The organism is Chryseobacterium sp. SG20098 (assembly GCF_031844745.1).
GTDB classification, from domain to species: Bacteria; Bacteroidota; Bacteroidia; order Flavobacteriales; family Weeksellaceae; genus Chryseobacterium; species Chryseobacterium cucumeris.
Genome location: NZ_CP134622.1, coordinates 4822744 through 4880414, shown reverse-complemented (window position 1 = coordinate 4880414; position 57671 = coordinate 4822744). Strand labels below are relative to the sequence as shown.

The 57671-nt window shown below is 36.5% G+C and carries 53 protein-coding genes and 1 riboswitch (2 of these 54 only partly in view); of the genes, 32 read left to right on the top strand and 21 right to left on the bottom strand.

The window, feature by feature from the left end:
* The 3 genes from RHP76_RS22340 to RHP76_RS22330 form a co-directional block, all read left to right on the top strand.
* Positions 1 to 2193, top strand: the 3' portion of a protein-coding gene (locus tag RHP76_RS22340; protein WP_311229104.1) for a hypothetical protein. Its footprint begins 135 nt before the window's first position; the window shows 2193 of its 2328 coding nt (coding positions 136-2328); its start codon lies off the left edge, out of view; it ends in the stop codon at positions 2191 to 2193.
* Between the two features lie 75 nt (positions 2194 to 2268).
* Complete coding sequence (locus tag RHP76_RS22335; RefSeq protein ID WP_227943993.1) at positions 2269 to 2505, top strand: hypothetical protein; 237 nt, start codon at positions 2269 to 2271, stop codon at positions 2503 to 2505.
* 8 nt (positions 2506 to 2513) lie between these two features.
* Positions 2514 to 3983, top strand: a complete 1470-nt coding sequence (locus RHP76_RS22330) for a M20/M25/M40 family metallo-hydrolase (protein WP_311229103.1) — start codon at positions 2514 to 2516, stop codon at positions 3981 to 3983.
* A gap of 600 nt (positions 3984 to 4583) precedes the next feature.
* Here the strand turns inward: RHP76_RS22330 and ilvA are convergent.
* The 7 genes from ilvA to folP all read right to left on the bottom strand — a co-directional run bounded on the left by ilvA (position 4584) and on the right by folP (position 12947).
* Positions 4584 to 5846: a threonine ammonia-lyase gene (ilvA, locus tag RHP76_RS22325; RefSeq protein WP_062671245.1), complete on the bottom strand. Its 1263-nt coding sequence runs from the start codon at positions 5844 to 5846 to the stop codon at positions 4584 to 4586.
* Positions 5847 to 5857: 11 nt separating this feature from the next.
* A complete protein-coding gene (gene ilvC, locus RHP76_RS22320; RefSeq protein ID WP_311229102.1) occupies positions 5858 to 6904 on the bottom strand; it encodes a ketol-acid reductoisomerase in 1047 nt (348 codons plus the stop codon).
* 48 nt (positions 6905 to 6952) lie between these two features.
* A complete protein-coding gene (locus tag RHP76_RS22315) occupies positions 6953 to 7234 on the bottom strand; it encodes an ACT domain-containing protein (protein WP_062671248.1) in 282 nt (93 codons plus the stop codon).
* 11 nt (positions 7235 to 7245) lie between these two features.
* The gene (gene ilvB, locus RHP76_RS22310; protein ID WP_062671250.1) at positions 7246 to 8970 is read right to left on the bottom strand and encodes a biosynthetic-type acetolactate synthase large subunit; all 1725 of its coding nucleotides are present in this window, start codon (positions 8968 to 8970) and stop codon (positions 7246 to 7248) included.
* Between the two features lie 6 nt (positions 8971 to 8976).
* Entirely contained in the window at positions 8977 to 10659 is a 1683-nt protein-coding gene (gene ilvD, locus RHP76_RS22305) for a dihydroxy-acid dehydratase (RefSeq protein ID WP_280212778.1), read from the bottom strand.
* Between the two features lie 179 nt (positions 10660 to 10838).
* Positions 10839 to 11711 (bottom strand): branched-chain-amino-acid transaminase, encoded by an 873-nt coding sequence (ilvE, locus tag RHP76_RS22300; RefSeq protein WP_311229101.1) that lies wholly within the window; start codon positions 11709 to 11711, stop codon positions 10839 to 10841.
* 369 nt (positions 11712 to 12080) lie between these two features.
* The gene (folP, locus tag RHP76_RS22295) at positions 12081 to 12947 is read right to left on the bottom strand and encodes a dihydropteroate synthase (protein WP_409193511.1); all 867 of its coding nucleotides are present in this window, start codon (positions 12945 to 12947) and stop codon (positions 12081 to 12083) included.
* Positions 12948 to 13252: 305 nt separating this feature from the next.
* Between folP and RHP76_RS22290 the strand changes: the two genes are divergently transcribed.
* The 5 genes from RHP76_RS22290 (at position 13253) to tpiA (ending at position 18344) form a co-directional block, all read left to right on the top strand.
* Positions 13253 to 13819 carry a DUF1599 domain-containing protein gene (locus RHP76_RS22290; RefSeq protein WP_123278094.1) on the top strand — a complete coding sequence of 189 codons (567 nt, stop codon included), beginning with the start codon at positions 13253 to 13255 and terminating at the stop codon, positions 13817 to 13819.
* A gap of 1 nt (position 13820) precedes the next feature.
* Positions 13821 to 14930 carry a BT_3928 family protein gene (locus RHP76_RS22285; protein WP_216445077.1) on the top strand — a complete coding sequence of 370 codons (1110 nt, stop codon included), beginning with the start codon at positions 13821 to 13823 and terminating at the stop codon, positions 14928 to 14930.
* Between the two features lie 98 nt (positions 14931 to 15028).
* The gene (locus RHP76_RS22280; protein WP_034692300.1) at positions 15029 to 15376 is read left to right on the top strand and encodes a tellurite resistance TerB family protein; all 348 of its coding nucleotides are present in this window, start codon (positions 15029 to 15031) and stop codon (positions 15374 to 15376) included.
* Between the two features lie 30 nt (positions 15377 to 15406).
* On the top strand, positions 15407 to 17533 hold the full coding sequence (locus RHP76_RS22275; RefSeq protein WP_277694347.1) for a S9 family peptidase: 2127 nt from the start codon (positions 15407 to 15409) through the stop codon (positions 17531 to 17533).
* Positions 17534 to 17585: 52 nt separating this feature from the next.
* Positions 17586 to 18344, top strand: a complete 759-nt coding sequence (gene tpiA, locus RHP76_RS22270) for a triose-phosphate isomerase (RefSeq protein ID WP_079240960.1) — start codon at positions 17586 to 17588, stop codon at positions 18342 to 18344.
* Between the two features lie 75 nt (positions 18345 to 18419).
* Here tpiA and RHP76_RS22265 read toward each other — a convergent pair whose 3' ends face one another.
* A complete protein-coding gene (locus RHP76_RS22265) occupies positions 18420 to 19688 on the bottom strand; it encodes an esterase-like activity of phytase family protein (RefSeq protein WP_311229100.1) in 1269 nt (422 codons plus the stop codon).
* Positions 19689 to 19913: 225 nt separating this feature from the next.
* A riboswitch (cobalamin riboswitch) is annotated at positions 19914 to 20105 on the top strand.
* Between the two features lie 62 nt (positions 20106 to 20167).
* Between RHP76_RS22265 and RHP76_RS22260 the strand changes: the two genes are divergently transcribed.
* Positions 20168 to 21271 (top strand): T9SS type A sorting domain-containing protein, encoded by a 1104-nt coding sequence (locus RHP76_RS22260; RefSeq protein WP_288442164.1) that lies wholly within the window; start codon positions 20168 to 20170, stop codon positions 21269 to 21271.
* Positions 21272 to 21453: 182 nt separating this feature from the next.
* Here the strand turns inward: RHP76_RS22260 and clpP are convergent, their stop codons facing one another.
* Together clpP and dnaG are read right to left on the bottom strand one after the other, a co-directional pair.
* Complete coding sequence (gene clpP, locus RHP76_RS22255) at positions 21454 to 22140, bottom strand: ATP-dependent Clp endopeptidase proteolytic subunit ClpP (protein WP_027373257.1); 687 nt, start codon at positions 22138 to 22140, stop codon at positions 21454 to 21456.
* A 112-nt stretch (positions 22141 to 22252) separates the two neighbouring features.
* Positions 22253 to 24238: a DNA primase gene (dnaG, locus tag RHP76_RS22250; protein ID WP_062671270.1), complete on the bottom strand. Its 1986-nt coding sequence runs from the start codon at positions 24236 to 24238 to the stop codon at positions 22253 to 22255.
* Positions 24239 to 24341: 103 nt separating this feature from the next.
* Between dnaG and tsaE the strand changes: the two genes are divergently transcribed.
* The 9 genes from tsaE to RHP76_RS22205 all read left to right on the top strand — a co-directional run bounded on the left by tsaE (position 24342) and on the right by RHP76_RS22205 (position 31887).
* Entirely contained in the window at positions 24342 to 24749 is a 408-nt protein-coding gene (gene tsaE / locus RHP76_RS22245) for a tRNA (adenosine(37)-N6)-threonylcarbamoyltransferase complex ATPase subunit type 1 TsaE (protein WP_216445081.1), read from the top strand.
* A gap of 67 nt (positions 24750 to 24816) precedes the next feature.
* Entirely contained in the window at positions 24817 to 26007 is a 1191-nt protein-coding gene (locus tag RHP76_RS22240) for an alanine dehydrogenase (RefSeq protein WP_311229099.1), read from the top strand.
* Complete coding sequence (locus RHP76_RS22235; protein ID WP_062671273.1) at positions 26007 to 26378, top strand: DUF4258 domain-containing protein; 372 nt, start codon at positions 26007 to 26009, stop codon at positions 26376 to 26378. Before RHP76_RS22240 ends, RHP76_RS22235 begins: the two co-directional genes overlap by 1 nt.
* A gap of 15 nt (positions 26379 to 26393) precedes the next feature.
* Positions 26394 to 27167, top strand: coding sequence for a histidine kinase (locus RHP76_RS22230; protein WP_120233115.1), 774 nt, complete (start codon positions 26394 to 26396; stop codon positions 27165 to 27167).
* Entirely contained in the window at positions 27142 to 27852 is a 711-nt protein-coding gene (locus RHP76_RS22225) for a LytR/AlgR family response regulator transcription factor (RefSeq protein WP_288442158.1), read from the top strand. Before RHP76_RS22230 ends, RHP76_RS22225 begins: the two co-directional genes overlap by 26 nt.
* 109 nt (positions 27853 to 27961) lie before the next feature.
* The gene (locus tag RHP76_RS22220) at positions 27962 to 28351 is read left to right on the top strand and encodes a hypothetical protein (RefSeq protein ID WP_110009323.1); all 390 of its coding nucleotides are present in this window, start codon (positions 27962 to 27964) and stop codon (positions 28349 to 28351) included.
* 102 nt (positions 28352 to 28453) lie between these two features.
* On the top strand, positions 28454 to 30727 hold the full coding sequence (locus tag RHP76_RS22215) for a cation:proton antiporter (RefSeq protein WP_082798726.1): 2274 nt from the start codon (positions 28454 to 28456) through the stop codon (positions 30725 to 30727).
* An 83-nt stretch (positions 30728 to 30810) separates the two neighbouring features.
* Complete coding sequence (locus RHP76_RS22210) at positions 30811 to 31314, top strand: hypothetical protein (RefSeq protein ID WP_311229098.1); 504 nt, start codon at positions 30811 to 30813, stop codon at positions 31312 to 31314.
* Positions 31315 to 31362: 48 nt separating this feature from the next.
* The gene (locus RHP76_RS22205) at positions 31363 to 31887 is read left to right on the top strand and encodes a hypothetical protein (RefSeq protein ID WP_311229097.1); all 525 of its coding nucleotides are present in this window, start codon (positions 31363 to 31365) and stop codon (positions 31885 to 31887) included.
* A gap of 7 nt (positions 31888 to 31894) precedes the next feature.
* Here RHP76_RS22205 and RHP76_RS22200 read toward each other — a convergent pair whose 3' ends face one another.
* Positions 31895 to 32542 (bottom strand): hypothetical protein, encoded by a 648-nt coding sequence (locus tag RHP76_RS22200; RefSeq protein ID WP_311229096.1) that lies wholly within the window; start codon positions 32540 to 32542, stop codon positions 31895 to 31897.
* 432 nt (positions 32543 to 32974) lie between these two features.
* Here RHP76_RS22200 and RHP76_RS22195 point away from each other — a divergent pair, with 432 nt between their 5' ends.
* The 11 genes from RHP76_RS22195 to RHP76_RS22145 all read left to right on the top strand — a co-directional run bounded on the left by RHP76_RS22195 (position 32975) and on the right by RHP76_RS22145 (position 44420).
* On the top strand, positions 32975 to 33997 hold the full coding sequence (locus tag RHP76_RS22195) for a LysM peptidoglycan-binding domain-containing protein (protein ID WP_311229095.1): 1023 nt from the start codon (positions 32975 to 32977) through the stop codon (positions 33995 to 33997).
* 1 nt (position 33998) lies between these two features.
* A complete protein-coding gene (locus tag RHP76_RS22190) occupies positions 33999 to 34850 on the top strand; it encodes a DUF4280 and LysM peptidoglycan-binding domain-containing protein (RefSeq protein WP_311229094.1) in 852 nt (283 codons plus the stop codon).
* Positions 34851 to 34853: 3 nt separating this feature from the next.
* Positions 34854 to 37547: a hypothetical protein gene (locus RHP76_RS22185; RefSeq protein WP_311229093.1), complete on the top strand. Its 2694-nt coding sequence runs from the start codon at positions 34854 to 34856 to the stop codon at positions 37545 to 37547.
* On the top strand, positions 37544 to 38878 hold the full coding sequence (locus tag RHP76_RS22180; protein ID WP_062671291.1) for a tetratricopeptide repeat protein: 1335 nt from the start codon (positions 37544 to 37546) through the stop codon (positions 38876 to 38878). Before RHP76_RS22185 ends, RHP76_RS22180 begins: the two co-directional genes overlap by 4 nt.
* A gap of 73 nt (positions 38879 to 38951) precedes the next feature.
* Positions 38952 to 39749, top strand: a complete 798-nt coding sequence (locus RHP76_RS22175) for an SH3 domain-containing protein (RefSeq protein WP_311229092.1) — start codon at positions 38952 to 38954, stop codon at positions 39747 to 39749.
* Positions 39750 to 39762: 13 nt separating this feature from the next.
* Positions 39763 to 40398 (top strand): hypothetical protein, encoded by a 636-nt coding sequence (locus RHP76_RS22170; protein ID WP_280212540.1) that lies wholly within the window; start codon positions 39763 to 39765, stop codon positions 40396 to 40398.
* A gap of 20 nt (positions 40399 to 40418) precedes the next feature.
* The gene (locus tag RHP76_RS22165) at positions 40419 to 40892 is read left to right on the top strand and encodes a hypothetical protein (protein ID WP_311229091.1); all 474 of its coding nucleotides are present in this window, start codon (positions 40419 to 40421) and stop codon (positions 40890 to 40892) included.
* 9 nt (positions 40893 to 40901) lie between these two features.
* On the top strand, positions 40902 to 42005 hold the full coding sequence (locus RHP76_RS22160) for an SH3 domain-containing protein (RefSeq protein ID WP_311229090.1): 1104 nt from the start codon (positions 40902 to 40904) through the stop codon (positions 42003 to 42005).
* Positions 42006 to 42018: 13 nt separating this feature from the next.
* On the top strand, positions 42019 to 42759 hold the full coding sequence (locus tag RHP76_RS22155; RefSeq protein ID WP_311229089.1) for a hypothetical protein: 741 nt from the start codon (positions 42019 to 42021) through the stop codon (positions 42757 to 42759).
* Positions 42760 to 42790: 31 nt separating this feature from the next.
* Positions 42791 to 43345, top strand: a complete 555-nt coding sequence (locus RHP76_RS22150) for a hypothetical protein (protein ID WP_311229088.1) — start codon at positions 42791 to 42793, stop codon at positions 43343 to 43345.
* Positions 43346 to 43577: 232 nt separating this feature from the next.
* Positions 43578 to 44420, top strand: a complete 843-nt coding sequence (locus RHP76_RS22145) for a prephenate dehydrogenase (protein WP_062671297.1) — start codon at positions 43578 to 43580, stop codon at positions 44418 to 44420.
* A gap of 108 nt (positions 44421 to 44528) precedes the next feature.
* Here the strand turns inward: RHP76_RS22145 and RHP76_RS22140 are convergent, their stop codons facing one another.
* From RHP76_RS22140 to RHP76_RS22110, 7 genes are all read right to left on the bottom strand, one after another.
* Positions 44529 to 45947, bottom strand: coding sequence for an L-serine ammonia-lyase (locus RHP76_RS22140; protein ID WP_288442145.1), 1419 nt, complete (start codon positions 45945 to 45947; stop codon positions 44529 to 44531).
* Positions 45948 to 46047: 100 nt separating this feature from the next.
* Positions 46048 to 47391, bottom strand: a complete 1344-nt coding sequence (locus RHP76_RS22135) for an ammonium transporter (protein ID WP_311229087.1) — start codon at positions 47389 to 47391, stop codon at positions 46048 to 46050.
* An 83-nt stretch (positions 47392 to 47474) separates the two neighbouring features.
* Positions 47475 to 48140: an alpha/beta hydrolase gene (locus RHP76_RS22130; protein WP_288442141.1), complete on the bottom strand. Its 666-nt coding sequence runs from the start codon at positions 48138 to 48140 to the stop codon at positions 47475 to 47477.
* Between the two features lie 108 nt (positions 48141 to 48248).
* Entirely contained in the window at positions 48249 to 48875 is a 627-nt protein-coding gene (locus RHP76_RS22125) for a YceI family protein (protein ID WP_062671303.1), read from the bottom strand.
* A gap of 78 nt (positions 48876 to 48953) precedes the next feature.
* Positions 48954 to 49520 carry a YceI family protein gene (locus RHP76_RS22120; RefSeq protein ID WP_062671305.1) on the bottom strand — a complete coding sequence of 189 codons (567 nt, stop codon included), beginning with the start codon at positions 49518 to 49520 and terminating at the stop codon, positions 48954 to 48956.
* A 142-nt stretch (positions 49521 to 49662) separates the two neighbouring features.
* The gene (locus RHP76_RS22115) at positions 49663 to 50712 is read right to left on the bottom strand and encodes a glucokinase (RefSeq protein ID WP_311229086.1); all 1050 of its coding nucleotides are present in this window, start codon (positions 50710 to 50712) and stop codon (positions 49663 to 49665) included.
* A gap of 116 nt (positions 50713 to 50828) precedes the next feature.
* On the bottom strand, positions 50829 to 51392 hold the full coding sequence (locus RHP76_RS22110; RefSeq protein WP_089693799.1) for a hypothetical protein: 564 nt from the start codon (positions 51390 to 51392) through the stop codon (positions 50829 to 50831).
* 374 nt (positions 51393 to 51766) lie between these two features.
* On the opposite strand from RHP76_RS22110, the gene RHP76_RS22105 reads away from it, so the two are divergent.
* A complete protein-coding gene (locus RHP76_RS22105; RefSeq protein ID WP_311229085.1) occupies positions 51767 to 53149 on the top strand; it encodes a DUF1800 domain-containing protein in 1383 nt (460 codons plus the stop codon).
* Between the two features lie 169 nt (positions 53150 to 53318).
* Positions 53319 to 54503: a DUF1501 domain-containing protein gene (locus RHP76_RS22100; protein ID WP_311229084.1), complete on the top strand. Its 1185-nt coding sequence runs from the start codon at positions 53319 to 53321 to the stop codon at positions 54501 to 54503.
* Positions 54504 to 54796: 293 nt separating this feature from the next.
* On the opposite strand, the gene RHP76_RS22095 is transcribed toward RHP76_RS22100, so the two are convergent.
* The 3 genes from RHP76_RS22095 to RHP76_RS22085 all read right to left on the bottom strand — a co-directional run bounded on the left by RHP76_RS22095 (position 54797) and on the right by RHP76_RS22085 (position 56465).
* Positions 54797 to 54934, bottom strand: a complete 138-nt coding sequence (locus RHP76_RS22095; protein ID WP_167348772.1) for a hypothetical protein — start codon at positions 54932 to 54934, stop codon at positions 54797 to 54799.
* 106 nt (positions 54935 to 55040) lie between these two features.
* Positions 55041 to 56060, bottom strand: coding sequence for a helix-turn-helix transcriptional regulator (locus tag RHP76_RS22090; RefSeq protein WP_311229083.1), 1020 nt, complete (start codon positions 56058 to 56060; stop codon positions 55041 to 55043).
* A 69-nt stretch (positions 56061 to 56129) separates the two neighbouring features.
* The gene (locus tag RHP76_RS22085; RefSeq protein ID WP_120233102.1) at positions 56130 to 56465 is read right to left on the bottom strand and encodes a HopJ type III effector protein; all 336 of its coding nucleotides are present in this window, start codon (positions 56463 to 56465) and stop codon (positions 56130 to 56132) included.
* 739 nt (positions 56466 to 57204) lie between these two features.
* On the opposite strand from RHP76_RS22085, the gene RHP76_RS23505 reads away from it, so the two are divergent.
* Positions 57205 to 57671, top strand: the 5' portion of a protein-coding gene (locus tag RHP76_RS23505) for an RtcB family protein (RefSeq protein ID WP_394360852.1). Its footprint extends 334 nt past the window's final position; the window shows 467 of its 801 coding nt (coding positions 1-467); its start codon is at positions 57205 to 57207; the stop codon falls past the right edge of the window.

Here is a 57671-nt window from a genome sequence, read left to right as displayed (position 1 = left end):
TATCAGAGAGAAACTATCACAGTTGAGAGCAGCATGGAAGTTTCCCTGCTTAAAAAAACATCAAAGACAACCAATATTGAAGCTGTAGTTATTGAGGATAAAAGTGACCCCAGAGCTCTGGAAATTCTTAAAAAAGTCAATAAATTATTCAAAGAAAACTCACCCAAAAGTTTAGGTTCCTATTCTTACAAATCCTACGAAAAAATCTCTCTTGATATTGATGAGGACAGTCTTTCGCAGTTTAATCAGTATTTTAATGATTTAAATATTTTCAAGAAAAAAAGGGAAAAAGACTCGCTGAATAATATCAACGCAAGAAAAATATTTTCAAAAAGTAAACTCTTCCTTTGGGAAAGAGCTCAGGAGTTTTTGTACTCCAAAAAGTATGGTGAAAAGATCAATATTCTGGACAACAGAATCTCCGGTCTGAAGCAGCCTATTTACGAAATGATCGCACTCCAGCAAAGTAACAGGGATGTTGTTCCCGAACAGATAAAACCCGAAAACAGAGGACTTTACAGATTCTTTCTTTCAGATACGGTTACCCTTGACGGAAGGAAAAACTTTGTAATCCGCTTCCGTGAGGTAAATTACAAAAAGCCGGACAGAAAACGAAAGTATAACGGTGCTATTTATGTAGACACCGAAACGTACGGAATCAAAAAAATCGAGAATTTCAGTAAAAATAAAAACGAAGGAATTATTACCAGTACCTGGGTATTCTACAATAACAAATGGTTCCTTGCCCATGAAAAAGCCAAGCTTAAAATGGGTAAAATGGCCATGGATGACAAAGTGCATGCCGATGATAAGAAAGACAAAAAAAGCTTTGGGACCTATGCTTTCCTTACCTCAAAATATTTTGATTTCGAATCTCCTATTGAAGAAGATCCAAAGGATTTTAAAGGCTATACTTTCTCGGTAAAAAATATTGACGGTCAATCTCTGGACCGCTACAGGACAGATCCCCTTACCGAAAGGGAACAAAATACCTATAAAACCATCGACAGTTTAGGTAAAAAATATAAAATCGACAGCAAAGCACAGATTTTATCAGGTTTACTGAACGGGCAGATCCGAGTCGGTTCTGTAGACTTTGCTGTGGATGAAATTGTCAATTATAACTCCTATGAAGGTTTCAGATTAGGTTTAAAAGCCAAGCTGAATGAAAATTTCAACCCTTATTTTTCACCCGACTACTATTTTGCATATGGTGTGAAAGACCGAAAATGGAAGTATGGAATGGGGCTTGATATGAAAACCACACTGGAAAAGAATTCCTTTTTCAGATTTGAAGTGTATGATGATGTGACAGCATCCGGAGAATTCAACCGAAAAATGTGGAATTTCAAGATGAGAATGATGAACTTCGGGAATAATTTGAATAATGACCGGTATTTCCACTTTAAAGGAATGTCATTATCTTACCTGAACGATGTCACCAACAGACTTACCGTTGCTCTTGCCGTAAGAAGAAACACAGAAGAAGCTGAATTCGATTATCAGTTCAGAGACCGGGGAACATCTTACAGAAACTTCAATACCCTTTTCACTCTGAAATATTCTCCGAATTCTACCAATATTATGACCCCTCAGGGAAAATCTCTGATTGATCAGAAATATCCTGAACTATATTTTAATTATGAGCAGAGTTACAAAATACTGCAGGGGGATTTTAATTATTCCCGTTTTGATGCTTTGTTTGTTCATAATTTCAAAACACCGATCGGGACTACCGGTTTCAGATTGTACGGAGGTCTTGTGCTGGGCGGAGCGCCTATCTGGAAAAACTTTACGATGAACGGACTTGCCTCTCCTGGTAAAGATTTCAATTTTAACCTTACATCTTACCTTGGGTTTGCAACACTGGAAGGCGGAAAATACTATAATGACAGGTTCATAGCGTATTATTTTACGCATAAACTTCCATGGTATCTGAAAAGTTTCGGACACAATGTTTCCAGCTTTGATTTTGTCTTACGAGGAACTATCGGAGATATGAAACATCCGGAATACCACCAGTTTAAATTCAGAAAACTGGATCACCTGTATCAGGAAGTCGGTGTGGAATGGAACAATTTCCTTTCCAGCTATTTTAATCTTGGGGTATTCTACAGAGTGGGTTATTATGCAACGCCTCATTTCAAGGAAAACTTCGCCATTCAGTTTAAGCTGAAGTTTCTCGAGTTTTAATACGCTTTACCATACAAAATCTTTATTTTTGAACCAGAATTCAGAAATATTCAACGATACTATATAAAAAAGAACATGCAGAAAATCGAAATCAAAGCAGAACAGTTTTTTGAATTATTAAAATTAAAAGACACTCCGATGTGGGAAATTTTCTCACAGATGATCGATGGAAATGAAAAGGAAATTATCTTTTTAGACCATGAAGACAAGATCCTTTTTAATTATATTCTACCTTCTACACAGGAAAAACTGGAAGAAGATAGAAAAGAGTTTTCAAAACAGTTTTCAGAGAAACTAGCTGAATTTAATTAAGCAATGCTATGAATAAAAATTATATTTTTTCTCTGTTAAGCCTTTTCCTGTTTACCCTCGGAAATGCTCAGAACTATAAAAAACCTTTAGTTTCTGCTATCAAAGAATCTGATCTCCGCACCGATATGTATCAGCTTGCTGCAGACCAGTTCTGGGGCCGTGAAGCAGGAACTCTGGATGAATTGAAAGTCTCTATGTGGTTGGCTGACAAAGCGAAGGAAGCCGGAATGAAACCAGCCGGAGATAACGGAACTTTTTTCCAGTTTTTTGATATGTACAGGCATCAGGTGATTCCACAAAGCAGTCTGAAAATCGGAGATACCAGTTTGAAATTATGGAAGGATTTTCTGGTTGCAGAACCTGTAAACGCTTCATTAGATGCTGACATAGTGTATGCCGGAAACGCCGAGCCTGAAGAGCTTGCGAAATTGAATATCAAAGGAAAAGTTCTTGCTGTAAACGCTTCTGACAAGAATATTTCAAAAGATATGACACTTTTTGTAAGAAGATATCCTGGATTTGTAAGAAATAAATACTACAATAAAGCTTCTGAATTGGGAGCGAAAGCTATTATTTTCATCACTGATGATATTTCTGAACAAAGCTGGGTGGAAGTTCTGCCTCAAATGACAAGAGGAAGCTACGGCGTGGAAGGATTAAGAGAAAAAATCACCAATAATATTCCTGTTTTGTGGATCAAAAGAGAAAATGCTGGCTGGGTAAAAAACAATCCTAAAGCCTCTCTGAACCTGATCACTGAAACTTATAAATATCCATCCGTTAATATTATCGGAAAAATTGATGGTACAGATCCTGTTCTTAAAAATGAATATGTTCTGTTAAGCGGACACCAGGATCATGACGGGATCAGACATCCTGTAAAGAATGACACGATCTACAACGGTGCTGATGATAATGCCAGTACTTGTGTTGCCATGTTAGCAATGGCCAGAGCTTATAAAAAACAGCCGGGAAAAAGAAGTATCCTGTTTGTTTTCCATGGTGCTGAAGAAAGAGGATTGCTGGGTTCAAGATGGCATGCAGCACATCCTGTTGTTCCGAAAGAGAAAATTGTAGCCGTTCTGAATGGTGATATGATCGGAAGAAATGACAATAATGAAGCTGCTCTATTAGGAGGAAATACTCCTCACAAAAATTCTGAAGAGCTGGTAAAAATGGCCGAAGATGCCAACAATGAAAGTACAAAGTTCAAATACCTTAAAGATTGGGATTCTCCAAACCATGCTGAGTATTTCTATTTCAGAAGTGATCATCTTCCGTATGCTAAGATTGGAATTCCTGCAATATTCTTCACAAGTGTACTGCACGATCAGTATCATACTCCACAGGATGAATCAGAAAATATCAATTACAAAAAGCTCTATAAAATGACTGAATGGATGTACAGAACATCCTGGAAAGTGGCTAATGAAACAGAGCGTCCGAAAGTAATTTCGAATTTTTCGCTTGAAAGATAGTCTATAAAAAGAATTATATTTCTTTTGTCTTGAAACAAAGGAAACAAAAATTCAAGACTTAGAAACTTCAGCTAAAAATGAAATCTGTTCTCTAAAAACTCTAAACTCATGCGGAAACAATCTATGTTGAGAATCATGTTTTGTCCCGCACTCAGACAGTAGAGTTTTTTTAACGTTCACAGAATTCATTTTCTTAACGTTTCACTTTCTTATGTCATTTGATATTGCCAGAAACATAAAAGCTTCACAGAGTGTGAAGCTTTTTTTCATCATTGTGTTTTTAGAATCTGAAATACGAAATAATTTAATATTGATTATGATTGGAAACCGTTAATTTTTTTAATTCATCATATTTCTTTTGTCTTGAAACAAAAGAAACAAAAATTCAAGACTTAGAAATTTCAACTAAAAATGAAATCTGTTCTCTAAAAACTCTAAACTCGTGCGGAAACACTCTATGTTGAGAATCATATGTTGTCCCGCACTCAAACAATAGAGTTTTTTTAACGTTCACAGAATTCATTTTCTTAACGCTTCAGTTTCTTATGTCGTTTTTCAATGTCATCAAAAAAATAGGTCTCTTTTTACATCTAAATCCTTTTAAATAAGTAAATTCATCAGAGAAGGATCATTGTTCAGATAGTTGACAAAGAAATCATATTGTTTCATTTTATCAATTAAAGGAATGAAATCTTTGTTTTGCTTCAGAGCAATTCCTACGACTGCTATTCCCTTTTCTTTTGAATTTTTCTGGGTGTATTCAAAATAAGTGATGTCATCATCAGGTCCCAGTACATCCATTACAAAGGTTTTCAATGCTCCGGGACGCTGTGGAAATCTGACCAGAAAATAATGCTTAAGTCCTGCATGAAGCAATGCTTTTTCCTTGATTTCTTCCATACGGGTAATATCATTATTGCTCCCGCTGATAATACACACTACGTTTTTACCTTTTATTTCTTCTCTATATTTTTCCAATACTGCTACTGAAAGTGCTCCCGCCGGTTCTACCACGATAGCATCTTTGTTGTACAGTGACAATATGGTTTCACAGACAAGTCCCTCATCTACTGTAGCCATATCATATAGTACATCTTTACAACGTTCAAAAGTGAGATCTCCCACTTGCTGTACGGCTGCACCGTCTACAAAACGGCTTATTTTTTCGAGAAGAACGGGTTTCCCTTTTTCAAGGGCTTTTTTCATGCTTGCTGCTGCGGATGGTTCTACACCTATAATCTTTGTTTGCGGAGACAACTGCTGAAATACAGTACAGACTCCTGCTGCCAATCCCCCGCCGCCTATCGGAACAAAAAGATAATCAACCACACCTTCTGTCTGTTCCAGAATCTCCAGTGCTGTTGTTGCCTGTCCTTCAATAATTGCCGGATCATCAAAAGGATGGATAAATACGCTGTTATGGTCTTTACAAAACCTCATCGCAGCATCTTTAGATTCATCGAATGTGTCTCCAAATAAAACAACATCAATGTATTCTCCACCGAACATCTTCACTTGTTCAAGCTTTTGTCCGGGAGTTGGCAAAGGCATGAAAATCGTTCCTTTAACCTTCATGGTCTGACATGCAAAAGCAACGCCCTGGGCATGATTTCCGGCGCTGGCACAAACAACACCTTTTGAAAGTTCTTCCTCAGACATGGTGGCCATCTTATTATAGGCTCCTCTTATTTTATAGGATCTAACCCTTTGAAGATCTTCTCTTTTAAAACAAATATTAGACTCATAAATAGCTGACAGATTATTATTCACAGCTAAAGGTGTTTTTACCACTACATCTTTTAATCGTTCCTCCGCTTTATAGACATTTTCTAGAACGGAGGAACTTACTTCCTCTTTCATCATCTGTTTAGTAATTAATTGTTTTCGGGTCTCAGGCTTCGTACCGTCTTACCTGCTTTCCACATTTCGCTTTCTCTCAGTTCTGTAAGTTCGGCTTCCAATTTTTCACGATAATCCGGTTTGCTGTTTCTGTCTATGGAACGTTGAGCTTCATTTCCTTTGGCTACATTATCATACAGCTCTTCAAACAAAGGTGAAGTAGCATCTCTGAAACGTTTCCACCAGTCCAAAGCTCCTCTCTGAGCGGTTGTACTGCAGTTGGCATACATCCAGTCCATTCCGTTTTCTGCTACCAATGGCATCAATGACTGAGTCAGTTCTTCTACGGTTTCATTAAATGCTTCAGAAGGGCTGTGCCCATTTTTTCTCAATACATCATACTGAGCAGCAAATATTCCCTGTACGGCTCCCATCAGCGTTCCGCGTTCTCCGGCTAGATCACTGTAAACTTCTTTTTTAAAGTCGGTTTCAAAAAGATATCCGCTTCCTATCGCAATTCCCAATGCTGTTACTCTTTCTCTGGCTTTTCCTGTAGCATCCTGATAAACGGCAAAACTGCTGTTTAAACCTCTGTCCTGCAGAAACATTCTTCTCAATGAAGTTCCTGAACCTTTAGGAGCTACCAGAAATACATCTACATCGGCTGGAGGAACAATTCCAGTACGCTCGCTGAATGTGATTCCGAAACCATGAGAGAAATACAATGCTTTTCCTGGGGTAAGATGCTGTTTTACTTTCGGCCAGTATTCTATCTGTGCGGCATCACTCAAAAGATAGCAGATAACAGTTCCTTTTTCCAGTGCTTCTTCGATTTCAAATAAAGTTTCTCCCGGTACAAATCCGTCTGCGACTGCTTTATCCCAAGATTTGGAGTTTTTTCTCTGTCCTACAATCACATTAATTCCGTTATCTTTTTGGTTTAAAGCCTGTCCAGGTCCCTGTACTCCATAACCAATCACTGCTACGACTTCATTTTTTAATACTTCCTGAGCTTTTTCCAACGGAAATTCTTCTCTTGTTACTACATTCTCCTCTACTCCTCCAAAATTCAATTTTGCCATTTTTTTTGATTTTTATTTATTATTGATTGTGATGTTTAATTTTTACACTTAGCTGGCATATTCTACTGCCGTCAGGTATGGATTTCTGTGGTAATGTACTTCCAGAACGTCTACCTGTTTTTCCATTTGTCTGCTGATCTTCTGAACAGAATCTTCTGTTTCTCTGATTACGATGACAAACTTTTTTACTTTTTCTATTTCTGAGGGTCCTACATTGAAGGTCACCATAGAAATTCTTCTTCTTGAAAAAATAGCATTGATGCGGCTGATCAATCCTAAATAATCTTCTGTATACGCTGTAATGGTATATTCTTTATGATCTGTTTTCATCTTTTTTATTTTTAAACTTTATTATTTAATACAATTTCCGAAACACTTTTTCCCTGAGGGATCATCGGAAATACATTGTGTTCTTTTCCTGTCATTACTTCAAGAAGGAAAGATCCTTTGTGATCCAACATTTCACGGAGCGCCCATTTTAAGTCTTCCCTCTCGGATACTTTTTTTCCGGGAATATTATATCCCTTTGCCACCTGAACAAAATCGGGACTCTGAATATCTACGGAGGAATATCTTTCTTCGTGAAACAATTCCTGCCACTGCCTTACCATTCCCAGATAGCAATTATTCAGAATTAAGATCTTCACTTCCGGATGATACTGCATAATGGTTCCCAGTTCCTGAATATTCATCTGAGCTCCTCCGTCTCCCATCACAGCAATAACAGGACGGTTTGTTTCTGCATAAGAAGCTCCTATCGCAGCGGGAAGACAGAATCCCATGGTTCCCAGCCCACCACTTGTGACATTGGTTCGGGAATGTTTGAACTGAGAGTATCGGCATGTCGCCATCTGATGCTGTCCTACATCTGTTACAATAATTGCTTCTCCATCTGTGATCTCATTCAACTCGCGGATAACCTCTCCCATTGTAATCTCACCTTCTTCAGGGTAGAGCTCCCTATGAATCAGATTGATGCTTTCAATTTCATGACATTTTTTAAATCTTTTATGCCAGTGATGATGTTCTCTTTTTACGATCTTTTCTGTAAGAAGAGGAAGCGTATGTTTGCAGTTTCCCAGAACGGGAACATCTACTTTTACATTTTTATTAATCTCTGCGTTATCAATATCCAGGTGAATAATCTTTGCCTGCTTTGCATATTGATCCAGTCTTCCGGTCACGCGATCATCGAACCTCATTCCGACAGCAATTAAAACATCACATTCATTGGTTAATATATTCGGGCCATAGTTTCCGTGCATTCCTACCATTCCCACCGCTTGTGGATGATAAGTTGGAATAGCACTCATTCCCAGAACCGTCCATGCTACCGGAATTCCTGATTTTTCTGCAAACTGTAAGAACTCCTTTTCAGCTTTCCCCAACATAATCCCCTGTCCTGCGATGATAAATGGCTTTACAGCATTATTGATCAGCTGTACTGCTTTTTCAATACTATCAAAACATGGATCAGGATCGGGTTTATAGCTTCTCAGTGAAGAACATGGAGAATATCCTTTATAATCAACAGACTGCAGCTGGGCATTTTTGGTAACATCAATCAGAACAGGACCTGGGCGGCCTGACTTTGCGATGTAGAATGCTTTTGCCAATACTTCGGGAAGTTCATTAGCATCGGTTACCTGATAATTCCATTTGGTAACCGGACTTGTAACGTTCATCACATCTATTTCCTGAAAGGCATCGGTACCGAGAAGATGTTCAAAAACCTGTCCTGTAATACAGACCAAAGGGGTATTATCCAATAAAGCATCTGCCAATCCTGTTACAAGATTGGTAGCTCCCGGGCCGCTGGTAGCCAATACAACACCAACTTCTCCTGAGACTCTTGCTAAGCCCTGTGCTGCATGTACTGCTGCCTGCTCATGGCGTACCAATATATGTTTCAGATTTTCTTTATAATCATAAAGGGCATCATAAATAGGAATAATGGCACCTCCCGGATATCCGAAAACGGTTTTCACCCCTTCCTGAAGAAATGCTTCAAGAATAATCCGGCTTCCGCTCAATTGTATTTCTGTTGATAGATTCAGATTTTCCATATTTTTTTATTGAGTGATTTCGTCTGTTACACAGCCTTCTGCAGCTGATGATACGGTTAATGCATATTTATAAAGCAATCCTTTCTGTACTTTAAGAGCTGGTTTCTGCCATCCTCTCTTTCTTCTTTCGATCTCTTCTTCTGAAACTTTAAGCTGTATGGTGTTGTTGACAGCATCAATTTCAATCAGGTCATCATCGTTTACAAAAGCGATAAGACCTCCTTCATGAGCTTCTGGAGTGATGTGTCCTACTACAAAACCATGAGTTCCTCCGCTGAATCTTCCATCTGTAATCAAGGCTACACTGCTTCCCAGTCCTGCTCCAATCAGTGCACTGGTGGGTTTCAGCATTTCCGGCATTCCGGGAGCTCCCTTCGGACCTTCATGACGGATGACAATGACATCGCCATGCTGTACGGTTCCATCCTGAATTCCTCTGATCAGATTTTTTTCGCCATCAAATACACGCGCTTTTCCTACGAAACGTTCTCCTTCTTTACCTGTAATCTTTGCTACACTTCCTTTTTCAGCAAGATTTCCGTATAATATTCTCAGGTGCCCTGTTTCTTTTACAGGTTCTGATAATGGCTTAATAATCTTTTGAGTATTAAAATCCAGATCGGGAACATCTTCTAAATTTTCAGCTAATGTTTTTCCGGTTACTGTTAAACAATCACCGTGTAATAATCCCTGGTTCAGAAGGTATTTCATTACTGATGGTATTCCTCCGTGCTCATACAGATCCTGCATCAGGTATTTCCCGCTTGGTTTTAAATCTGCCAGTACCGGAGTTTTATCACTCATCTTCTGGAAATCATCCTGAGTAAGTGGTACTCCCACACTTTTTGCCATAGCTATAAAATGCAGAACGGCATTGGTACTTCCTCCAAGAATAACAATCATGCGCAGCGCATTTTCAAAAGCTTTGCGGGTCATGATATCCGAAGGTTTAATATCTTTTTCCAATAATATTTTCAAGTATTTTCCTGCTTCAAGACATTCTTCCTGTTTTTCTTTGCTTAAAGCCGGGTTGGAAGAAGAATACGGAAGACTCATTCCTAAAGCCTCTATCGCGGAAGCCATTGTATTGGCCGTATACATTCCACCACATGCACCAGCTCCGGGGCAGGAATTTTTTACAACCCCATCAAAATCTTCTTCTGTGATTTCTCCTGCAATCTTTTTCCCCAACGCTTCGAAAGCTGAAACAATATTAAGCTGTTCTCCCTTATAGCAGCCTGGAGCAATTGTTCCTCCGTATACCATGATGGATGGTCTGTTCAGCCTTCCCATTGCGATGATAGTTCCCGGCATATTTTTATCACAGCCTGGCAATGCGATCAATCCATCGTAGTATTGCGCTCCACATATGGCTTCGATGCTGTCTGCAATTACATCACGGCTTACCAGAGAATAACGCATTCCGTCTGTTCCATTGCTCATTCCGTCACTTACTCCGATGGTGTTAAAAATCAATCCGGCTAATCCGTGGTTCCATGTTCCTTTTTTTACGACCTGGGCAAGATCATTCAGATGCATATTACAGGTGTTTCCGTCATAGCCCATACTGGCAATTCCGACCTGAGCTTTGTGCATATCTTCTTCTGTAAATCCTATCCCGTACAACATGGCTTTGGCTGCGGGTTGTTCACTGTTTTGCGTGAATGTTTTTGAATATTTATTTAACATACTTTTCCTACATTTTCTATTCTTTTCTCTTCTTCAAATAGAGTTCTTTACTAAATTTTGATCCAAAACTACATTTTGTAATATTCTTTTCATTTTCGTTTTTTCCAAAAATTACAATATTCAATTGTTTAAAAAACGAATTTATTTATTTGATAATCAAATGTTTATATTCTTAAAATTTACAATGACAGAACTCTTACCAATTTCAAATATGCCTGTTGTACTCTCCCACTTGCTGTGCTTTCCCAATCTTTGGTAAAAGGAACATCATCAAGTGAATCAAGGGCAACAATTTCTGCTGCCGTACCACAGAAAAATCCTGCATCTGCACCACGCATTTCCTGTGGTTTAAAAAAGGTTTCTTTTACCGGAATGTCAAGCTCTTTACAGATCTCCATAACGGTTTGTCTTGTGATTCCCGGAAGGATACTTCCTTTAGCCGGAGTATATAAAACCCCGTCTTTCTCATAGAAAACATTGGCACCTGAGCTTTCGGCAACATTTCCGTTTTCATCCAGAACCAGTGCTTCATCATATCCTTTGTCTTTGGCATCCTGACAGGCCAATATGGAGTTTACATAATGTCCGCCTACTTTGGCTTCCACCTTGAAAGCCTTAGGATTAGGACGTTGAAAAGGGGAAGTCATGATTTTCATTTTATCTGCCAGATAGCCGTTATTCCATTCCCAGGCAAGAAGTGACAGATAAGATTTTTGTCCTTTTGAGAGTGACATATTAGGCGAACACGTAACCAACGGGCGGATATAAGCATCTGTAAATCCATTACGATCCAGAAGTTCATAGGTAAGTTCTATAAGCTGATTTACGGAATAATCAAAAGGAATATGCATGAGTTCTGCCGATCTCTTAAGTCTTTCGTAGTGTTCTTTTGCTTTGAAAATTTGAGTTCCATGATCTGTGCTGTAGGATTTGATGCCTTCAAAAACAGAGTACCCATAGTGAAGTGATTGGCTGTAGAGATCTGTTCCGGCATCTTTCGCTTTCATAAATTTTCCGTCAAAGTAGATGGTCGTGTCGTCGTTGTAATACATGTTATAGAGGTTTAAAAAATTAGTAATGGGAATAAAAAAAGCCCTCTCACAGTGTGAGAGGGCTCAATATATGTACAGTCATACATGTTCCTTCTCACAGCCGTAAGGGAATAATAATGACGATAATAATTACTGATAATAACTTATACATACTTTTATACTATAAAAAATTAAAAACAAAAAAACCGTTTCATAGTTTGAAACGGTTTTATATATAATTTAAATTAAAATCTATTTAAAATGCCGTTTCCTTACTGTTGTTAATGACAACAGCAATAATAGAAATGACAATAATATTTTTCTGATTCGTAAAATTCATATTGCAAATGTATAAACTTTTTAATTACTCACAAGTTTTTTTTGCACTTTTTATTTTTTTCGTAAAAACTGGTTCAGTGTTTCCTTCGCTTCAGCCACATCATGAACCCTCAAAATTTTAGCTCCCTGTTCCAATACTTTCATGTGCAGTTTCTGTGTTTCCTCATTGATGTCCAGCGGTGATTTTCCAAGAGGTTTGTAGATAAATGACTTTCTGGAAATACCTATTAAAAGAGGAAATTGTCCGAATCCCAGATATTCAACTTCATGGATCATTTTCATCTGATCTTCTACTGTTTTTCCGAAGCCAAAACCAGGATCAAGAATGATATCATTCACTCCTTTTTCTAAAAGTTCTTTTGTTTTTTTAGCAAAATACTGGTTCACTTCCAGCGTAATATCTTCAAATTTTATTTTATCATGCATGGTTTCATAAGAAGGATTTACATGCATCAGAATGTAAGGCAACCTCGTTTCAGCAGCTCTATCAAACATTTCTGTATCATACTGTCCTCCAGAAATATCATTAATCAGATCAATTCCTTCATTAAATCCAAATTTCACTGTTTCTGCATAAAAAGTATCCAGGGAAATCAGGGCTTCCGGAAATTCTTTTTTGATCAGAGAAATCAGATTTCCAATTCTGTTTTTTTCTTCGGAAGCACTTAAAAATTCGGCATTGGGACGTGTAGACTGAGGGCCAATATCCAGTATTTCTGCTCCATCCTTCAACAGTTTTTCAGCATGCTTTAATGCTGATTTTTCATTATTGAACTTTCCGCCATCGGAGAAAGAATCCGGTGTCAAATTAAGGATTCCCATGATTTTTGGGGTGTCCAGTTGTACTAAACGACCGTTGCAGTTGATTGAGTATGTTGGAGAGCTGGAGGGTTGGAGGGCTGGAAGGTTGGAAAGCATGAGTTTAGTATTGAGAGATGATGATTTATAAATGATAATTGATGAATGATTTCTGTGCTGCAAAATTAGTGATTTATGAGTTTAAAAAGAGATTAAATTGAGGATGGAAGTTGGAAGCTGGAAGCTGGAGGCAGGAAGTTAATTAAGCCCTCTCAAACACTAAAACCCTCTTACTCTAAACCACGGTAACACGAATCCCGAAACCCGAAACTCTAAAACTCTCCCACCCTCTCACTCACAAACTCAGCTCATCAAATTCAAAAATCTAAAACCGAATTCGTATATTTGGAAGATTAAGAAAATTTATGCTAAAAACATCAGTACAGTTCGAGAAAGTTATCAGTCAGTGCCGTGATCTTTTCGGTAAAAAATTACAGGATTATGGTGCAGCATGGAGGGTTTTAAGACCAAGCTCTATTACGGATCAGATTTATATCAAAGTCAACAGGATCCGTACCCTGCAGATGACTGATAAAAAAATGGTGGATGAGAGTGAAGAAGATGAATTTATCGCCATTGTGAACTATTCTATCATTGGACTTATTCAGCTGGAGAAAGGCCTTTCCAATGATTTCAATGAAAATAAAGAAGAAGTTTTAGGTCTTTATGATAAGTATGCCAATGAAGCAAAAGCTTTGATGGAAAGAAAAAATCATGATTATGGTGAGGCATGGAGGGATATGAGAATTTCTTCAATCACAGATCTTATTTATCAGAAAGTATTAAGAACTAAACAGATTGAGGACAATCAGGGAAAAACCATTGTTTCGGAAGGGCTTGATGCCAACTATTTCGATATGCTGAATTATGCAGTCTTCTGCCTGATCAAATTCTCAGAAAAAGAAAATCAATTCGAACCCAAAAATATTTAATATGCTCAAAGGTTTATTACGCTTTATTATTGCTGTTATTTTTATCCTTTCAGGCTTTGTAAAAGCCGTGGATCTGGTAGGTTTTTCTTTCAAAATGGAAGAATATTTCGCACCTCCGGTTTTCAACATGCCATTTTTAGAAAAGTTTGCCCTGTTATTTTCCATTATTGTAGTGGTACTGGAGCTTTTCTTAGGATTTATGCTGCTGCTTAAATTAAAGCTTAAATTTACCTTATCCATATTAATTGCACTTTGTATTTTCTTCGGATTTCTTACTTTTTACTCAGCGTATTTCAATGTTGTAACAGATTGTGGATGTTTTGGAGATGCTATCAAATTCACTCCTTGGCAGAGCTTCTTAAAAGACGTTGTGCTGCTGGTAGGATTGATTATTTTATTCATCCTTTACAGAAAAGATTTCCGTAAAAAAGATGAATATGGAGTTACTCCGAAAGAGTCTTCCAACACATTTAAATATATCCTTTTAACAGTATTTTCTTTAGGAATGATTTATGTTATGGCTCAAGGAATTATGCATGAACCGATCATAGATTTCCGTGATTATAAAATAGGAACAGACATTAAAGCTGAAAAAGCAAAAATTGATAAAAATCCTTCCGAATATAAAACCTTCTACACATTGAAAAATCAGAAAACAGGAGCTGTTGTAAAAGTAAATCAGGATGATTATATCAAAAAAACAGAATACTGGGCAGAAGGCTCTCCATGGAAAATTGAAGATGGGAAAAATGAATCTGTCCTGATCAAAGAAGGATATAAATCTGAAATTGTAAAATTCAAGATTGAAGATCCTACAGGAATGGAAGTTACCCAGGAAATCATCAACGCACCAAAAGCCGTTCTTGTTTTCTCCTATCATCCAAAAGATGTTCCTGCAGACCTGCTTCAGAAAGTGGAAACGAAAGTAAATACACAGAAAGGTGCTCTTATCTACGGAATTTCTACAGAACCGAATACTTTTAAAACTATCAAAAATGTACTAATGGACGGAACTGCCATCAAAACAATAGCAAGAAGCAACCCATTTGTACTGATTCTTGAAAACGGAAAAATTGTAGACAAACAACCTGCAAAGGACTACGTTGATTAATTATAAATGATGAATTATAAATGATATGTTACGACAGATATTTGTATGCAATTATCAATTATCAAATTTAAACACTAAACTTAAACATACAACAACTCATGCAAAAATCAAATAAATCAATCGCCGGTTATCATTTACTTATGATCCTTTCTTCTGTAGATGGAGAATTTGCTCCTGAGGAAGGAATGCTGGTACAGCAATACATGGCAGATGAATTTCCTTTCAGAATGAATCTTGATAATGAACTTGAAACCCTGGCTCTTTTACAGCCTGAGGAATGGAAAGATCATTTTGAATTCCATGCAAGATGTTTCCACGAAGATTCTACAGAGGACGAGCGTGTGAAATTTGTTCAGTTTGCAAAATCACTGATCAAAGCAGACAATAAAGTAACGGAAGAGGAACATACGTTCTACGTACTGTTGAAAAATCTTTGGGGACTATAATCTAAGAACAGATCCAAGCCAAAAAATACCATGAAAAAAATTTATCTAGGACTATTAGTAATGAGTGCATCTACATTTCAATCTCAGACATTTCCCAATATGAAGACTCCTGTTGCAGAAAAGCAGGAACATATCAGAGAAATCCACGGTGATAAGGTTAATGATCCTTATTACTGGATGATTGATTATTTTAAAAAAGGAAAAGATTCTACCAAAGTTGTTGATTATTTAAAGGCTGAAAACACGTATTGGAAAGGCATGATGAAGGATACTGAACCCTTCAGAGAAAAGCTTTTCCAGGAAATGAAGGCCAGAATCAAGGAGAAGGATGAATCTGTACCTGTTTTTAGAAACGGATATTACTATTACAGCCGCACAGAGACCGGAAAACAGTATTTTAAATACTGCAGGAAGAAAGGCAGCCTTACTGCTCCGGAAGAAGTTCTTCTTGATGTAGATAAAATGGCAGAAGGTCATCCATATTATTCTGCTGCAGGCTTCAGCATCAGTCCGGATAATACCAAAATGATCTACGGAGTGGATGATGTTTCCAGAAGGCAGTACAAATTATTTTTAAAAGATCTTTCTACAGGAGAAATCACGGATCTTGGTATTAAAAATACAACAGGTTCTGCAACATGGGCCAATGATAACAAAACAATTTTCTATACTTCTAAAAATCCTGAGACTCTTTTAACAGAAAAAATTTTCAGACACACGCTGGGAACGGATTCCGGTAAAGATATTCTGGTATATGAAGAAAAAGATAAAACCAACTATATCAGTGTAGGAAAAACAAAAAACAATAAGTTTATCCTGATTGATTCCCGTGCTACGACTTCTTCTGAAACCAGGTATCTGGATGCCAATGATCCTAACGGAAATTTCAAAATTTTTCAGCCCAGGATCAATAATGTACTTTATGATGTAACTTCACTTGAAGATAAATTTTTGGTAACAACCAATAAAGATGCTCTTAACTTTAAGGTTGTAGAAACTCCTTTAGATAAAACGGGAGTTGAAAACTGGAAGGATTTTATTCCGCACAGAAAAGATGTTCTCATGGAGGATATTACTGCATTTAAAAATTATCTGATATTCAGTGAAAGACAAAACGGACTTTCCCAACTGGTAATTTATGACAGAAAAACAGGAAAAAAGGAGTTTTTAAAGTTTGATGAGCCTGCTTATACTGTTTATTCACTGGATAACCCTGAATATAATACGGATAATTTCCGTTTTGGGTATACTTCCATGATTACCCCAAGTTCTCAGTATGAACAGGATTTAAAAACCGGAAAACGAGTTCTTTTAAAACAACAGGAAGTTCTGGGAGGTTACAATAAAGATAATTATACAACGGAAAGACTTTTTGCCACAGCAAAAGACGGAACGAAAATTCCAATCTCCATTGTTTATAAAAAAGGGTTCAAAAAAGATGGGAACAACCCTCTTCTACTCTACGCTTACGGTTCCTATGGAAGTTCTATGGATGCAAGTTTCAGCAGCACCAGACTGAGCCTTTTGGACCGGGGTTTTGCATATGCAATTGCTCATATCCGCGGAGGTCAGGAAATGGGAAGACAGTGGTATGAAGATGGAAAAATGATGAAAAAGAAAAACACATTTACCGATTTCATCGATTCCGGAGAGTATCTGGTTAAAGAAAAATATACTTCACCTAAGCATCTTTACGCTCAGGGAGGAAGTGCAGGTGGTTTACTGATGGGTGCTATAGCCAATATGAGTCCTAATTTATGGAATGGTGTTATTTCACAGGTTCCATTTGTAGATGTAGTGAATACGATGTTAGACACTAGTATTCCACTTACGACCAATGAGTATGACGAATGGGGAAATCCCAATAATAAGGAAGCTTATTTTTATATGAAATCTTATTCTCCATATGAAAATGTAGAGAAGAAAAACTATCCGAATCTTTTGGTAACAACAGGATTACACGATTCTCAGGTACAATATTTTGAACCAGCGAAATGGGTTGCCAAGCTAAGAGATATGAAAACGGACAAAAATGTACTGTTATTGAAAACAGATATGGAATATGGCCATGGTGGCGCTTCCGGAAGGTTTGATTATCTGAAGGATGTAGCTTTGGTATATGCTTTCATGTTTAAACTGGAAGGGATTACTAAGTAATAAGTTTTGCAAAAAGAAAATTAAAAAATAAATAAATCTATATTTAAATCTTATGAGAAGAAAAATAGTTGCAGGAAACTGGAAAATGAACAAAAATGTAATTGATGCACAACAATTAATGATTCAGTTACTAAGCTATAAAAACAACAATGCAACGAACTGTGAGGTTTGGATTGCTCCCCCAGCATTGTATTTGATGATGGCAAAAGACGTTTTTGAAAAGGATGAAATCGGAGTATTTTCTCAGGATATGAGCGAGTATGAAAGTGGCGCTTATACTGGTGAAATTTCTGCAGATATGCTGGAATCCATTGATGCAACCGGTTCACTAATCGGGCACTCTGAAAGAAGACAATATCACGGAGAAACAGATTCTCACTGTAACAGAAAGATCAAATTAGCTCTTGACAAAGGTCTTATTCCTGTTTACTGTAACGGAGAAACTCTTGAGCAGAGAAAAGCAGGACAGCACCTTGAGGTAGTAAAAAACCAGACTGAAGTAGCTCTTTTCACGCTTTCTGCTGAAGAAATCAAAAAAGTAGTGATTGCTTATGAACCGGTTTGGGCTATAGGAACCGGAGAAACGGCTAGTCCTGAGCAGGCTCAGGAAATCCACGCTCACATCAGAAATATTATTGCTTCAAAATACGGACAGGAAGTTGCTGACGAGGTTTCTATCCTTTACGGAGGTTCTGTAAAACCAGACAATGCAAAAGAAATTTTCTCTCAGCCGGATATCGACGGTGGTCTTATCGGAGGAGCAGCTTTAAAATTAGAGGATTTCTCTAAGATTATTGAAGCTTTTAATTAATAGAGGATTGATATATTATCCAATAAAAAGCGGCGGAATCTTCGATTCCGCCGCTTTTCCGTTAAAAAAATCTAATTATTGAATATCGACTACATACATTGTTCCTTTGTCTACTTTACCCGTTTTAGGCAAAATTTTAGCTTTTGGATTTCCGTTTCCATCATCCACTACTCCAAAGTCATCATCATTGAAAACAGCCAGTTTATTATTTCCTAAATAAACAATTCCCTCGAATTTATCATGTTCATAACCCAGTTTTGCTACCAGATCTACGGCTAATGTTTTGGTAACAGCTTTTATTCCGGCATTGGTAATTTCATCCCATGAACATTGCTCTAAAGCTTTTCCGTTAACTTTCATTCCGTCCACATCGGTGATATCGGCTCCGTTTACATCTGTTGCATTGCTAAGATTGATTCTGTATACTTTTTTTATTCCTCCCTGAGAACCGAAATTTCCATCTCTTTCAATCACCAGGAATTCATTATTGCTTAATGCGGTAATATCGCACACTGAATCAGAAGCTCCTCCTTCCTGCTTATATAGAAACTGTTTAGTCTGCCCTGTAACCGTATCAAATGTGACAATTCTCGTTAAAGTTTTATTGGTAGCCAATACCTTACTGGGAACATACATCATCGACTGCATGGTTCCTACCAGCGTTCTTCCGTCCGGGCTCATACAAAGTCCTTCCATTCCTCTGTTGGCTCTTCTTTTCGCTAAAACAGCAGGTAATTTTCTAGGTCCTGTATTTACTCCGATCGGGCTTATTCTTTCCATCTCCATTCCATCAGCACTGTAGTGTACAATATGCGGTCCATATTCATCAGAAACCCAGAATGTACCGTCAGCGGCAGCAACAATACTTTCGCTGTCAAGACCATACTGATCAGTACCTAAGACATTTCCGGAAGCATCATATGCTACTTCCCCTGTGCTCCCCATTCCAACAGGATTTGGAAGTCCGGTAATAGGCTGTCCGGATGGATTTTTAAGTTTAATATATTTGATGACCTCTACATTTCCGTCAGCATTGATTTTAAAATGCATAATGGTTGGAGTAAAATTAGGAGTAAGAAACTTTTTCCCATTCTGGAAGTCGGTGTTAGGTCCTCTATCGGTAATGACATAGAATTCGCCTTTTCTGGTAGGATGAGCCGCAGCTCCGGACCCAAAACCTCCGTTGATAACATCCACTCCGTTTATCGTAGTCAGTTTTGAAAATGGAAACTCCTGAGGGAGTTTGGAATAATTAATATCCTGATTAACCATTGCGATATCGTCATCACTTTTACATGAAGCCAATACAGCCAGTATACCCACAGAACATAGTAATTTTTTCATATGCTATTTTATGGCTGCGAAAATAGGACTTGATTGTAAACTGATCTTAAATACAATGATAATTGTTTTTTAACAATTGAACAGACAGAATGCATTGAAGATAAATAAGAAAAGAATCTATTTAAAAATGAAAAACCGACAATCCAACCAAATTATTAATCAATTTGAAAATCATTTTTTTTAAAGGAAAATAATTCACAAAACGGACTTATCAATTTATATGATATATTTGCAGCGTTTTAAGGCTGAACAATGTTCATTAATAGGGAATCAAGTGAGAATAATATTCAAATCTTGAGCTGTACCCGCAACTGTAAACTGTTTAAACTTACTGCACAAAAACCACTGGATCTGAAAATCCGGGAAGGAAGTTGTAAGATGTGAGCCAGGAGACCTGCCTTAAAACACCAGATTCAGAGAAAGAATTAGTTCTGCTCTGAAGATAAGTTTCGGGAATAAAACTTTAAATTAATTATATCATGAGAAAAATCTATCTTTTTTTCTTACTGCTTTGCATGCAGGTATTGTCGGCCCAATTCACAGAAAACGACATTAAATTTTGGGTAGGAACCGGTTCTAAAAAAGCATATTTCATTGCAGACTTTAATGATGACAGCACCCCAAATTCTTATGCTTGGGGATACCGTTTTGACGGAAATGGCTTAACCATGGAAGACATGATTACTGCTATTGCCGCTGCAGAACCTAAAATGGAAATTGAAATACCATCCGGATTTCTGTACAGTTTAAATTACAATCATCATACTCCCAGCCTTGACGACTATTGGTCAACCTGGTCAGGAAACACTCCATCAACTATGGCATTCAATAATGGTGTGAACAATGATCTTTTAGTGGACGGAAGATGGTATGGAGCTTCTTATAGTTTTTCCCCTCCTACAATGCCTTCCCCACCAGTTCCAGCCTACAGTTCTGCTTGGTTTGTTCCCTCGCAGGTTACAAACTGGGTAGGAAGCGGAACTAATAAAAGTCTTGTCGTTATTGATTTCGGAACTGATAATGCCAACGGAAATGCCAATTCTTTTGCTTTTGGAATTAAATATAACGGAAGCATAACTGCTGAACAGGCGTTACAACTGATCCAGTCTCAAGCTTCTTATTTTAATTTTGCATCAGCGAATAATCAGATTACTAATTTAACATTGAATTCATTTACTGGAAATACTTCCGGATCAGACAGCTGGAAGTTATATAAAGGAAAAGATCTATCAAGCTGGCAAACAAAAGCCAATCTTTCTCAGATTCAACTGAGTAACAATGACTGGTTTGGATTAAGTTTCGGGCAAAGAAGACCATTTACCCCCACCGAGGCACAGCTGACTTTAGGAATTTCTTCTGTGACCAAGAAAAAATTCAATATTTATCCAAATCCGGCAAGTGATTTCATTCAGATTGAAACGGCTGAGAAACTGAAAGAAGTGAATATTTACTCTGTGACAGGACAAAAAATAATGACTTCTCAGGTTACTAAGATTGATATTCATTCTTTAAACTCAGGAGTTTACTTTGTGGAGATTAAAACAGCTGAAAGTGCTACGGTACATAAGATTGTTAAGAAATAGAGAAAGCGCCTCAAGGCGCTTTTTTTGTGAGGATATGGATAAAATATACTGTTACAACCGCCCCGTCAAAAATTCTTTGAATTATTGCCACCCTCCAGCGAATGTAAAATGAGTGATTAAAATATAATCCAACAAAAAAACCGCACCAGATTGGTGCGGTTTTCTGATGATGTTATCATCAATTATTTTTTCTCTGTGGATCTTTGTAAAACCTCATCTACCATTCCGTAACCTTTAGCTTCTTCAGAAGTCATCCAGTAATCTCTGTCAGAAGATTTTTCTACCCACTCATACGTTTGTCCTGAGTGATGACCGATGATTTCATAAAGCTCCTGCTTCAGTTTCAACATCTCTCTCAAGTTGATTTCCATATCAGAAGCAACTCCCTGAGCACCTCCTGAAGGCTGGTGGATCATTACTCTTGAATGCTTAAGCGCAGAACGTTTTCCTTTTTCTCCGGCAACCAGTAATACAGCTCCCATTGAAGCAGCCATACCTGTACAGATTGTCGCTACATCCGGCTTGATGATCTGCATGGTGTCATAAATACCTAGACCTGCATATACACTACCACCAGGAGAGTTGATGTAGATCTGAATATCTTTTGAAGGGTCAGCACTTTCCAGGAATAAAAGCTGAGCCGTAACGATGTTTGCTACCTGATCATCAATACCTGTTCCAAGGAAAATAATTCTGTCCATCATCAGACGGGAGAAAACGTCCATCTGAGCAACGTTTAATCTTCTCTCTTCCATGATGTACGGAGTAAGATTCGTAGGCCCATACATTCCCATATACTGATCGGTAACCAAACCGTTGTTTCCTAAATGTTTTACAGAGAAATCTCTGAATTCTTTTTTAATGTCCATATTTCTATTATGTATTATTTTTTAAATATTCTCGAAGTTTAAATTACAATATTTATTCCTAAAATTTTATAGGACTTTTTGTCACAGAATATTAAAATAACTGACTTAAAAATTACCGTTTTCTACCATAGATTCCTTTGATAGGTGAATATTCAATGATATTACTCAATCGCATGGAAGCTTGTTTCAATAGCGTAATTTTCTTGATAAGCTCATAGTACTTTCCTTCATCAGTATCCCTGTACACATCCAGCTCTTTATCTGTTTCTGTGATTAAATAATCAATATATCTGAATTTGTGCAGCAACACATCTCCCTTGATCTGATCTGCCACTTTATCACCGTAATTGGGAGGATAAATATTTCTGGAAGCCCAGTTTTCAAGCTCATCCAACGGGATCAGAGCGTCTACAACCTTTGTGGTAATTTCTTCGTCCATAAAAGATACAAAAAAGTTTCCACTTCTCAACTCATCTTTTTGAATTCCTTCCCTCACCTGAGTAATAATGATTTCATTCCCTTTAACTAAAAATTCATACTGCTCTTCTTCAAAATGATGAAGAATTTCCTCAATTACTGTAATCTGATATTCTTCTCCTTGTTCATTTCTACGTTTCAGAATAATATCTCCAAATGCCAGCATGTGTTCAACAAGTTTGTTCTCCATGAACAATACATCATACAGAAAAGGATCTTCTTTTTCCTGATCCAAAGGCACAACCTCCATCTTTGGAGCGGCTGTTTTCTCTTTCTGCTGCTGCTGAACATGATGGGTCTGATTCTGTGTGATCTGCTTCTGAACATCCAGTTCATTGAAAAGACTCTGCTCAGAAAGCCCGAATTTATTGGAAACCTCTTTCAGATAAACCTCTCTTTTCAGGGCATTTTGTACGAAAGAGACAGATTTCACAATATCTCTGATTGCTTCAGCCTTTTTAATCGGATCATTTCCGATATCTCTCAGGAGAATTTCCGCCTTGAAGTCGATAAAATCCATCGCTTCATTTTCGATATACTTTTCAACGTATTCCTGCGGGTGTTTTCTGGCAAAGGAATCCGGGTCATCTCCATCAGGGAAAAGCAGAACACGGATGTTCATTCCCTCAGTCAGTAACATGTCAATACTTCGGAAACTGGCTTTGATACCGGCATTATCACCATCAAAAAGGATCGTTACGTTTTCTGTAAGCCTCTTAATCAGTTTGATCTGCTCTGTCGTCAAAGAAGTTCCTGAACTTGCCACTACATTTTCAATTCCGGACATATGAAGGGAAATCACGTCCATATATCCTTCCACCAAAAGACAGGCATTCTTCCTGGAAATAGCCTGCTTACTCTGGTTTAATCCGTAAAGAACATTGGATTTATGATAGATCTCGGTTTCCGGGGAATTGAGGTATTTTGCAGTTTTGACATTATTCTTCAGAATCCTTGCTCCGAAGCCTAAAACCCTGCCAGAAAAACTGTGAATAGGGAAAATAACCCTTTCCCTAAAACGGTCTACGCCTGCAGGAGTATTTTCAGGAAAAATAGAAAGTCCTGATTTTTCAAGAATTTCTTTATTATATCCTTTTTCCAGGGCATAAGCTGTAAAAGCATTCTTCTTCTCGGGAGAATATCCCAGCTGGAATTTCTTAATGATATCATCCCTCAACTCCCTTTCTTTGAAATAAGAAAGTCCTATACTTCTGCCTTCCTGATCATCCCAAAGGATCTCCTGAAAATAAGTATTGGCAACCTCATGGATTTTATACAGCAGATCTTTTTCTGTCTGGGCATTTTTTGCTTCTTCAGAAATTTCACGCTGGTCTTCCTCAATTTCAATTCCGTATTTTTTTGCAGCGTGGCGGAGTGCCTCAGGATACGTAAAATTTTCAATTTCCATAAGGAAAGAGATCGCCGTTCCTCCTTTTCCTGTGGAGAAGTCCTTCCAGATCTGCTTACTGGCAGAAACTACAAAACTGGGTGTTTTTTCATCATGAAAAGGACTGAGCCCCTTGTAATTAGACCCTGCTCTTTTCAACTGCACATATTCGCCCACAATCTCTTCAACGCGGATCGTGGAGAATATCTTATCAATGGTCTGTTTGGAAATCATAGTACAAAAATACACATAAAAAAAAACCTTACAATTATATAATACAAGTGCATTATATTTAGTAAGTTTTATCATTATTTTTGCAAAATAAATTTGCTACTATATGCAGTTCACTATCAATACAATCGAAGACTGGCAGGAAGTTGTTGACAGCATCATTCCTCAATTACAACATAATATTCTTTTATTAAAAGGAAACCTGGGCGCAGGTAAAACCACATTCACTCAATTTCTGCTTAAAAATATGGGCAGCAAGGATGAAGTAAACTCTCCCACTTACTCTATTGTCAATGAATACAATACCGAAAAAGGGAAAGTATTTCATTTTGATCTTTACCGCTTAAAAAACATTGAAGAAGTCTATGATATCGGAATTGAAGAATATCTGGACAACTCTTTTTTATGCATCATCGAATGGCCGGAAGTCTATGAAGAGGACCTTTACGGTCTTAACTACCATACAATGAGCATTGTAAATACGGGTGAAAACAGAGAGATTTCATTCGATTAAATATTATGTATCTTTGCTCATTAATTGAGTGTAAAAAACAATCTGTAAGACATAATTTAATTTAAGGATGAGTACAAATATTTTTACTCCTTTCACAGAAGAAGAATTAATGCCGAAAGAGGAAAAATTGGAGGTTATAAAGAAAGGGAAACAGTTCAGTATTGGAATTCCTAAAGAAACCTGTCTCAACGAAAGGAGAACCTGCATTACTCCTGACGCCGTACAGGTGTTGGTAGAGCACGGCCATGAGATCATTATTGAATCAGGGGCCGGACAAGGTTCATTTTTTACAGATTTACAGTATTCCGAATCTGGAGCGAAGATCACCAATGATCCAAAAGAAGCTTTCGGGCAGGATCTTATCCTGAAGGTGAACCCTCCTACAGAAGATGAAATTGAGTACATGAAGCCTAATACGTATCTGGTTTCAGCTCTTCAGATCAATCTTAGAGACAAGGAGTATTTCTTAAAGCTTGCAGAGAAAAAAATAAACGCCATCGCTTTTGAATTTATCGTTGATGAATACAAGCAGCTGGCCTTGGTAAGACTGGTTGGGGAAATTGCAGGAACCGTTTCAATCTTATATGCCTCCGAATTATTAGCCTTATCAAACGGGTTAATGCTGGGAGGAATTACAGGAGTAAGACCTGCAGAAGTTGTTATCCTTGGAGCCGGAATTGTAGGTGAGTTTGCTACAAAGGCAGCCATTGGTTTAGGAGCAAGTGTAAAAGTTTTCGATAATTCTTTATCCAAGCTTAGAAGGCTTCACACGATTGTTGACAGCCGTGTACCGACTTCTATTATTGATCCTAAAGAACTCAGCAAAAGTCTAAGACGTGCTGATGTAGTGATCGGAGCTCTTCCAAGATTGAACATGACCCCTATCGTTACTGAAGATATGGTGATGAAAATGAAAAAAGGCAGTGTCATCATCGATATTACCATAGATAACGGTAAAGTGATCGAAACTTCAGAGCTTACTACCATGGAGGATCCTTATGTCATCAAACACGGTGTCATCCACTGCGGACTTCCGAATCTTACCTCAAGAATGCCGAGAACTACCACTAAGGCCATCTCGAATTTCTTCCTTTCCTATATTTTAAATTATGACGAAGAGGGCGGCTTTGAAAACATGCTGATCCGCAAAAACAAAATGAAGCAGAGCTTATATATGTACAAAGGAAGACATACCAAGAAGATCATCTGCGATCGTTTCGGACTTACGTACCACGATATCAATCTTTTAATTTTCTAATGAAGAAACTGAAATTTTATGCAATAGGCTTCGTTCCGGGGCTTTTGATCGTATTTTTTATTTTAAACAAAAAAGGAGCAAGCTGCAGCGGATATTTACCGAACAGCCGTGTGATTGCTGAAAGTCTTTCCAAAGAATTCAAATATTCTGAAGAAGCTAAAAATGCAATGGCAACCTACAAGATTGATGAGAAATTTATAAAAGACAGCATCATTACCAACGGAAAGGTAGATTTTGACCGCAGCCATGCACAAAAGAAACCATGTCCGGACTATCTTTTAACCTATCCTGAAAAAAATCCGTCTTATGAGATCACGTATGAAAAATGTGAAGAAACGGTGACGGTAAACAGTCTTAAAAAACTGAAATAGTTTCAAGTACAAGCTATGGACGGCAATTACTACATGATTCATGATTATCTGATATTCATCGGAGTTTTTGCCATTTTCCTGTTTCTGACTATCAGTATTTATCTCTTCAGCCAGAATCAGAAGCTGAAACAGAGGAATACCAAATTATCGGAAACCAATAAACTTATTGAGCAGCGCCTGAATGAAGTCCGTCTGGAACATATCGGCACAAAGCTGAATCCGCATTTGTTTAAAAATATTCTGAATTCGGTGCAGTCTCATGCCTATCAGACGTATATGTCGCTGGATAAGCTGGCCAATGTGCTTGATTATATTTTATACGAAAGCAACAATAAGTATGTAAGCCCGAAAGAAGAGCTTAATTTTGCTTTAAGCCTTATTGAGATTAATAAAATCAAGATCAATCCACTTTTTGACTTCAGAATTAAATCCAGAATCAATAAATCTGATGCTTTGTATGAAGAAAAGGTATTTGCTCCGCTGATCTCTGTGGATCTTATTGAAAATGCCTTCAAACATACGGATTTTCTGGCTCAGGACTCTTTTATTTCTATTTATATGGAGCTTGAAGACGGCATTTTCACTATGAAAGTCAGTAATAAAGCGTCTCTTAAAAATATTCTGGAAAAAGAAAAAAGCGGCTTTGGAAGCCAGTCTTTTGATCAAAGGCTTAAAATGATCTACAGTACCTATTATCAGCTGGAAAGAAGCTCAAAAAACGGAATATTTACGGCGGAATTAAAAATCAATTTAGGAGAATTCTATGATAAAATGCGTTATTCTGGATGATGAATTACTGGCCATCAGCTATTTAAAACTTCTATGCGAGCAGATTGAGAATGTAGAGGTGGTAAAAGCATTCAATGATCCTAAAATTTTTCTGAATGAAATAGACAGCCTCGACTGTAATCTGTGCATTCTGGATATTGAAATGCCCGGAATGACAGGTCTTCAGGTGGCTGAGATTATTTCAGGTTCTAAAAAAATCATCTTTACAACAGCTTACAAAGAATATGCTGCTGAAGCTTTCGATTTGAATGTGGTGGATTATGTAAGAAAACCCATCAAAAAAGAAAGACTGATTCAAGCTTTCGAAAAAGCTAAAGAACTGGTAGAAAATGCTCCTAAAAAAACTTTTATCGAGTGGAATACCAATATTGGAAAAACCGTTATATTCACAGAACAGATTTCCTACATCAAAACCTCTGAAATCGACAGCAGGGATAAAGATATTATGCTTATTGACGGAACAACCATCGTTTTAAAAAACCTGAATTTCAAAAACCTTCTGGAAATGCTGCCATCAAAAGATTTTGCTCAGGTCAACAAAAAAGAAATTATCGCATTGTCTTCCATTAAGGTATTTTCAACCAACGAAATTATTACCACCATTCCTGCGGAAGATCACTCTTTTCTGAAACTTCAGATCGGAGATGCTTATAAAAATTCATTGATGGAGCTCTTCGGAAAATAGATCTTTTCAAATCTTTCCGGTTTCATTACAGAATATAAGTCCTTTATTACAACTCCCCTTTTTCAGTATTGAATCCCTTTAATTTTGTATGGAATTAATTGATTTTATAATGAAAAACTTTTTCTATGCTGCAGGACTTCTCCTATCCGGCTTGTGTTTTTCCCAGGAAGCCTCTTCAAAACTGAAGATCTCTTTTTTTGACGGAATAGCAATAGGCGGATATGTAGATCATGGTGCTTATCTCAACTTTACAGGTCCAAATGTAAGTCTTACCCATAAAAGCGTAAAATTCATTGTTGGAATGCTTCCTTCTCTGAGAATTAAAGAAGACCATTCTTCCGGAACCAAAAACAGTCCTATTATGCCTACGCTGGGAGCAGGTCTTACTGTGGTCTATAAAAAAATAGCCTTCCAGATTCCTGCCTACTATAACGCTAAGACAGCAGATCTGAATGGGAACTGGAAAATAGGATTTGGAATGGGTTATTCGTTCAAATAGATTTTATTACATTTTTTAGAACATTCATTACATTTTAAAAAAAAGAGTATTTAACATAACTATATTCTTTTCAACTTTGCATAAAATATTGGAATCATGAATTTGGGGAAATACAAAAATTTAATTTTCTACATTACCACCATCGCAGTCTTTTCCGCTCTGATGTATTACTTCATCATTGAAGGGCAGACGCTGGAAGTAAAAGAAAATATCGTTGCCAATACCAGCAGCGGCTCTACCTGGGATAATTTCCTGGAATCATTCAAAACCAATCTTCACCATCCGCTTGCACTATTATTGGCGCAAATTGTCACTATTATTATGACAGCAAGGCTTTTCGGATGGATTTGTATGAAAATAAAACAGCCTACGGTTATCGGAGAAATGATTGCAGGGATTGTACTCGGTCCTTCACTTGTGGGAATGTACTTCCCTGAGTTTTCCGCCTTTCTTTTCCCAAAAGAATCATTAGGCAACCTTCAGTTTCTGAGCCAGATAGGCCTTATCCTGTTCATGTATATTGTTGGAATGGAGCTGGATCTGAGTGTATTAAGGAAAAAAGCTCATGATGCGGTTGTCATCAGCCATGCAAGTATTATTATTCCTTTTGCTCTGGGAATAGGCCTTTCTTATTTTGTGTATCAGGAATTTGCTCCGGATGGTATCCAGTTTACCTCTTTTGCTTTATTTATAGCCATTTCGATGAGTATCACAGCATTTCCGGTACTGGCGAGAATCGTACAGGAAAGAAACCTCCAGAAAACCAAACTGGGAACGATTGTTATTACCTGTGCTGCTGCCGATGATATTACAGCATGGTGTATTCTTGCTGCCGTAATTGCTATTGTAAAAGCAGGTTCTTTTGCAAGCTCTATCTATGTGATTATCATGGCTGTTGCTTATGTATTTTTAATGATTAAAATTGTAAGACCCTTCCTGAAAAGAGTCGGAGACCTTCAGGCCGGAAAAAATACGATCAGCAAACCCATGGTGGCTATTTTCTTTCTGACATTGATCTTATCTGCATATGCTACTGAAGTAATCGGTATTCACGCTTTATTTGGAGCTTTTATGGCCGGAGCTATTATGCCTGAAAATACAAAGTTCCGTACCCTTTTTATTGATAAGGTAGAGGATGTGGCATTAGTACTTCTGCTCCCATTATTCTTTGTATTCACAGGACTCCGTACCCAGATCGGCCTTCTTAACGACAGTCATCTGTGGATGACCGCCGGATTTATTATTCTGACCGCGGTTCTCGGAAAGTTTGCAGGAAGTGCGTTGACGGCACGATTTGTAGGTATTAACTGGAAAGAAAGTCTGACGATAGGAGCTCTGATGAACACACGAGGCCTTATGGAACTTATTGTACTCAACATTGGATATGACCTTGGCGTTTTAAGCCCTGAAATTTTTGCAATGCTTGTGATCATGGCTCTATTCACCACTTTCATGACTGGGCCTGCACTGGATTTTATTAATTTTATTTTTAAATCTAAAAAAAATCAGGACGAATCCATTCAGGATAATGATTCCAAATACCGCGTTCTTCTCTCATTTGATAAGCCGGAATCCGGAAGTACTTTGTTGAAGCTAGCACACAATTTCACCCATAAAATGAACGGCAATAAAAGCATCACTGCGATGAATATTGCTCCGGTAGATGAAATGCATGCCTATGACATCAACGAGTATGAAGAGTCACAGTTTCAGAATGTCATTGAAACCTCTCAAGATCTGAATCTGGAAGTCACTACCCTCTTCAAAGCATCTACTGATATCGAAAGTGATCTTACCAGCATTACCAACAAAGGACATTATGATCTTCTCCTGATCATGCTTGGGAAATCTATGTATGAGGGAAGTTTATTAGGAAGGTTATTAGGCTTTACCACCAAGATTATTAATCCTGAAAAACTATTGAACACGGTAAAAGGCAAAGGAAATATATTCAACAATTCTCCTTTTGACGATTTTACGCTTCAGATTCTCGACAAAACCAATATTCCCGTAGGAATTTTGGTGGAAAAGGACTTTAAAGCGGCAGATAAAGTATTTGTTCCGATCTTTAATCTGAGTGATTTTTACCTTCTTGAATATGCTAAAAGACTGATCAATAACAATAATTCTCAGATTATCATTCTGGATGCGGCAGGACAGATCCGAAATAATATTGAAGTAAAAGAACTGATCAGAAGCATTGAACAGGTAGCTCCAAACCACATCACTCTGTACAATGAGAAAAAGATTGAAAAAGATTTTCTGGGTTCTCAGGATTTGATGCTCATCAGCAGTAAAAGCTGGAAAAACCTGATCGATACAAAAAGTCTATGGCTGTCTGACATCCCATCAACATTAATAATATCAAATCCATAACACAATAACACACACCGATATTTCTATTTCTATTGAAGCTGTAAATATTATTCGTTGTCTGTAAAGAAAAAACGGGTATATTTATGGCTTTAATTTTTTGGGACATGCTGATTAACAGTGAAAATGGAGTTATAGAACTGGAAGCCTTTGCTACCACACTTTATAAAGGAATGAGTCTTGATCAGCTGAAACAGTCTGATTTTTATAAAGAAAAGTATCATGATCTGTGGGATGTAAAAACCGGATATTTTTGGTATTATTTTAAGCCTGTAGAAATAAAGGGATATCAGGTATCTTTCAGTCTGTGCTTTTTTAAAGATCAGCTGGACATCATCCATATGAATACATGGGAAAACAGTGATGCCAAAGACTGGAATGAATGGACAGAGGAAAAAGAAATGAAGGTTTTCCGCCGGAATAATACTTTCCTGACCAAAGTCCTTGGAATATCACCCACCCAAAAAAAGAAAAAACCTTATCCCGGCTGCACCTTCAGATTTCCCTGGGGAGATGTGTGGTCGGTTTACGACCCGAGAAGCGCCGCCAGCTTTATGGGAATCAATTTTAATGAAGAGGAAAACAAATAAAAATAACTTATAACCAAAGAATAAGAGAACACTATGTGCCGATATGCCATGATGGTTTACAAAGGTCATTATGCCTGTTTCAACTGCCAGAAAACATTCAAACGCCGCCACCTGAAAGATGTGCACCGGGATGCTCAGACCTCTGTGGAAGCCAAGTGTCCGGAATGTGGGAATCTGATGGCCAATATGGGACTTGACTTTAAATCCCCGCCCAAAAATGATGATAAGCAATGGGCTCATATCCGGGATTTGTATACGGTTGGAATCACTTTTCATTCATGTGGATGCTCTGGTCCCGGATATATTCCCCAGGATCGGAAGGCCATTATTGATCATCTGGAAAAAGTTCGTTCAGAATACATGAAATCTCTGGTATTCTGGAGATACCGCATAGAGCCTGAAAATAAAAAAGAACGCGAACTGGACTATCAGAAAAACAGCTCACACCTATGGGCCGTCAACCGTAATGCTTTCAAAGAAACAGTGACCAATCAGGAAGGTATTAACTATTGGCTTAAAAGAATCAATGAGGTGGAAGAAAGGCTCAATATAATCAAGGCTGATAAATCATAACACTGCTCTAGTTTACAAGATTCAGAAGCCTTTTAAAATCCTCTTTGATTTTTTCCTCCTGCTCAGCGGGATAATCCGCACCGATACTAAATCCGCGTCCTGTAGTATTGGTGATCATAATGATATTTCCGTTTTCAAAATAATTCCTTGTTGTGATAACCTCGGACTTATTGAAATCAAAGGCTTCCGTATCCTTATTCTCTTTCATTGCTTTAGCATTATAGAAAAGCGGCCGGTTATACCTATACTCTTTCTCAAAAACAAAAGAAAGCTGTCCGTTAAGAAGATAATATTCTGTCAGCTTCTGCCCGATTTCTCCATAATGTTTCGCAATTACCTTTTGCAGACCTTCATCTGTGTAATAAAATGTGGCCTCCCCGCCTTCTGCAGATTCTCCTTCAATATCTTTCTTTTTGACAGCAGTCCATTTTGTCACGGAATTGATTCTTTTAAAATTTGCCTGAATAGGTTTTATCCTATTTTTTAAACTCTTGTTTCCTGTTGTATCTTTCTCATTGTATGCTTCTCCCTTCTTTACAGTATCCTGTGCTTGGATAGTGAAAAAAACGGGCGACTGATCTCCGGACTTCTGAGCATATGCAAAACTCAAACTGATCAATATTATGCAAACTCCATGCAAGAATCTATTCTTCATATTTTCTTTTTTATAGCTTTAAAATTAATAATAACTTTTGGTTGTACTGCATATAATGAAACCACAAAAGTTACAAATAACTGTTTTAGCTTTGAAAATCCTTATACCAGCTAAGATTCCTACAGAATGATACAATTGGAATGATTGTCTTACCATCAGTTTGCCATTCCGTAGAAATCCAGCCACTTTAAACCAACAAGAAAAGCATCAACAAAACTCCAATCCTGACCAGCATCACAATTGAAGACGTACAATTCCCATCCTCCGGAGAGGTGGCGAAAATTCAAAGAATTTTTGACGGGGTCGTTTTCGGAGTGGTTTCTTCACACCATCAGTTTCATGTCGTAATTCTACTACAATTTTTAAAATTTAACCCCAAAAATTTATTTCCAACAGTGTTTTTTAATAGCTTTATCTGATAATTCACATTGGATGGAAATTGATTTCTTACAATATCAGGTACGAAACGGAGACACGCTCACCTCCATCGCTTCCCGGCTGGGTATGACCGGTGAGGAGCTTAAGCTGTTTCATAATTCCCATTGCCCGAAAATGGATAAAGTCTGGTTTGAAAACCTTAATGACGTTAAAAATATTTTTGTCCCTACTCATTTTAAAACAGAATCGCAGAAGGAAAATGAAAGGAATAACAGTCTTCCCGGCCAGTTCTCTGATTCCTTTTGGGCCCAAACTTATAGTATTAATGAGACTTTTGAAACCTCTTTCGAATCTTCAGTTAACATCGATTATACCATTGATGTAAATCTCCGAAAAGACAAAAACACAGGTCTGTATATCCTTAGCTACAATCAGAGAGACTTTAAATCAGGAGGAAATGAACCTGATGATAAGGTAAGCGGCCTTTCGATAGCCTGCATGAAAAGTATTATGCCGCTTGAATTTATTCTTAATGAACAAGGCAGGATAAAAGGATTGGCAGATCATAAAAAAATCACGGACACTTTTACCAGACAGCGTAAAGATCTTGAAGAGTTTTATGTAGGTGAAGTCGCTCGAAATTATATGGATTCTTTTGAAAGGAACATCAGCAATGAAGTGTTTTTATTACAACAATTTCAGAGTACACTGCTGGTTCAGACTCTTTTCCCCAAAACAGACTGGTTCAGGAGAAAAATAAAGTGGACAGAATCTTTTTATTTTGTACAGAATTCATTTCCGGTAGCCTGTGAAATTAAACCTGAACATAAAAATAAAGAAGAGGACTCTGTTTTAACTATTTTAAGCGGAAAAATCACTGAATTATGTACCTCACAGGAGATCATGCGCGGGATCAGGCTCAAAAAACCGGCTGCAAGACCGGCTTCAGGAAATATTGTATTAGAATACACCACTCACACTAAAAATAAGAATCTTCTTCAGGCTAAAGCCTCGGTTTTACTCAGCCATGAAGAGGTATTGATACACCAACATCACATCAATATAACACAAGGATAATATGAAAAATTATGTCACACAAAAAGGCGATACTTTCAGTTCTCTGGCCCGGCAGTTTAAGCTGAAAAATGAAGGTATTTTAAAAACTTACCATAATCTCCACTGTCCGCCGGAAGATGTCATGCAGGAACCTGTTCCGGGAAAAACGATCTTGATTCCGGAAGATCCACAGCTCATGGCTGAAGAAAAAGAACCTCAAAATATGGCTGCATCTTCCCAGGAGGAATCTACAGAAAATGTAGATTCTGATGAAGGAAATTCAACGGAAGAAACCCCACAAAATGAAGAGCAGTCATCCGGAAAAACGGAACAACAAAATGATAAAGAAGAAAAAGAAGATAAAAAAGAAGACAGTGGTTCCAGTCCTCATGAAGGAAAATATTTCATTGTGCAGAAAGGAACCGTGCAATGTAATCAGGGATTTAAATTTCCAAAATTTAAAGTGACCAGCCATCAGAAACACTACTGGAATGATGAAGAAGGAAACGCTGATTATCTGGCCGTAACAGAGGATGATCTTCAGCTCGATCCTGCGGCACAGCCGTTTGGACAATGCAAGCTCAAGCCAACTTCGGGAGGATATCTTCCGTGTGCTTATGCTCCAGCCGGAAAGTGGCAGAAGACATATGAAAAAGTAAAAGTGATGGGTAAAAGCTGTCTTACGGAAATCTCAGAACTCATGTGCAGTACGGGAGGGAAAATTACCATCCTCAAACACGGACAGCAAAGCGAAGTCGGTAAAAGCCAGGTTGCCAAAGCAAATACGCAGGAACAGCAGGTTTATAATCCCGTTGTGGATTTTGATGAATTCAAGGAAGATACAAAAGATACAGACCAACTTTATTATAGCTAAGCCATGACAGGAACTATTATCGGGAATCAGAATCCTCTGGTAGGAACAACCTATACCTACGAAATAAAACCTTCAGGCCTTTCATTTGGTCTTAAAGGTGATTATGAATGGTATCTTTTTAAGAAACAAAAGAACGGAAGCTGGAAAGACATCACCGGAAAGCCCAAGACTGGTGAAAAGGTAACGTACAATTTTGGGGAAATAGCACTGGGAATAGAGTTTCAAATGAAAGTCTATGAAACTAAAAAAGGTATTTTACCTGGTCTTCCCTCTACCAGAGAACTGGCTGGAAGCCGTGTATTAATACCAACAAGCAACAAAGTTCCGAAGATTGATAAAGTAGTACTCTTCAACAGAGGAGCAAAAGACGTCAATAAAGCCAGCTACCGTGATACTCTTATTGCGCAGGCTCATTGTATTGCGATGTTTAATAAAGAGATTGAGTTTCACCTTTGGAAAGATGACGCGCCTGGAAAAGGGCACGATGCCAGTATTAACAAAAACAACCGTCACACCCGCAGCTATAAGGCTCGCGTCAATGAAAAAGGAATTGCAGAAGTGTCAATACCTCTGATGTCTGATGAAAAAATCCTTCGTCAGATGGCCAATCAGTTTCTGATGAAAGGTGACAGAAATGAAGGCGCCAATCATGAATATTATGTTACAGCCACTTATTCAGGACAAATTCAGGGAGCCAGCCAGGTGAATGTAGCTGTAGCCAATCCGGATTATAAAGGCCAGCCTCAAAACCAGCCAAAACCCAAGCCGCAACCTGAGAAACACACGCCAAAATTCCCGGCCGGACAAGGAGGTGGTCCCAAACAGCCGGATCCTAAAGGCAATATTATAGAAGCGGTTTTCATAGATGATAAAGGAAATGAACTTTCCAAAGTTGCTGTAGGAGATAAAGTAAGGGTAAGAATCCACTCCAAAAATATGGTGGGAAAACACATCCAATATGTAGTCTGGGAATATGATACCACTTCCAATGATGAAGTTTACAGAAGCGGAAATATTAAAATTCCTGCCGATGTATGTGATACTTCAGGATTTGTCATTTCCAAAGATATTTTTGAAAAAGGAATAGACTCCCCTATCGGTGACCCTGACTCCGGTACACAAAATTATTTCATCGAAATTATCTCCAAAGATCTTTCTGCAGAATCTCAGAAATTTGGGGTAAATTCGGAAGGCCTGATGCAGGTGGAGAAGGTGAAAAGTGCTGCGGGGGTGCAGAAGCAGCCGGAACCTGAAGCTCCGAAAGATGGTAAATGCAGATCATGTCAAATATCATTAAGCACTAATGATTTGGATAAGTTTATGACAGCTGCAGGGCATGGTTCAATACTTAATAAAGCACCATATAATACAAGAATACCGGCATATATTAATAATTTAAATAAATATATGACTGATTTTGAAATTAATAATAACTGTTATAGGAGAGCAAATTTTCTAGGGCAGGTTGCTAAAGAAACTAAATTTTGGAGTTATAAAGAAGACTTTATATATCCACCAAGTAGATTAAAAAGTAAATTTAGTAACTTCAAAACAGAGATAGGTAAAAAGCATGCAGAAGAATGGGGTTATGGAAGTGACAAATCAGAAATTACAAAAGAAAGAGAAATAAAAATTGCAAACTGGGCATATAGTAGAGGAGATAAAGCAAAAGATCTAGGAAATAATGTATGTCCAGAAAATGATTTACAAAACCCTGAACAAGATGGTTATAAGTTTAGGGGACGAGGATTGATACAATTAACTGGAAGAAAAAATTATCAAGGATTTCAAGACTGGTATAATAAAAATTATACTAAAGTTGGATTAGCTCAACAAGATTTTATGAAAAATCCAGACTTATTATTTAATTCAGAATACATTGTATTATCCGCAATATATTTTTGGATGAAAAATAATTTAAGTAATATTGCTGATAAAGGTATTGAAAAGGAAAATGTTAGAAAAATAAGTAATGTTATTAACTCTGGAGAAGATGACGCTACAAAAGCCATTAGATATGACTATGTAAAAGCAGCACATGCTATGCTAAGTGAAAAAGCATCTGACTGTCCATTTAAAACTAAAGGCGAACCACGAAAAAAATCTAATGAATGGCATGATCCTATAGATAATCCACAAATTACACTTCACAATTTTAGCGGTGGCTATGATCCTGACTTTAGTTCTTTTGGTGGCCATAGGGGTAGGCCACATACAGGTCTGGATATTTTTGCAATTAATAAAAAAACTAAAATATATGCTTGCTTAAAAGGTGAAATTGTATATAATGATGTTATTCCTGGTTATGGTAAAACTATTGTATTAAAAGTAGACAAGGATCTATTAGAGAAACATAAAAAAAATTATACATTAAAGTATGATAAAGAAGTAACAAAAGGAGATTTATATGACTCCGGAAAAGATCGATTTATTTTATATGGTCATTTGAATAGCTTTGAATTTAAAAGCAAAAATGTAGAACCTGGAGATGTAATCGCAATTTCAGGTGTAACTGGAGTTGCTGAAGGAACACATGGTCCACATTTACACATTGAATTTTCAAGCAAAATGCTTCCACAGAAAGGAGATAATTATAAGTATAGATGCAATCCTTTACTATATATATCCCTTTCAAAAGAAGATCTACAATTACAAAAACAATATAATAAAGCAAATAGAAGCACTGATAAAATATGAGAACCTTAATATTATTAATATTTTTCACTTTCGCTGTACATAATTGTAAAGATTACAAAAGAGAAAAGATAGAAAGCAAAAAGACTATTATCCATGAAGAATTAACATTTTCCCCTGTTACAGAAATAAAAAAAGACTTTACTTTACAAGGAAAAAGTTATAAATATGAGTATAAATTTGACAAAAATATTATAAGGATAGCTGCCAAAAACTATGATGGAGGCTTTTACAATGAGGTCTATTCAAACAATTCTCTAATTGGCAAATTACAAAAGAATTCTTGGAGCTGTACTCCTTATTATTATAAAAATAAAAACCTTGGTCTGCTTTTCATTGAAGAAGGAGATGAGAGTGGTATTTGGGGATATAGTATTTTTTTAGTCAAAGAAAAAGAAATAAAAGAAGTTGGTTTTATTGATATTTCTTCAACCCAAGATTCACCGTTAAATAAATTTTTAAGTTTTACTCAAGAAAATAACTTTATTATATTTAACTTTTTAGAGCCCCAGTTTTTTTCAAATCAAAAGACCATCAATAAATCTGATCAAACAGTTAAAATTGACTTAAGTACATTAAAAATCATTAAGAGCTCAAATAACAATACAAACAGCAATATTGCATTTTCTTTAAAAGATTATAATTATACTATAAACTTCACAACAAAGTCAATTGTTCCAAAAACTGATGATGTTTATTTCGAAAACAATTTTCTGGTCATAAAGAAAACAGCCGAAGAAAATACCCCTCATAATCTTCTTACTTATAAATATTATTTTGTATCAGCCTCCAATACTGTACAGTTAAGTAAGATAAACTTTTCTAAAGAAACCTATGTTGAACAGGATGATATCTGTAAATTATCATATACTTATTTACCTAATAACGATTCTACTTTTTCCCCTGAAGAGATAAATACATTTACAGAAAAAGATCTGGATATGTATATTAGGAAATTGGATTTAAAACAAGCACTGGATATTGTCTCAAAGATTAATAAAGACTATCAGTGTACCTCATCATTAACTGAAAATGAAATCAATCAGCTTTTAAAACAATATCCACTCAATGAAAAAACTGTAAATGATTATAATAATATAGCTTACTATCAGGAACAAAATAAAGATTATAAAAGCTCCATTAGTATCCTTGATAAGATACTTTCTCAATATCCTGACAGGGTTGTTGCCTGGTTAAATTATGCAGATGCTAAATGGGGACTTAATAACAAACAAGAGTCAAAAGAAGCTTATATAAAATATTATAATCTTATGAATAGCCAATCGAAAGATATGTCCAGAGTACCACAAAGAGTTAGAGACAGGATGAAGTAAAAGCACTGAATGGAATAAAGAAATTAAGCTTACTGATTTCAAAACCTTCAAAGTTACAGTTAAATTAAACTTTATGAAAAATATATTCCTGTTTATTGCTTTAACACTCGGTTTCACCTGCTCTTCCCAACATAAAAACAAAGGTATTGTAAAACTCCGACAGCCATCAGCTGAAACTAAAAGAAGCTCATTCGAAACCTACATCAATAATGAATATTATTTCATAAAAACCTTTGATGTCAACAAGGATGGCATCTCTGACAAAATTGTAAGTAACAAACCTTATCAAGGAGAAAATTTATTTATCTTTTTGGGGGATAAGCAAGGTAAATATATATTAGTACTGGAAACAAGAAACTTCTCTGAGGATGGAGGTAATGTTATCAATGATATCCTTCCAATATCCGGAAATAAAGGGTTCACTATAATAACATCCTTCCCTGACCGCGGATATTATGAAAAAGAATATCATATTATCCTGGATAATAACACCTGGCTTCTTAAAAATATTATCTATAAAACAATGTCAGATATTTCACAGGATGCAGTAAAATATATTTGCGATGTTCCCCAAAATATTGATATCCAGAAATCCGGATGGACTGATAAAATAATACCCATTCCTGAAGAAAATGTAAGAGCGAAAAAATGTAGAGTAGAGAAAAGTCAAAACAAAACAGCCTTTTACATTCAGGATAGCGATGGTTTTACCAACCTAAGAAAGGAGAAAAACTCTTCTTCCCAAATCCTGCAAAAAATCAACACAGGTAAACAAGTTGAAGTTTTAGATCAAAACGGAGATTGGTGGTTAGTGATTTCTAAAAAAGGTAAAAAGGGATATGTTCATAAAAGCAGGATAAAATCTGAATAAATAACTTAATCAAATGATGAAACCCTTTTTAACTTTATTACCTCTTATATCTTTCTTTTTAAGCTGTAAAGAGAATAATGTGAGGGCTATGGATACCAATGAAACACAATATGAAACACCATATTTTGATGATGATCATATTAAAGATAAAGCTATAATTAAGGCAAAACAAAATACGGAACTATTTAGTTTTATACTATCAATCGACTTATCATCATTGAACAAAACGGTTGAAATCCCTATATTAAACAATAGTATTCTATATAACAATACCGAAGCTGATTATTATTTAAGTGATCCAATTATTAATAACAAAGTCATTACCATTCGAGTAGATTATGCCGATCAAATTACAGAATCAAATATTTCCGGAGAGAGAAAGAATCTGAGTGAAAAAATAAAATTTAGGTTTGATCCTAAAAACAAAAAAATACAAGTTATTGAGTATGATCTAAGTTATACAAAAGCTCAAAAGAATTATTCAAAATCATTTAATTTTAATACAGGTAAGTTTTATTCTACGTTATCCTTTGATGGCAAAAAAGAAGAATCATCAGGTTGGGCTTCAGAACTTCAAAACATATATATAGAGAATTTGAACAGTGATTTTTTCAATAAACTTTCATTATATGGAAATGAAATTGAATAAAAACTTATAAATAAAACACAATGACAAAAACCTTTTCAATTCTATTATTAATTATATTTCTCTCATGTTCAAAGAAGCCAGAAGAGAAAACAGTAAAAAAAGAAACTGAAACAAAAAATATTGACAGCAATACAACTGACAATCAAAGTATTAAAAATACAGAATTTACAACTAGCAATAATGATTGGGAAGGCTCTTATAAAATTTCAACCAAAGCCATCAGTCAATTTGATAATAATGAAACAAATATTCTTTATTCAATAACGGTCGAATCGAACCAAAAAGCAATTTTAAGTATTGGAGCAAAAAATGTGGAAGATTATTGGTGTGAAGGAGAATATCGTTTAATTAAGGAGGATAATATTTTACATGCAAAAGGAAAATGTGATCAAGATGATATCGATGACTTTTACTTAAAAATTGAGAATAAAAAATATTTTATAAAAAGTAAGAGATTTATAAATAAAGATTGGCAGGAATTAGAAAAAGAATAATAAAACTAAATGATGAAACCCTTTTTGATTCTATTTTCACTTCTATTATTTTCTTGTTCAGGTAATCAGGAAGTGAAAATAGTAGAAAAAGAAAATGAGATAATTGAAAGTTATTTTACCTATCAAAAATTCAAAAATACTAAGGAAAATTTTGATAAAATAAATATGGATTTACTTGGAGTTAGACATGATAAACTTCAAGATGGATATAATAATATTTTAATTTTCAATGAAGCTACCAATTACCAAATATCAAAAGAAGGAAAGTATATTAAAATAGGCAATGATATTCTACCTGATTTAGATAATGTTAGAGCAAACATAAATAATAATCAAAAATATCCTTATTTTGAGGAATTATTAACTCTGAATAAAATTATTTATCAGAATGATTTAACATCGATTTTAAGTGTAGCAACTAAAAATCCTGATCTTGCAACTGATTTAGTAGTCTTATTTAATTATGAAAAAAATGAAGCCCTTTTTAACTCTGCGGTTAAAAATATTGAAAACTGGGATGATATTGAACAAAGTTCCAGGCTATCATTTGTATTTTATAATAACAATACGAATTCATTTAAAATTAGAGAAAAACTATTAGAAAGTTTAAAATCCAAAGATTCTTTTCTGTATGCATTAACAACTTATCTTGCTGATAATAAAGATAATATTGTAAAAACAAATGGTATTGAGCATTCTTCAATAGAAAAGGCTATTGCTTATCTTTTACAACTTGGCTTTACAGGTAAGGAAAATATTGATATCCAATCTGATAAATCATACTTATTATTAAATAATGTCTATATTTCTCACCCAGAACTAAAGAAATCTTTTCAAAAAAATAATTATTATGGTTATACTTCCCTTGAAAAATACTCAAAAGATTATAGTCTTCTTCAGGAAGATAATCAAGAAAAAAAATATTCAACAATAGTAGATCCAGATGGTTTTACTAATCTAAGAAAAGATAAAAATACAACAGCACAAATTCTTCAAAAGATTAAAACCGGAGAACAAGTTGAAGTTTTAGACCAAAACGGAGATTGGTGGTTAGTGGTTTCTAAAGAAGGTAAAAAAGGATATGTTCACAAAAGCAGGATAAAATCTGAATAAATAACTTAATTAAATGAAGAAACCCCTTTTAATGCTATTTATACTTATACTTGTTGCATGTTCAGACAAGCCAAGAGAAACATCAACATCTGAAGTTTCAAGCAAGTCAGATAACACTAAAAAACTACTTCAATTAACTAAAATCAATTGTGACGAAGAAAGTACAAAATCAACAAATTATACATTAAACTGTAAAAACTTCACTGTCTCAAATACCCTTATTGAAGGAAGTAATCAAAACAGATATGAACTTATAACTTTTGTTTTTAATGACATAGAGAAGGCTATAATTAGGAAAATCAATAATGAAGATCTGGAAACCTCTTCTCCTATTGTATATTTTTCAAATACCTCTAAAAACTATATCATCTTGTTTCCTATAAATGGTGAAAACCATTTTGGGTGGAAATTATATCTGTATAAAAATAAAGTTTTATACCCGTTGGGACAAAGGGTATTGTATTGGAAACCAGATTATGAAGAATCTAATATTAATTATTCTGATATATTAAAAATCTATGAAACAGGAGATAGTATTCTTGTTGAAATACCAAGTAAGTACATTATTAAAAATGATAATGATTACCAAAATTATCCTAATTATTTAGATGGAAAATATTATGAGAAAGAAGAGGAATCCTACTTTGAATTTTCAATATCAAAAATAGAATATTACAAAAAGTATAAAAATGGACTTTTTGAAGGAGATTATAATAAAATGATTAATAATAAAATAATTGATCTTATAAAATAAATCCGTTATATCATCTAAATATAGCTAGCAAATGATGAAACCCGTTTTAACTTTATTATTTATTATATTTTTCCTTTGCTCCTGTAGAGGTCAAAAAAAGAGAGATAATGATATAAACTTTCTGGATGTAAAATTCCAAGCAACTGGTTTTTTCATTCCAGACATCTCCAATCCTTACCCAACATACACCTATTCAGATAAAAAAATAGGTGTTTTCAGCGTAGACTTTATTGGAAAAACAGATGAAACTCAATATTTTTGGAATCCTAATAATTCGAGAGGTTATTTTTCAAAATCCGCGAACCTTGAAAATGATGCCCAAAATTCAAAAGCGATAAAAAATCTTATTAAAGAAAATGATTATTATGTACTTGCCTCGTATTTACCTGTTAAATTCATCACTTATACAGGAGGGGAAGATGGAGAATTTGAACCAAAACAAAATGCAAAAACAACATTTTATTTATATGAAAAGAATAAATGGGAACAAATAGGAGAAATAGAAACTGTGAAAATTCCAGAAGATATTTTAACATTTGAAACTGACCTTGTCAAAAAATTTCAAAACTCAATTAATAAAAAATAAGTAGTTGGCCTACTCCTACCTTCAAAAAACAATTCATCCCAGCTCCAGATAATTTAGAAAAGAAAATTTCGTCTCATTAAAAAAAATATTTATACCTTTGCTCTGTGATTTTTAACAACGGAACATATTATTATAGAATTTTTACCTCAGCTCTGGGATAGGGATTCTTATGAATATAATTTAAAACCTCGTCCTAGGGACGAGGTTTTTTTATTTTAAAAAATAGAAAAAGATGAAAATAAGTATTATTGGAGTGGGATTAATCGGAGGTTCGATGGCTTTGAAATTAAGAGAGAAAAACCTGGCCAGCTTCATCTACGGAATCGATAACAATACACAGCATATCAGTGACGCATTGCAACTTAAAATCATTGATGCGGGAGTAGATCTTGAACATGGAATTAAAAATTCGGATCTGATTATTCTTGCTATTCCTGTAGATGCTGCACGAAAACTATTGCCTTCTGTTCTGGATCTTGTGTCTGACCAGCAGACGGTAATGGATGCAGGTTCCACCAAAGCAGGCATTGTACATGCGGTAAAAAACCATCCGAAACGGTCAAGATTTGTGGCGTTCCACCCGATGTGGGGAACGGAAAACAACGGTCCAAAATCCGCTATTGCTGAAAGTTTCTCGGGAAAAGCTGGTGTCATCTGCAACAAAGAAGAATCGGCAGACGATGCTCTGGCTACCGTTGAAAAAGTAGTCAATGCTCTCGATATGCACATGATTTATATGAATGCAGAAGATCATGATGTTCATACCGCTTATATTTCCCATATCTCCCATATTACATCTTACGCCCTTGCCAACACCGTATTGGAAAAAGAACGTGAAGAAGAAACGATTTTCCAGCTTGCCAGTTCCGGTTTTTCAAGTACCGTTCGTCTTGCCAAGTCGCATCCGGAAATGTGGGTTCCTATCTTTAAGCAAAACAAAGAAAATGTACTGGACGTTCTGAACGAACATATCACTCAGCTCAGAAAATTCAAATCCGCTCTGGAAAAAGAAAACTATGAATATCTGGAAGAGTTGATTTCCAACGCCAACAGAATCAGAGGAATTTTAAGATAAAGATCCTTATACGATACTAAAAGCCCGACGGTTTTTACTTTTATTTTATTAAGAAACCCTTAGTCATAGTGGCTAAGGGTTTTATATTTTGAAATAAAATAATTTCTATTAACATTCCGGAACGTTGACTGCAATGGCCAGTCCGCCTTCCGAAGTTTCTTTAAAACGGTCACTCATCGACTGAGCGGTTTCCCACATGGTCAGAATCACTTCATCCAATGTTACTTTTGCTTTGTTGGGATCACTTTCCAGTGCAATATTGGCTGCTGTAATGGCTTTCATCGCGCCCATCGTATTCCTTTCAATACATGGAATCTGTACCAGTCCCTTAATTGGATCGCAGGTTAATCCAAGGTGATGTTCCATCGCAATTTCTGCCGCCATCAATACCTGTCCTACACTTCCTCCTAAGATTTCTGTAAGTCCGGCTGCTGCCATTGCAGAAGATACTCCGATTTCCGCCTGACATCCTCCCATTGCTGCAGAAATAGTTGCATTTTTCTTGAATAAGGTCCCGATTTCTCCCGCTACAAGCAAGAATCTTATAATATCCTCCTCACTCGTAAATGGGGTAAATGCCTGAGAATACATCAATACCGCCGGAATAACTCCACTTGCGCCATTGGTAGGTGCGGTAATAATTCTTCCGAAGCTTGCATTCTCTTCATTCACAGCCAGTGCAAAGCAGGCAATCCATTTGTTGATATTTGTAAAGTTCTCTTCAGCGTCTACTACCTGCTGGAACCATTCGTCTTTGTTTTTATAGATTTTATCTCCGAGCAGCTTTCTGTTGATTCCTGCGGCTCTTCTGGAAACATTCAGTCCGCCAGGAAGAACTCCTTCCTTATTGACACCTTTGTAGATACATTCTTTGATCTGCTGCCAGATATAAAGTGCTTCCTGCCTCGTTTCCTCCTGGGTTCTCCAGCTTTCTTCATTCATGAAAATCAAATCTGACATTTTATCAAATCCCAGCTTTTCACAGTATTTTGCAATATCTGAAGCTTTATGACAAGGATACAGCGTACGTACACACTGCTTCTGAATAGAGTTTTTTTCCTGGCTGGCAATGAAACCGCCTCCTACAGAATAAAAATCCTGCACAAGTTCAGTTCCGTCTTCAAAAACAGCTCTGAAGATCATTCCGTTCGGATGAAAATCAAGGCTCTTTTTCATGTTTAAAATCAAATGATGTCCGTAGATGAACGGAATTACCTTTTCACCACCAAGGTTAATGGTTTGAGTACTCTTGATGTAATCTATCTTTTCATCAATTTTTGAAGTATTGATCGTTTTAAAATCCTCTCCATTCAACCCAAGCATTCCCGCAATATCAGTTCCGTGCCCGATTCCCGTTTTTGCGAGTGAGCCAAAGAATTCAAGAAAAACCTCTTTAACTTCTTCTATTGATCTTTCTCTTTTTATAATCCTGATAAATGCTGCTGCTGCGTTCCAGGGTCCCATCGTGTGTGAACTTGATGGGCCTATTCCTACTTTAATAATTTCAAAAACCGATATTGATTCCATAAATGATTCGTCATTTTCCTCAGAAACAAAGATACATGATAAATCCTGAAATATACCTTCAAATTTTTAATGATATCAACATATCATCACAATATAAAAGCTATTGCAGGCATTCTTCATGCTGCGAAAGATCAAGCCCTTTATTTTCAGACTCTTCAGAAACTCTTAATGTGATCATGGAATCTGTAAGTTTATATAAAATTAATGAACCTAAAAAAGTAAAAACAGAAACCAAAACAAGGGCTGCCATATGATGAAGAAAAACATCAATTCCACCATGAAGCAGACTTGCTTTTTCACCATGAGCAAAAATGGCGGTAAGAATCATTCCCATAATCCCTCCTACTCCATGGCAGGCAAAAACATCAAGCGTATCATCTACTTTCTTTAAAACCTTCCAGTTCACCATCAGATTGGAAACGATTGCTGTGATAAATCCTATAAAAAGACTCTCCTGAATGTTTACAAAACCACATCCGGGAGTAATGGCCACCAAACCTACCACTGCTCCTATGCACGCTCCCAAAGCAGAAACACTTCTCCCATTGATTCTGTCAAAAAAGATCCAGGTCATCATCGCCGAAGCAGATGCTATGGTAGTTGTTCCAAAAGCGGTAGCCGCAGACGCAGAAGCACTCAAAGCAGATCCGGCATTAAATCCGAACCATCCGAACCACAGCATTCCTGTTCCCAGAAGCACATACGGAATATTGGACGGCTCATGATGAGGATTCTTCCGGTTTCCTACCACCAAAGCTCCGGCAAGCGCAGCAAAACCGGCACTCATATGCACAACAGTTCCTCCTGCAAAGTCTTTTACCCCGAAATATTTGTTTAAAAGACCATCAGGATGCCACACCATATGACAAAGCGGCGTATAAATAAATATACTGAAAAGAACAATGAACAATAAATAAGATATAAAACGAACCCTTTCTGCAAAAGATCCGGTAATAATTGCCGGAGTAATAACGGCAAATTTCATCTGAAACAAGGCAAAAAGAATGAAAGGAATCGTGGGAGCCATCAGTTTATGAGGTAGATTTCCTACCCCGCTAAAAAAGGGATAACTGAGCGGATTTCCAATGATACCGTAATGCTTTCCGGCTATTGTAATCCCGATAGATTCACCGAAAGATAAAGAAAAGCCTACGACTACCCACACCATGGAGATAACGCCTAAGGCAATAAAACTCTGCAGCATGGTAGAAATTACATTTTTTCTCCCGACCATTCCTCCGTAAAAAAAGGAAAGCCCTGGTGTCATGAGCAAAACAAGTCCTGCCGCGGCCAGAATCCAGGCAACATCAGCGCCGACAATTTTATCTTCACTTAAGAATTCCCTTGTATCAGGAATATCGGCAGCCGGATTCCAGAATAAACCACCAATGGCAACGATTGCGATAACAGAGAATGAAATGATCCATTTTAATCCTACTTTCATAAAATTTATATTTAACCCTATCAAATTTAAATATAAATTCCATAAAAACTACATTTTTAAATCAAACACCCCTAAAAAAATATTCAATCTGGAACTCTTTCAATTTTTTCAGAAAAAATCTCTGACAGTATTTTGGAAACTTCTTTGGATTTAGTGGCCGGAAAAAGATGTGTTCCTCCTTTTACCACATAATTCGGATTTGAATAGCGGATGGGAAAAACAATGTCTTTATCACCTAATATCTGAATGACATTGGGATTCTCTTCAAATTTCCATTCGGAAACTTTTTCTACGGACCATTTGAGGTAATAAGGATCTCTTACTTTAAAATATTGAAGAAGTTTAGGATTTTTAGGGTCAAAAAGCTTTCGGACAACAGCATATACATTGGCCGCTTTGTCATTGAATAAACCTACCGGAAGTATTCTTGGGATTTTGGTAAGCTCACCTGTCTTTATGAATCTGGATTTTTCCTTATCGGATTTTATACTTCCAAGGATCACCACCTTTTCTGCAGGTTTCAATTGATTAATCTCCTGAACAATGATTCCTCCGAAAGAATACCCCAACAGGCAGAATGGTTCTGAATCATCCACTTTCTCTGCCATTCTTTTGACATAAGCATCGAAAGGCTCATTTTTTTCGGGAATAAGCCAGTCTATAAAAATCAATTCACAGTGTTTGGGAAACTCTATTCTTTCAAGGACTTTAAAGTCTGCTCCCAGACCGCTTACGATATAAATTTTCATACCACTAATTTATAAAAAATAAGGAAATAAAGGATGAGCCTCCTGATTTAACAGCATTAAAAAAGAGCAATTCTCACGAACTGCTCTTCTGTATTAATAGAATATATTTTACTTTTTCTTTTTCGGTACTCTATTCTCATTATCCAGCATTTCTGTGGAAACTTTAAACTGAATATCCATTTCGTTCTTAATGAAATAATCTTTCAATGAAGACTGATAGAATACTTTAAAGTCTCTTCTATTCAGGGAGAACTTAGCAGATTCAATAGATGTTGTAAACTGAGTAACGTAAACATTCGCAGGGAAAGAGATTGTTTTTCTCACCCCTTTAAGAGTAAGGTCACCGTATACTGTAGAATTGTATTCACTGTTTGCTAAAGGAATAATTTTAGTCAAATGGAATTTCGCAATAGGGAATTTTTTCACTTCAAAGAAGTTTGAGCTCTTCAGATCGTTGGTAAGCTTGATCTGATCCTCATCAGAAACATCTCCCGCCATCATACTTCTCATATCAATAATAAACTCTCCATCCACCAGGACCGTATGGTCAAAGTTAAATTTTCCACTTTTCAGCTTTACTGTTCCTGAATGGGAAGTTTCTTCGGTTTTTACCACCTTATACCCCCACCATCTGATCTCTGATGAAGTCACTTTTGAAACTTTATCAAATTTCTTCTGGGCAGAAACAAATGACATGCTTGCGCACACCATAGCAAACAATAGTAATCTTTTCATTCTTTTTTATTTACAATTCAACAAAAATAAAAAAAAGTGTAGAACTTCTACACTTTTAATAATCTTTTTTTGATTAATTTATTGAGCAGTTACCTTTACAAGCATATCAATATCATCTTTCACAAAAACATCCTGCATCGTAGACTTGTAAGCTACGTCAAATTTTTGTCTGTCGAAAGAGAATTTGTTGGATACTAAACTTACTACTCCTTTGCTGTAAGAAATCTTAGCAGGGAAAGAGATTGGGCTTGTTTTTCCTTTTACAGTAAGGTTTCCTGTTACAAGAGAATTGTAAACTTTATCATTGTTTTTCTTTACTCCTGTAATTTTGAAGCTTGCTGTAGGATATTTTTCAACTTCAAAAAAGTCCCCGTTCTTAAGATGCCCGTTTAATTTCTGCTGATATTCTCCTGTAAGATCAGTAGAAGTAATAGAAGTCATATCCAATACGAAGCTTCCGCCTACCAATTGGTTTCCTTTCATTACCATATCTCCTGACTTCACTTTTACAGTACCGTCGTGAGAACTGGCCTCAGATTTTGCTACTTTGTATCCCCACCAGTGTACATCAGATGCTACTACTTTTTTTGACTGTCCGAAAGCTAAACCACCAGCTAAAACTGCTAATAAAAATATTTTTTTCATTGAATAGAGTTATTTACTTATTAATGATGCAAATGTAAGTATCTTATTCAATAGATTTCATTGATGTATATCAATAAAATTTATTATTTTCATGAATAATATCATTCCATAAAAAAACTCCGAATTTTTTCGGAGTTTTATTTTATAGCTGATAGTAAGCGGTGTAAAGTGCTATACCATTTAATGCTGTGTGATTTTGCTTGACCAGATAGATGGGAATATTTTTAAGCATTTCCTCCATTTTATCACTGATCTTGAATTTCTCATAGAATTTCGCCTTATCAATATATTCTGCGATCATCTGTGGAATATCTCCGGCAATCAGTAATCCTCCGGTAGCTTTTAATTTTAATGTTAAGTTATTGGCCTCTCTTGCCAGGAACTCAAGGAAAGTATCTAAAGCAATTTTGCAGATCAAAACATTTTCCTCTACAGCAGCTTTATAAAGTTCTTCCACAAAATTCCCCTGCGCAAGACGTTCTCCTAACCATTCCGGTTCCGGGTGTCTTTTCACATCTCTCAGGAATCTGTAAATATTGAATAGTCCTGACTTGGATAATACATTTTCCCAGCTTACAATACCATAGATATTATTTAAGAACTGGTAAAATTCAACTTCTACGTTGGTTCTTGGTGAAAATTCTGAGTGCCCTCCCTCTGTTGCGAAAGGTCTCAGGTATTTTCCGTCAAAGAAATAGCCGGCTTCTCCTAATCCGTTTCCGGGAGCAAGAACCGCCACATTTCCTTTTTCAAGATGTCCGCTGGTATAAATGGCTTCAAGATGGTTATCTTCAAGAAGAGCCATTCCATAGGCAGAAGCTTCCAGGTCATTCAGCATTTCTACTTTTTCAAACCCGAAATCGCGTGTATACTCGGCAATATCTAAATGCCAACCTAATCTTGCCGGACTGCTTTTCCCGTCCAATACAGGACCTGGCACAGCCATTCCCAGACGTTTTACATTTTCAAGCTGATTATCCTGAATAAACTTCTTTAAAATATCTGAAAAGGAAGCATATTCTTTGGTTGCATATGTATTTTCTACTTTTATCTCAAGACCTCCGTTCCCGGAAACAAAATAGCCTAAGATTGTTATATCTTCACGGAGACTTGCTCCAATGATAGAAACACTATCATTATTACTGTTCTCTACTCCTGGTAAATAAAGTGGAAATTTTGGATTCAGAATCATAACCTCAAATTTTACCAAATATAATAATTGTTTTTGTAAATCCTGCACAGAACAAAAAAACCTTTCCACTTTCGTGAAAAGGTTTTGGTTAATAATTGTTTATATATTAAATCTAACTACTTTCCTAATGGAATATTGTAACCGAATCCTACTCCGATATTCCCCACATTATAGTCCTGACCTGGCAAATCTCCCTTGGTTCCTACAAAAACCTTTTGGTATTGTACGAAGAAATTCCAGTCTCTGTTGTGGTATCCGATCTCCGGCTTAAGGTAGAAACCTCCGCTAGCTCTTTCAACATTGGTGTTTGACGCCACTGCTTTATCACCAACAAGGAATCCGTATCCTAAGTCAGTTCCGAAATAGAAACCGGTTTGTTTTGGATAAATTCTGATTAAAGCTGCTACAGGAACTACTCCTACATCATTGTTTTTATATCCGTTGTTCTCTTTTCCAAAATAGTGAGTATATCCTGATGCAATACCTAATCCAAACCCTGGGGTAATCAGATTCTGGTACGCTACATCCACTCCTACTGCAGCGGAAAGATTATCTGCGGGAACTGCTAAACCAACATTTGCACCTACCTTGATCATATTGTTCATTTGAGCACTTTGGGCGCTTGCGATACCCGCTGTTAAAATACCAGCCAGTACTATTGCTTGTTTAAACATTTTCATAACTCTAATTTTTAAATTTTACTAAACAAGAGGATGTAAAAATCATGCCAAGCAAGGGTTTTTATTGTATTTTAACATTCAAAAAAAACATAAAACAATGACTATCAATATATTAATTTTAACAAAATTTAAATAATTGTTTAACAAAATTTATCAAAAAATGATAGTTAAAAAGTGAATTAAAGGATGGAAGAAAGGAAGCCGGATACTGGAAGAAATATAATTCATAAAATCAACTCTATTTCTACGATCTAAAACTTCCTGCCTATTGCCTCCTACTACCAGCTTCCAGTCTAATACAACAATATTAACAATGCTTAACCCGTTGTTATTTTAACCTTTTTGTTCAAAATACATCAAAAAATAAATTCTCCATGATGGCTGATTCATTATTAAAAAACAAGCATCTTCTTTGGCGGGCAGGTTTTGGTGTTAGCATTAATCAAATTGATGGTTTGAAAAATAAAAACATTAAAACGCTGATGAATGAATTATTTAAAGAAGAAAACTTCAGCGAAATCACTTATGACACTCCTGATCCTGTTTCTGTGGCAGACTATATGAACAGTACAGCTCCTGCAGAAAAGAAAAAAGAAATGCAGCGGATCAACAGGGAACAAAATAACGAACTGAACCTGAATTTTCTAAACTCCATCGTTAACAGTAAGGAACAGATGAGGGAAAAAATGGCGTTTTTCTGGCATGGGCATTTTGCATCAAGAGTACAAAATCCAAGGTTCAACAAACAGCTTTTAAATACGATAAGAAAAAATGCACTGGGCAATTTCAAAGATCTGCTTTTTGAAGTAAGCCAGTCGCCTGCCATGTTGAATTTTCTGAATAATCAACAGAATAAAAAAGACCATCCTAATGAGAATTTTGCCCGTGAAGTGATGGAACTGTTTACCATGGGGAGAGGAAATTACACTGAAAAAGATGTAAGAGAAGGTGCCAGAGCTTTTACAGGATGGAGTTATGATAAAGAAGGGAATTTTAAAGAAAGAAAAAATCTCCATGATGAAGGCAGCAAAACTTTTTTAGGAAAAACAGGCAACTTTGACGGAAATGATGTGCTCAATATTATTCTGGAACAGAAAACTACAGCACAATTTATTACGACAAAGATTTATAAATTCTTCGTCAATGAAAAACCGGACCAGGAGATTGTTAATCAACTCAGCGCCAATTTCTACCATTCAGGATATGACATCAAAAAGCTGATGACTGAGATATTTTCAAGCACATGGTTTTATGATCAGAAGAATATCGGAAACAGGATAAAATCACCTATAGAACTGATGGCAGGAATCATGCGAATCCTTCCAATGCATATTCAGAACCCTGAAAACCTCATCGTTTATCAGAAATTATTGGGACAAATGCTCCTTTATCCACCCAATGTAGCGGGATGGCCAAATGGAAAATCATGGATTGACAGCTCTACTTTAATGCTCAGGCTTCAGGTTCCGCAGATCTGGTCCGGACTCCGCCCTTTGGAATACAGCCCACGGCAGGATGATGATATTGATATGGGAATGAAATCCCGTGAAACAGCATTAAATAAAAGCTTTAAAAACCCGAATATCACCATCGACTGGGATCGTATTGAAAAGCTTTTCGCCTATAAAAACTGTGAAGATTATCTTCTGCAGAATACCCAAAGCCTCGATATGAACTCTGTAAGTAATTTTTCAGACAAGAGTATAAAAATGACTGTCATCAACCTGATGTCTACTCCGGAATATCAGTTATGTTAGGTAGGAGGTTTTAAGTTGCAGGCAGCAGGTAATAGCTGTCGCAGTAGAACTTGGCTCCTCCCTGATTTAGTTTTCACTGCTATAAAAATAAAATGCGGTCCAGCCCTATAATTTACAACCTGCAACCTGTCATCTGCCACCTGCCATCTTAACCCCTAAAAACAAAATTATGCTAATCAAAAGAAGAGAATTCCTCAAAATAAGCTCACTGGCAACTGCTTCTATGCTGATGCCTAATTTCTTAAAAGCGATGACGCTGGATGAAGCGCTGAATCCTGGTCAGAACATTCTGGTAGTCCTTCAGTTTACGGGAGGAAATGATGGTTTGAATACCATTATTCCGGCCAAAAACGATATTTATTTCAGGGAAAGGAAGACATTGGCTATTCAGGACTCTATACCGCTTACAGATGAGGCTGGAATTAATCCGTCACTCTCCTATTTTAAAGAACTTTTTGATAACGGAGAGCTGTCTGTGATGAATAACGTAGGATATCCCAACCCGGATAAATCCCATTTCCGAAGCATGGATATCTGGCAGTCGGCAAGCAGAAGTGATCAGTTTCTGGAAACAGGCTGGCTGGGACGTTTTCTGGACGAAGAATGTTATCGCTGTGAGCATCCTACCCAGGCACTGGAAGTAGATGATATGCTAAGCCTTGCTTTAAAAGGGGAAAATAATAAAGCTTTTGCCTTTAAAGATCCCAAAAGACTGTATCAAACCAGTCAGGAAAAGTATTTTAAATCTCTCTACGACCATCATCATGATGATGAAACGGTGTCTTATCTCTATCAGACTTTAGGCTCTACCATCAACAATGCTGATTATATTTTTGAAAAAAGCAAAGCTAAAAAAACAGAGCAGGTTTACCCCAATTCCCAGTTAGGGAAAGATTTTAAAACGGTTGCTTCTTTGATAAAATCAGACATCAATACTCAGGTGTACTATCTTTCTGTAGGAAGTTTTGATACGCATGTCAATCAGAATGACAGACAGAAAAAGTTATTTGATGATATCAACGAGTCGGTAAAATCATTTGTTGCAGATATGAAAAGCAACGGACTCTTTAAAAATATACTGCTCATGACATTCTCAGAGTTTGGCCGTCGTGTGGCACAGAATGCCAGCAACGGAACCGATCACGGAACTGCCAATCAAATGTTCTTTATCAGCGGAAACCTTAAGAAAAAAGGACTGTTAAATACACTTCCTGATCTGCAGAATCTGAATGATGGCGATCTTATTTATAAAGAGGATTTCAGAAAAGTATATGCAACAATTCTGAAAAACTGGCTTAAAGCGGACTCTTCCAAAGTATTGGGATGGAAAGACGGGATCTATGACTTTGTGTAAGGAAACCGAGATTCCTACGGAATGACACAATTGGAATGGTGATGTATCCACACAATTTGTCATTCCATAGAAACTCAGCCTTTGCTATAAGGAGTACAAAAACAATCCTGTCCAATACACCAACTGAAGACGTAAAAATTCCCATCCTCCGGAGGGGTGGCGAAAATTCAAAGAATTTTTGACGGGGTGGTCTTCAGCACTCATTAAAAAGATCCATTAACAACAAAAAAAGAGACTGTACCTTGTTATGACAGTCTCTTTTCAATAATTTCAAATTTAAACTACTTTTACGTTTAAGCCGTAATCTGCTTTTTTTCGTTCTCTTTCTCTTCTTGTTTTTTATCTATCTTCTCAGATATTTTTTTTACGATATACTCTATCGCCAGCGGTGCTATAATTGCAATTAATGCTTTAAATATTCTTGATTTCATAATTAATTTGGTATTGTTAAGTTAATACTACAATTTCCAAGCCAAGATAAATTATGAAAATAAATTAACTTCAACAAAGCCTTGTAAATGGAACCTTTAAACTAATTTAGTTTTCCTCAGGAACAATCAGATTCTGATAATTTTTACTGCCTGCCCTGAACTTTTCCTCCATTTTCAACCGTAGTTTTTTGGGCTTATGTACAATCAGAGATTCTCCGAACCCAAGCAAGAGTCTTTCCAGCTCAAAATTGATCTGCACACATATTTTAAACAGCGTGCCGTCACGGTCTTCCTTTAGGATCTCCTGACTTTTATGCAGTGGTTTTGTTTTCACATAGGGAGCATTTCCCGAATCTACCCAAAAGACCACATTTCTGGGGTCCATTGACTCTGCAACAGTTACTCCTACAATATCTTTAAAATATTCATCTCCATCCAGATCCTTGTCAATATAGAGAAGACTATCATCTGTTTCGATACTTTCCATTCTGTCCAGTGCCAGATTGTACATTTTTTGTTTGTAAAGACAGATCAAAAACCAACGGTTGTTGAACTCTTTCAACAGCTGCGGATGTACTGTAAAGATATTGGATTCCCTTGCCGTAAAACTTTTGTAAAGGATCTTCAACACTTTTTTATTAGCAATACTTTCGTACAGAATATCAATATGTTCCAATCCTTTCAACTGTTCATTTTTATCCAGATGGATAATGGATTTCTGGCTGGTGGCATGAATAGAATCTTCAAGTTTCTGAATAACCCCATTCATCTCCTTGAACATGGAAAAATCCTTGAACTGTTTTAAAATCTGAACCGCATTATTCATCGCCTTCAGATCACTTTCATTCACAGAAATATTATGAATACTGTATTCCGGATCACTGTAACGATAGTATTTTCTTTCGTAAACTTCAATAGGGGCTTCATATCCGAATTTTTCACTCCGCATATTCTGAAGATCAAGCTGAACAGTCCTTTTACTTACATAAGATTCTTTTCCCTCAAATTCAAACAATGCTTCTGAACATTCGTCAATAAGATCCTCCAGCGTATACTTTCTGTATTTGTTTTTAAGACATTTATCTAATGTTTTATACCGGATCAGAGCATTTTTATTGGATGACATACCTTAGTGTTTAATGATTGGTGTTTTTTTAATAGCAATCTGCTTTTATTTCTGCTCTTTTCCTGAAAATTATTTCTCTCTCAAAGCATTTTCGTCAAAAGTAATCCCTTCCCAGCCGAATTTCATAAAGTTTCGGATATTTTGGTGGTCAGTTCCTTCAGGATTTTTCAAAACATCTTCTCTGTAGAACTCACCAAAAAGCCAGAGGGTTTGTTCTTTCGTCAGATCCTGAATACTTGCAAAGCTGAAAACCTTGCACGAACCATTGTTCTGTCCGGCCTGATTGGTTGTATCTCCGTTTTGAAAGGCAGTAGGAGTAAATTCATAATGTTCATCAATATGAGCGATCACATCATTAAACTGAATCGTTTCCGGGAAATGTTTTAATTGTTCTAATAATACCATGAGCCTTGTTTTTTTAATTTTATACTATTTTTACGAGTCTGCCACTGGGCTTTTTCGTCTTTTTAATTAATTTTTGTAAAAATAATTAAAATTTCTTTATCTACGCAAAACTATTGCGCAATAATGATATTACTTTGCATCATCAAAATGAAACAAAATGGAATTTAATGGAAATCATTTAATCGAATTAGGATATAGACCGGCAAAATGGTTTAAAGATGCCATTACCTATATCAACGAGAATAAGTTGGATGAACATCAGATCGCAGAATATCTGATACAGTTCAAACAGCCAGATCTTATTCCGCTTCATGAAACAGCTAAAGATTTTATAATCAATATACGTGCAGAGCACGAAAGTGAGAATGATAATGTGGAAAAAGTAATCAAAACCATGAAAGTTCTGATGAAAACTCCCACTCTGATTGGCGGAGCTTTAATGCCGGACGCCTGCCCTACAGGTCCTGAAGGTCAGATTCCCGTTGGAGGTGTGGTCGTGGCAAAAAATGCTATTCACCCGGGATTCCATAGTGCGGATATCTGTTGTTCTGTGATGCTGACGGATTTTGGAAAAACAAATCCTAAAGAGGTTTTGGATGCAGCACATTCTGTCACTCATTTCGGATACGGAGGAAGAGCAAGAGGAGAACAGATGCCGATGTCTCAGGAACTGATGGATGCTTTCAGAGAAAATGAATTCTTACAGGATGAAAAACTGATCAGCATTGCCCGTTCTCATATGGGAACTCAGGGAGACGGAAACCACTTCCTTTTTGTCGGAATTTCTAAAAATACTGGAAATACCATGATGGTAACCCATCACGGATCAAGAGCTCCGGGTGCTGCTTTATATGATAAAGGAATGAAGGTTGCCAACCGTTTCAGACAGGAAATCTCTCCTGAAACTTTAAGAGAAAATGCATGGATTCCTTATGATACAGATGAAGGTAAATCGTATTGGAAAGCACTTCAATTAATAAGACAATGGACAAAAGAAAACCATACTTCCCTTCATGATGCCGTGCTGAATAAGCTGGAAACGGAGAAGGAAAACAGATATTGGAACGAACATAACTTCGTTTTCAAAGATGGAGACCTGTTCTATCACGCGAAAGGAGCTACTCCGCTGGATGATAAATTCATGCCTGATATCACCGGACCTAGACTGATTCCGTTGAATATGGCCGAACCGGTATTGATTGTTCA

What these genes read in the sequence shown, in the direction of transcription:
- RHP76_RS22125 (WP_062671303.1), bottom strand. Translation starts at nt 48,875, where the DNA reads ATGAAAAGATTACTATTGTTTGCTATGGTGTGCGCAAGCATGTCATTT.
- RHP76_RS22285 (WP_216445077.1), top strand. Translation starts at nt 13,821, where the DNA reads ATGCTCAAAGGTTTATTACGCTTTATTATTGCTGTTATTTTTATCCTT.
- RHP76_RS22210 (WP_311229098.1), top strand. Translation starts at nt 30,811, where the DNA reads ATGGCTTTAATTTTTTGGGACATGCTGATTAACAGTGAAAATGGAGTT.
- RHP76_RS22280 (WP_034692300.1), top strand. Translation starts at nt 15,029, where the DNA reads ATGCAAAAATCAAATAAATCAATCGCCGGTTATCATTTACTTATGATC.
- RHP76_RS22100 (WP_311229084.1), top strand. Translation starts at nt 53,319, where the DNA reads ATGCTAATCAAAAGAAGAGAATTCCTCAAAATAAGCTCACTGGCAACT.
- RHP76_RS22180 (WP_062671291.1), top strand. Translation starts at nt 37,544, where the DNA reads ATGAGAACCTTAATATTATTAATATTTTTCACTTTCGCTGTACATAAT.
- ilvE (WP_311229101.1), bottom strand. Translation starts at nt 11,711, where the DNA reads ATGTATTACAACGACGACACGACCATCTACTTTGACGGAAAATTTATG.
- RHP76_RS22330 (WP_311229103.1), top strand. Translation starts at nt 2,514, where the DNA reads ATGAATAAAAATTATATTTTTTCTCTGTTAAGCCTTTTCCTGTTTACC.
- RHP76_RS22150 (WP_311229088.1), top strand. Translation starts at nt 42,791, where the DNA reads ATGATGAAACCCGTTTTAACTTTATTATTTATTATATTTTTCCTTTGC.
- RHP76_RS22090 (WP_311229083.1), bottom strand. Translation starts at nt 56,060, where the DNA reads ATGTCATCCAATAAAAATGCTCTGATCCGGTATAAAACATTAGATAAA.
- RHP76_RS22095 (WP_167348772.1), bottom strand. Translation starts at nt 54,934, where the DNA reads ATGAAATCAAGAATATTTAAAGCATTAATTGCAATTATAGCACCGCTG.
- RHP76_RS22105 (WP_311229085.1), top strand. Translation starts at nt 51,767, where the DNA reads ATGATGGCTGATTCATTATTAAAAAACAAGCATCTTCTTTGGCGGGCA.
- RHP76_RS22120 (WP_062671305.1), bottom strand. Translation starts at nt 49,520, where the DNA reads ATGAAAAAAATATTTTTATTAGCAGTTTTAGCTGGTGGTTTAGCTTTC.
- RHP76_RS22175 (WP_311229092.1), top strand. Translation starts at nt 38,952, where the DNA reads ATGAAAAATATATTCCTGTTTATTGCTTTAACACTCGGTTTCACCTGC.
- RHP76_RS22240 (WP_311229099.1), top strand. Translation starts at nt 24,817, where the DNA reads ATGAGTACAAATATTTTTACTCCTTTCACAGAAGAAGAATTAATGCCG.
- ilvD (WP_280212778.1), bottom strand. Translation starts at nt 10,659, where the DNA reads ATGTTAAATAAATATTCAAAAACATTCACGCAAAACAGTGAACAACCC.
- RHP76_RS22200 (WP_311229096.1), bottom strand. Translation starts at nt 32,542, where the DNA reads ATGAAGAATAGATTCTTGCATGGAGTTTGCATAATATTGATCAGTTTG.
- tsaE (WP_216445081.1), top strand. Translation starts at nt 24,342, where the DNA reads ATGCAGTTCACTATCAATACAATCGAAGACTGGCAGGAAGTTGTTGAC.
- RHP76_RS22165 (WP_311229091.1), top strand. Translation starts at nt 40,419, where the DNA reads ATGACAAAAACCTTTTCAATTCTATTATTAATTATATTTCTCTCATGT.
- RHP76_RS22225 (WP_288442158.1), top strand. Translation starts at nt 27,142, where the DNA reads ATGATAAAATGCGTTATTCTGGATGATGAATTACTGGCCATCAGCTAT.
- RHP76_RS22155 (WP_311229089.1), top strand. Translation starts at nt 42,019, where the DNA reads ATGAAGAAACCCCTTTTAATGCTATTTATACTTATACTTGTTGCATGT.
- RHP76_RS22230 (WP_120233115.1), top strand. Translation starts at nt 26,394, where the DNA reads ATGGACGGCAATTACTACATGATTCATGATTATCTGATATTCATCGGA.
- RHP76_RS22335 (WP_227943993.1), top strand. Translation starts at nt 2,269, where the DNA reads ATGCAGAAAATCGAAATCAAAGCAGAACAGTTTTTTGAATTATTAAAA.
- RHP76_RS22275 (WP_277694347.1), top strand. Translation starts at nt 15,407, where the DNA reads ATGAAAAAAATTTATCTAGGACTATTAGTAATGAGTGCATCTACATTT.
- RHP76_RS22115 (WP_311229086.1), bottom strand. Translation starts at nt 50,712, where the DNA reads ATGATTCTGAATCCAAAATTTCCACTTTATTTACCAGGAGTAGAGAAC.
- ilvB (WP_062671250.1), bottom strand. Translation starts at nt 8,970, where the DNA reads ATGGAAAATCTGAATCTATCAACAGAAATACAATTGAGCGGAAGCCGG.
- tpiA (WP_079240960.1), top strand. Translation starts at nt 17,586, where the DNA reads ATGAGAAGAAAAATAGTTGCAGGAAACTGGAAAATGAACAAAAATGTA.
- RHP76_RS22195 (WP_311229095.1), top strand. Translation starts at nt 32,975, where the DNA reads ATGGAAATTGATTTCTTACAATATCAGGTACGAAACGGAGACACGCTC.
- RHP76_RS22190 (WP_311229094.1), top strand. Translation starts at nt 33,999, where the DNA reads ATGAAAAATTATGTCACACAAAAAGGCGATACTTTCAGTTCTCTGGCC.
- ilvC (WP_311229102.1), bottom strand. Translation starts at nt 6,904, where the DNA reads ATGGCAAAATTGAATTTTGGAGGAGTAGAGGAGAATGTAGTAACAAGA.
- folP (WP_409193511.1), bottom strand. Translation starts at nt 12,947, where the DNA reads ATGCTTTCCAACCTTCCAGCCCTCCAACCCTCCAGCTCTCCAACATAC.
- RHP76_RS22235 (WP_062671273.1), top strand. Translation starts at nt 26,007, where the DNA reads ATGAAGAAACTGAAATTTTATGCAATAGGCTTCGTTCCGGGGCTTTTG.
- RHP76_RS22290 (WP_123278094.1), top strand. Translation starts at nt 13,253, where the DNA reads ATGCTAAAAACATCAGTACAGTTCGAGAAAGTTATCAGTCAGTGCCGT.
- RHP76_RS22220 (WP_110009323.1), top strand. Translation starts at nt 27,962, where the DNA reads ATGAAAAACTTTTTCTATGCTGCAGGACTTCTCCTATCCGGCTTGTGT.
- RHP76_RS22205 (WP_311229097.1), top strand. Translation starts at nt 31,363, where the DNA reads ATGATGGTTTACAAAGGTCATTATGCCTGTTTCAACTGCCAGAAAACA.
- RHP76_RS22265 (WP_311229100.1), bottom strand. Translation starts at nt 19,688, where the DNA reads ATGAAAAAATTACTATGTTCTGTGGGTATACTGGCTGTATTGGCTTCA.
- RHP76_RS22135 (WP_311229087.1), bottom strand. Translation starts at nt 47,391, where the DNA reads ATGAAAGTAGGATTAAAATGGATCATTTCATTCTCTGTTATCGCAATC.
- RHP76_RS22315 (WP_062671248.1), bottom strand. Translation starts at nt 7,234, where the DNA reads ATGAAAACAGATCATAAAGAATATACCATTACAGCGTATACAGAAGAT.
- RHP76_RS22140 (WP_288442145.1), bottom strand. Translation starts at nt 45,947, where the DNA reads ATGGAATCAATATCGGTTTTTGAAATTATTAAAGTAGGAATAGGCCCA.
- dnaG (WP_062671270.1), bottom strand. Translation starts at nt 24,238, where the DNA reads ATGATTTCCAAACAGACCATTGATAAGATATTCTCCACGATCCGCGTT.
- RHP76_RS22130 (WP_288442141.1), bottom strand. Translation starts at nt 48,140, where the DNA reads ATGAAAATTTATATCGTAAGCGGTCTGGGAGCAGACTTTAAAGTCCTT.
- RHP76_RS22170 (WP_280212540.1), top strand. Translation starts at nt 39,763, where the DNA reads ATGATGAAACCCTTTTTAACTTTATTACCTCTTATATCTTTCTTTTTA.
- ilvA (WP_062671245.1), bottom strand. Translation starts at nt 5,846, where the DNA reads ATGATGAAAGAGGAAGTAAGTTCCTCCGTTCTAGAAAATGTCTATAAA.
- RHP76_RS22145 (WP_062671297.1), top strand. Translation starts at nt 43,578, where the DNA reads ATGAAAATAAGTATTATTGGAGTGGGATTAATCGGAGGTTCGATGGCT.
- RHP76_RS22110 (WP_089693799.1), bottom strand. Translation starts at nt 51,392, where the DNA reads ATGAAAATGTTTAAACAAGCAATAGTACTGGCTGGTATTTTAACAGCG.
- clpP (WP_027373257.1), bottom strand. Translation starts at nt 22,140, where the DNA reads ATGGACATTAAAAAAGAATTCAGAGATTTCTCTGTAAAACATTTAGGA.
- RHP76_RS22185 (WP_311229093.1), top strand. Translation starts at nt 34,854, where the DNA reads ATGACAGGAACTATTATCGGGAATCAGAATCCTCTGGTAGGAACAACC.
- RHP76_RS22260 (WP_288442164.1), top strand. Translation starts at nt 20,168, where the DNA reads ATGAGAAAAATCTATCTTTTTTTCTTACTGCTTTGCATGCAGGTATTG.
- RHP76_RS22160 (WP_311229090.1), top strand. Translation starts at nt 40,902, where the DNA reads ATGATGAAACCCTTTTTGATTCTATTTTCACTTCTATTATTTTCTTGT.
- RHP76_RS22085 (WP_120233102.1), bottom strand. Translation starts at nt 56,465, where the DNA reads ATGGTATTATTAGAACAATTAAAACATTTCCCGGAAACGATTCAGTTT.